46 protein-coding genes (2 of these 46 cut by a window edge) are annotated in these 57,671 nt (G+C 70.5%); 12 read left to right on the top strand and 34 right to left on the bottom strand.

Features of this window, described 5'->3' with window-relative positions; translation table 11 throughout:
* Positions 1-584 carry the 3' portion of a response regulator gene (locus tag ABT070_RS33505; RefSeq protein WP_351766248.1) on the top strand. 97 nt of this gene lie to the left of the window's left edge, so 584 of the gene's 681 nt are visible here — the last part of the coding sequence; its start codon lies off the left edge, out of view; its stop codon occupies positions 582-584.
* A 78-nt stretch (positions 585-662) separates the two neighbouring features.
* On the opposite strand, the gene ABT070_RS33500 is transcribed toward ABT070_RS33505, so the two are convergent.
* The 3 genes from ABT070_RS33500 to ABT070_RS33490 all read right to left on the bottom strand — a co-directional run bounded on the left by ABT070_RS33500 (position 663) and on the right by ABT070_RS33490 (position 3,631).
* Positions 663-1,724 (bottom strand): ABC transporter substrate-binding protein, encoded by a 1,062-nt coding sequence (locus ABT070_RS33500; RefSeq protein ID WP_351766245.1) that lies wholly within the window; start codon positions 1,722-1,724, stop codon positions 663-665.
* Between the two features lie 238 nt (positions 1,725-1,962).
* Complete coding sequence (locus ABT070_RS33495) at positions 1,963-2,826, bottom strand: ABC transporter permease (protein ID WP_351766243.1); 864 nt, start codon at positions 2,824-2,826, stop codon at positions 1,963-1,965.
* Positions 2,816-3,631 (bottom strand): ABC transporter ATP-binding protein, encoded by an 816-nt coding sequence (locus ABT070_RS33490; RefSeq protein ID WP_351766241.1) that lies wholly within the window; start codon positions 3,629-3,631, stop codon positions 2,816-2,818. Before ABT070_RS33490 ends, ABT070_RS33495 begins: the two co-directional genes overlap by 11 nt.
* 161 nt (positions 3,632-3,792) lie before the next feature.
* Between ABT070_RS33490 and ABT070_RS33485 the strand changes: the two genes are divergently transcribed.
* A complete protein-coding gene (locus tag ABT070_RS33485) occupies positions 3,793-4,485 on the top strand; it encodes a response regulator (protein ID WP_351766238.1) in 693 nt (230 codons plus the stop codon).
* Positions 4,486-4,564: 79 nt separating this feature from the next.
* On the opposite strand, the gene ABT070_RS33480 is transcribed toward ABT070_RS33485, so the two are convergent.
* The 6 genes from ABT070_RS33480 to ABT070_RS33455 all read right to left on the bottom strand — a co-directional run bounded on the left by ABT070_RS33480 (position 4,565) and on the right by ABT070_RS33455 (position 11,516).
* Positions 4,565-6,157, bottom strand: a complete 1,593-nt coding sequence (locus tag ABT070_RS33480) for a monocarboxylic acid transporter (protein WP_351766236.1) — start codon at positions 6,155-6,157, stop codon at positions 4,565-4,567.
* Entirely contained in the window at positions 6,154-6,729 is a 576-nt protein-coding gene (locus ABT070_RS33475) for a DUF485 domain-containing protein (RefSeq protein WP_351766234.1), read from the bottom strand. The genes ABT070_RS33480 and ABT070_RS33475 overlap by 4 nt, the downstream gene beginning before the upstream one ends.
* An 80-nt stretch (positions 6,730-6,809) precedes the next feature.
* Positions 6,810-7,493: a response regulator transcription factor gene (locus tag ABT070_RS33470; RefSeq protein WP_351766231.1), complete on the bottom strand. Its 684-nt coding sequence runs from the start codon at positions 7,491-7,493 to the stop codon at positions 6,810-6,812.
* Complete coding sequence (locus tag ABT070_RS33465) at positions 7,490-8,641, bottom strand: sensor histidine kinase (protein ID WP_351766229.1); 1,152 nt, start codon at positions 8,639-8,641, stop codon at positions 7,490-7,492. The genes ABT070_RS33470 and ABT070_RS33465 overlap by 4 nt, the downstream gene beginning before the upstream one ends.
* Complete coding sequence (locus tag ABT070_RS33460; RefSeq protein ID WP_351766227.1) at positions 8,638-9,162, bottom strand: DUF1453 domain-containing protein; 525 nt, start codon at positions 9,160-9,162, stop codon at positions 8,638-8,640. Before ABT070_RS33460 ends, ABT070_RS33465 begins: the two co-directional genes overlap by 4 nt.
* A gap of 233 nt (positions 9,163-9,395) precedes the next feature.
* Positions 9,396-11,516, bottom strand: a complete 2,121-nt coding sequence (locus ABT070_RS33455) for a DNA gyrase/topoisomerase IV subunit B (protein ID WP_351766225.1) — start codon at positions 11,514-11,516, stop codon at positions 9,396-9,398.
* A 445-nt stretch (positions 11,517-11,961) separates the two neighbouring features.
* Here ABT070_RS33455 and ABT070_RS33450 point away from each other — a divergent pair, with 445 nt between their 5' ends.
* Positions 11,962-12,192 carry a DUF7455 domain-containing protein gene (locus ABT070_RS33450; protein WP_328479314.1) on the top strand — a complete coding sequence of 77 codons (231 nt, stop codon included), beginning with the start codon at positions 11,962-11,964 and terminating at the stop codon, positions 12,190-12,192.
* Between the two features lie 131 nt (positions 12,193-12,323).
* On the opposite strand, the gene ABT070_RS33445 is transcribed toward ABT070_RS33450, so the two are convergent.
* The 7 genes from ABT070_RS33445 to ABT070_RS33415 all read right to left on the bottom strand — a co-directional run bounded on the left by ABT070_RS33445 (position 12,324) and on the right by ABT070_RS33415 (position 24,095).
* The gene (locus ABT070_RS33445; RefSeq protein WP_351766223.1) at positions 12,324-13,181 is read right to left on the bottom strand and encodes a serine protease; all 858 of its coding nucleotides are present in this window, start codon (positions 13,179-13,181) and stop codon (positions 12,324-12,326) included.
* 132 nt (positions 13,182-13,313) lie between these two features.
* Positions 13,314-14,852 carry an RNA polymerase sigma factor gene (locus tag ABT070_RS33440; RefSeq protein ID WP_351766221.1) on the bottom strand — a complete coding sequence of 513 codons (1,539 nt, stop codon included), beginning with the start codon at positions 14,850-14,852 and terminating at the stop codon, positions 13,314-13,316.
* Positions 14,853-15,280: 428 nt separating this feature from the next.
* Positions 15,281-16,168, bottom strand: a complete 888-nt coding sequence (locus ABT070_RS33435) for a FadR/GntR family transcriptional regulator (protein WP_351766219.1) — start codon at positions 16,166-16,168, stop codon at positions 15,281-15,283.
* Between the two features lie 162 nt (positions 16,169-16,330).
* Positions 16,331-18,577 (bottom strand): ABC transporter ATP-binding protein, encoded by a 2,247-nt coding sequence (locus ABT070_RS33430; protein ID WP_351766217.1) that lies wholly within the window; start codon positions 18,575-18,577, stop codon positions 16,331-16,333.
* A gap of 131 nt (positions 18,578-18,708) precedes the next feature.
* Entirely contained in the window at positions 18,709-19,467 is a 759-nt protein-coding gene (locus tag ABT070_RS33425; protein WP_267021135.1) for an NUDIX hydrolase, read from the bottom strand.
* Between the two features lie 130 nt (positions 19,468-19,597).
* Positions 19,598-21,517, bottom strand: a complete 1,920-nt coding sequence (locus ABT070_RS33420) for a glycogen debranching N-terminal domain-containing protein (RefSeq protein ID WP_351766214.1) — start codon at positions 21,515-21,517, stop codon at positions 19,598-19,600.
* 682 nt (positions 21,518-22,199) lie between these two features.
* On the bottom strand, positions 22,200-24,095 hold the full coding sequence (locus tag ABT070_RS33415) for a DUF4192 family protein (protein ID WP_351766212.1): 1,896 nt from the start codon (positions 24,093-24,095) through the stop codon (positions 22,200-22,202).
* A gap of 164 nt (positions 24,096-24,259) precedes the next feature.
* On the opposite strand from ABT070_RS33415, the gene ABT070_RS33410 reads away from it, so the two are divergent.
* On the top strand, positions 24,260-26,425 hold the full coding sequence (locus ABT070_RS33410; RefSeq protein WP_351766210.1) for a RecQ family ATP-dependent DNA helicase: 2,166 nt from the start codon (positions 24,260-24,262) through the stop codon (positions 26,423-26,425).
* Positions 26,426-26,768: 343 nt separating this feature from the next.
* On the top strand, positions 26,769-27,389 hold the full coding sequence (locus ABT070_RS33405) for a hypothetical protein (RefSeq protein ID WP_351766208.1): 621 nt from the start codon (positions 26,769-26,771) through the stop codon (positions 27,387-27,389).
* A gap of 193 nt (positions 27,390-27,582) precedes the next feature.
* Here the strand turns inward: ABT070_RS33405 and ABT070_RS33400 are convergent, their stop codons facing one another.
* From ABT070_RS33400 to ABT070_RS33390, 3 genes are all read right to left on the bottom strand, one after another.
* On the bottom strand, positions 27,583-28,221 hold the full coding sequence (locus ABT070_RS33400) for a hypothetical protein (protein ID WP_351766206.1): 639 nt from the start codon (positions 28,219-28,221) through the stop codon (positions 27,583-27,585).
* A gap of 68 nt (positions 28,222-28,289) precedes the next feature.
* Positions 28,290-28,991, bottom strand: coding sequence for a ribonuclease HII (rnhB, locus tag ABT070_RS33395; protein WP_351766204.1), 702 nt, complete (start codon positions 28,989-28,991; stop codon positions 28,290-28,292).
* A 93-nt stretch (positions 28,992-29,084) separates the two neighbouring features.
* Positions 29,085-29,708, bottom strand: a complete 624-nt coding sequence (locus ABT070_RS33390) for a TetR/AcrR family transcriptional regulator (RefSeq protein ID WP_351766201.1) — start codon at positions 29,706-29,708, stop codon at positions 29,085-29,087.
* Between the two features lie 187 nt (positions 29,709-29,895).
* On the opposite strand from ABT070_RS33390, the gene ABT070_RS33385 reads away from it, so the two are divergent.
* Complete coding sequence (locus tag ABT070_RS33385) at positions 29,896-31,443, top strand: MFS transporter (protein ID WP_351766199.1); 1,548 nt, start codon at positions 29,896-29,898, stop codon at positions 31,441-31,443.
* Positions 31,444-31,778: 335 nt separating this feature from the next.
* Here the strand turns inward: ABT070_RS33385 and ABT070_RS33380 are convergent, their stop codons facing one another.
* From ABT070_RS33380 to ABT070_RS33370, 3 genes are all read right to left on the bottom strand, one after another.
* A complete protein-coding gene (locus ABT070_RS33380) occupies positions 31,779-32,705 on the bottom strand; it encodes an ADP-ribosylglycohydrolase family protein (RefSeq protein WP_351766197.1) in 927 nt (308 codons plus the stop codon).
* Between the two features lie 12 nt (positions 32,706-32,717).
* Positions 32,718-33,377 (bottom strand): histidine phosphatase family protein, encoded by a 660-nt coding sequence (locus ABT070_RS33375; RefSeq protein ID WP_351766195.1) that lies wholly within the window; start codon positions 33,375-33,377, stop codon positions 32,718-32,720.
* 130 nt (positions 33,378-33,507) lie between these two features.
* On the bottom strand, positions 33,508-34,113 hold the full coding sequence (locus ABT070_RS33370) for a YdbC family protein (RefSeq protein WP_351766193.1): 606 nt from the start codon (positions 34,111-34,113) through the stop codon (positions 33,508-33,510).
* A gap of 156 nt (positions 34,114-34,269) precedes the next feature.
* On the opposite strand from ABT070_RS33370, the gene ABT070_RS33365 reads away from it, so the two are divergent.
* Positions 34,270-34,803 (top strand): TerD family protein, encoded by a 534-nt coding sequence (locus tag ABT070_RS33365; protein ID WP_351766191.1) that lies wholly within the window; start codon positions 34,270-34,272, stop codon positions 34,801-34,803.
* 127 nt (positions 34,804-34,930) lie between these two features.
* Here the strand turns inward: ABT070_RS33365 and ABT070_RS33360 are convergent, their stop codons facing one another.
* Positions 34,931-37,831, bottom strand: a complete 2,901-nt coding sequence (locus ABT070_RS33360; protein ID WP_351766189.1) for a vitamin B12-dependent ribonucleotide reductase — start codon at positions 37,829-37,831, stop codon at positions 34,931-34,933.
* A 165-nt stretch (positions 37,832-37,996) separates the two neighbouring features.
* Positions 37,997-38,566, bottom strand: a complete 570-nt coding sequence (nrdR, locus tag ABT070_RS33355) for a transcriptional regulator NrdR (protein ID WP_351766187.1) — start codon at positions 38,564-38,566, stop codon at positions 37,997-37,999.
* Between the two features lie 583 nt (positions 38,567-39,149).
* On the opposite strand from nrdR, the gene lexA reads away from it, so the two are divergent.
* Positions 39,150-39,929, top strand: a complete 780-nt coding sequence (gene lexA, locus ABT070_RS33350) for a transcriptional repressor LexA (protein ID WP_351766185.1) — start codon at positions 39,150-39,152, stop codon at positions 39,927-39,929.
* A 138-nt stretch (positions 39,930-40,067) separates the two neighbouring features.
* Here the strand turns inward: lexA and ABT070_RS33345 are convergent, their stop codons facing one another.
* From ABT070_RS33345 to ABT070_RS33330, 4 genes are all read right to left on the bottom strand, one after another.
* Positions 40,068-42,044 carry an ATP-dependent DNA helicase gene (locus ABT070_RS33345; RefSeq protein WP_351766183.1) on the bottom strand — a complete coding sequence of 659 codons (1,977 nt, stop codon included), beginning with the start codon at positions 42,042-42,044 and terminating at the stop codon, positions 40,068-40,070.
* A 172-nt stretch (positions 42,045-42,216) separates the two neighbouring features.
* Positions 42,217-42,837 (bottom strand): GNAT family N-acetyltransferase, encoded by a 621-nt coding sequence (locus ABT070_RS33340; RefSeq protein WP_351766181.1) that lies wholly within the window; start codon positions 42,835-42,837, stop codon positions 42,217-42,219.
* A 77-nt stretch (positions 42,838-42,914) separates the two neighbouring features.
* A complete protein-coding gene (locus ABT070_RS33335; protein ID WP_451101822.1) occupies positions 42,915-44,855 on the bottom strand; it encodes an IucA/IucC family protein in 1,941 nt (646 codons plus the stop codon).
* A 167-nt stretch (positions 44,856-45,022) separates the two neighbouring features.
* Positions 45,023-46,678 carry a diaminobutyrate--2-oxoglutarate transaminase family protein gene (locus ABT070_RS33330; RefSeq protein WP_351766282.1) on the bottom strand — a complete coding sequence of 552 codons (1,656 nt, stop codon included), beginning with the start codon at positions 46,676-46,678 and terminating at the stop codon, positions 45,023-45,025.
* 516 nt (positions 46,679-47,194) lie between these two features.
* On the opposite strand from ABT070_RS33330, the gene ABT070_RS33325 reads away from it, so the two are divergent.
* Together ABT070_RS33325 and ABT070_RS33320 are read left to right on the top strand one after the other, a co-directional pair.
* Entirely contained in the window at positions 47,195-48,418 is a 1,224-nt protein-coding gene (locus ABT070_RS33325; RefSeq protein WP_351766179.1) for a trypsin-like serine peptidase, read from the top strand.
* Between the two features lie 11 nt (positions 48,419-48,429).
* Complete coding sequence (locus ABT070_RS33320; RefSeq protein WP_351766177.1) at positions 48,430-48,555, top strand: hypothetical protein; 126 nt, start codon at positions 48,430-48,432, stop codon at positions 48,553-48,555.
* Between the two features lie 74 nt (positions 48,556-48,629).
* Here the strand turns inward: ABT070_RS33320 and hflX are convergent, their stop codons facing one another.
* From hflX to miaA, 6 genes are all read right to left on the bottom strand, one after another.
* The gene (gene hflX / locus ABT070_RS33315) at positions 48,630-50,123 is read right to left on the bottom strand and encodes a GTPase HflX (protein WP_351766175.1); all 1,494 of its coding nucleotides are present in this window, start codon (positions 50,121-50,123) and stop codon (positions 48,630-48,632) included.
* Between the two features lie 135 nt (positions 50,124-50,258).
* Entirely contained in the window at positions 50,259-51,770 is a 1,512-nt protein-coding gene (locus ABT070_RS33310) for a M1 family metallopeptidase (protein WP_351766173.1), read from the bottom strand.
* Between the two features lie 180 nt (positions 51,771-51,950).
* Entirely contained in the window at positions 51,951-54,134 is a 2,184-nt protein-coding gene (locus tag ABT070_RS33305; protein ID WP_351766171.1) for a RelA/SpoT family protein, read from the bottom strand.
* 300 nt (positions 54,135-54,434) lie between these two features.
* Positions 54,435-55,304 carry a diaminopimelate epimerase gene (gene dapF / locus ABT070_RS33300; RefSeq protein ID WP_351766169.1) on the bottom strand — a complete coding sequence of 290 codons (870 nt, stop codon included), beginning with the start codon at positions 55,302-55,304 and terminating at the stop codon, positions 54,435-54,437.
* 86 nt (positions 55,305-55,390) lie between these two features.
* Complete coding sequence (locus tag ABT070_RS33295; RefSeq protein WP_351766280.1) at positions 55,391-55,900, bottom strand: hypothetical protein; 510 nt, start codon at positions 55,898-55,900, stop codon at positions 55,391-55,393.
* A 108-nt stretch (positions 55,901-56,008) separates the two neighbouring features.
* A complete protein-coding gene (gene miaA / locus ABT070_RS33290; protein WP_351766167.1) occupies positions 56,009-56,947 on the bottom strand; it encodes a tRNA (adenosine(37)-N6)-dimethylallyltransferase MiaA in 939 nt (312 codons plus the stop codon).
* 181 nt (positions 56,948-57,128) lie between these two features.
* Here miaA and ABT070_RS33285 point away from each other — a divergent pair, with 181 nt between their 5' ends.
* A complete protein-coding gene (locus tag ABT070_RS33285) occupies positions 57,129-57,464 on the top strand; it encodes a hypothetical protein (protein WP_351766165.1) in 336 nt (111 codons plus the stop codon).
* A gap of 26 nt (positions 57,465-57,490) precedes the next feature.
* A protein-coding gene (locus ABT070_RS33280) for an antitoxin (RefSeq protein WP_351766164.1) crosses the window boundary here: on the top strand, positions 57,491-57,671 show its 5' portion. The gene runs 89 nt beyond the window's last position; only the first 181 of its 270 coding nucleotides appear in the window; its start codon is at positions 57,491-57,493; its stop codon lies off the right edge, out of view.

Genomic DNA, 57,671 nt, shown 5'->3' with positions numbered 1-57,671 from the left:
CCCACAGCGCGGCCGACGCGCTGCGCCGGCTGGAGGCGCTGCCCCGTGTGGACCTCGTCCTGCTGGACCACTACCTGCCCGACGAGACGGGTCTCGAGGTCGTCCAGGAGATGCGCCGGCGCGGCCACCAGACCGACGTGATCATGGTGACCGCCGCCCGGGACGTGACGACGGTGCAGGCGGCGATGCGCCAGGGCGCCCTTCAGTACCTGGTGAAGCCGTTCGCCTTCGCCGGTCTGCGCTCCAAGCTGGAGGCGTACGCCGAGCTGCGCCGCACGCTGGACGGCGGCGGGGAGGCCGAACAGGCCGATGTCGACCGCATCTTCGGTGCCCTGTCCGCCCCCTCGGAGCCCGGTCTGCCCAAGGGGCACTCCCCCACCACCGCCGAACTCGTGCGCCAGTCCCTGATGAACGCCGAAGGGCCCTTGTCTGCCCAGGAGATCGCCGACCGGACCGGGGTGAGCCGCCAGACCGCCCAGCGCTATCTGAAGCTCCTGGAGCGCACGGGGCGGGCCCGGCTGACCCTGAAGTACGGCGACGCGGGCCGCCCGGAACACCGTTACGTGTGGGCGACCCGCGCCTGAGGGCACGGTCCTCGGGGGCGGGGGAAGGAACCGTGCCCCTCCTGGGATACGGATCCCGGCCCGCCCCGTGCTCGACCGTCAGCCACCCGCCTTCTCGACGAACTCGGTCGTGTAGGTCTTGCTCAGATCCACGTCGGCGTTCTGGATGTTGGGATTGAAGGCCTTGAGGACCTTCTCGACGGTCTCGGGGCCGTTCTTGGGCATCACGCCGTCCTTGGTGAACATCGGCAGCGTGCTCTTGATGGCCACCGAGTACAGCAGCTTGTTCCCCTGGGAGTAGTCCGTCGGCATCTTGTCGGCGATCTCGGCCGCGCTGTGGGTGGACATCCACTTGAGCGTCTTGACGAATGCATTGGCCAACTTCTGGACGGTGTCCTTGTGACTGTTGACCCAGTCCGTCTGCATGTACAGGCTTGACGAGGGATACGGTCCGCCGAGCGCGTCCTCGGAGCCCTGCGGGGTGCGCATGTCGAGCAGGACCTTGCCGGCCTTCTTGTCCAGGATGGTCGCCACGGTCGGGTCGGTCGTCATGCCGCCGTCGATGGCACCCTGCTGGAGCGCGGCGATGAAGGTCGGCCCCGCCCCCACGGCGACCGGGGTGAACTCGCTGACCTTCACACCGTTCTTGACCGCGAGGTACTTGGTGAGGAAGTCGGTCGAGGAACCGAGGCCCGTGACGCCGAGTTTCTTGCCCTTGAAGTCCTTGGGCGAGGTGATGTCGCCCTCCGCCTCGGTGGAGACGATCTCCACCTCACCGGGCGCGTGCGAGAACTGCACGACGGACTCGACCTCCTTGCCCTTCACCTGAAGGTCGAGGGTGTGGTCGTAGAAGCCGACGGCTCCCTGCACCTGGCCGGAGACGAGCGCCGTCTCGGCCTGGACGCCGGCCGGCTCGCTCAGCATCTCGACGTCGAGCCCCTCGGCGTCGAAGTAGCCCAGACGCTGGGTGAGCATGGCGGGCAGGTAGATGACCTTGTCCAGGCCACCGACCATGATCTTGACCTTGGTGCCCTTGCCGTCCCCCTTGCCACCGGACCCCGTGGACGCGGTGCTCGCCGCGTCGTTGGCACAGGCGGTGAGTGTGGAGAGGGCGAGCAGACCGGCGGCGGCCAGGGCCGTGTATCTGGCGGTTGTGCGCATGGCGGGTTCACGTCCTTGTGAGAAGGCGATGCGGGGGTGGGGCAGGGGCGAGGGGAGGGGTGAGAGATGAGGGGGCAAGGTGAAGGGTGAGGTGAGGGCGGCGCAACTGCCGGCGGAGAGTCCCGAGGGTCCCGTCGTCGGCATCCACTCCTCGGGGGATCCACTCCTCGGGAGGTCGGCCCCTCGATGGATAAGCCCCTCGATGGACAAACCCCTCGGGGGATCGTTCAACGCAGGTTCAGCTGTCGGAGCCCGACGGCTTCCACCGGAAGATGCGGCGCTCGGCGAACGTCAGCAGACCCTCCGCGACGAGGGCGACGACGGCGAGGATGACCATCGCGGCGTACACACCCGCCGCGTTGAACGTGCCCTGCGACTGCGCGACGAGCAGGCCGATGCCCTTGGTCGCCCCGATGTACTCGCCGACGATGGCGCCGATCAGGGCGAAGCCGAAGCTCACGTGGAGGCTGGTGAAGATCCAGGAGGTGGCGGACGGGACGACCACCTGGAGCGTCACCCTGCGGTCGCTCGCGCCGAGGATGCGGGCGTTGGCGACCAGGTTGCGGTCCACTTCCCGGGCGCCCTGGAAGGCGTTGAAGAAGACCGGGAAGAACACCAGGACGACGGCCGAGGCGACCTTGGAGGCGGGGCCGAGGCCGAACCAGATCACGAAGATCGGGGCCAGCACGATCCTGGGTATGGAGTTGAGCACCTTGATGTATGGACCAAGGATGTCGGCGAGGAAGGTGATCCGTCCCAGTGCGATACCGCACACGACACCGGCGACCACACCGATGATCCAGCCGAGCAGCGCCTCGTAGAGCGTGTACCAGATCTGCTCGCCCAGAGAACCGAGCGCGGTCCCGTGCGTCACCCAGGTCCAGATCTGGTCCCAGATCTTCGTGGGCATCGAGAAGTTGAACGGATCGATGACCTTGGCCCGGGAGAACGCCTCCCACAGGGCGAGCACGGCCACCAGGAGCAGCACACGGGACGCCGTCACGACGGCCTTGCGCCTGCGAGCGGCACGCGCGCGCGAGTGAGCGCGGTCAGGTGCCTTGGCCGTGTCGACGACCGGTGTGCTGAGCACTTCAGGCGACACGGGCGGCACCTCTCTCGCGGGTGATACGGACCTCTTCGCCGAGGGACTCCCAGATCTCGCGGTAGATCTCGATGAACCGCGGCTCCAGACGCACCGACTCGACCTTGCGCGGCCTCGGCAGGTCGATGTCGAAGACCTGCTTCACGGTGGCGGGGCCGGCGGTCATCACGACGACCTTGTCGGCCAGCGCAATGGACTCCTCCAGGTCGTGGGTGACGAAGACTACGGACGCGCCCGTGCCCTCCCACAGCTCCAGGAGCTCGTCCGACATCAATGCCCTGGTCTGCACGTCCAGCGCCGAGAACGGCTCGTCCATGAGGAGGATCTCGGGATCGTTCACGAACGTCGCCGCGAGCGCCACGCGCTTGCGCTGACCGCCGGAGAGCTGGTGCGGGTAGCGGTCCTCGAAGTCGGTGAGCCCGACCCGGGCCAGCCACTCGCGCGCTCTCCGCTTCGCCTCCGCCTTGGGCACACCGCGGAAACGGGGCCCGGCCATGACGTTGGACAGGACCGTACGCCAGGGAAAAGTGGCGTCCTGCTGGAAGACGAAGCCGACTTTGTCACCGACGCCACGCACGGGCTGCCCGGCGACCATGACCTCGCCCTGGGTGGGCTCTTCCAGACCACTGACCAGGGTCAACGTGGTCGACTTGCCGCAGCCGGTCGGGCCGACGACGGCCACGAACTCGCCACGCCCGACAGTGAGGTCGAGTTCCCTCACGGCGGTGTGCGGGGCCCCCGACGGGGTCCTGAAGACCTTGCTCGCGCCCCGCAGCTCGATGGCGGGGCTGGTGTGTGCGCTCATGGCCGGGGACGGTAGAGGTGACCCGGGAGGCGACATCAGCCTTCTGGCCGCATGCGCTTCTTTTGCTTGCAGTAGCCTGTTGTGCTCGTTTTGCTCCCGCTAGAACAGCGAAGCCGAAACACGGGCTTAACGCCCGCCTGGCCTTCACGGAGAGAGGCCCGATGATTGACGTCCTGGTGGTGGACGACGACTTCCGTGTCGCCGAGATCAACGCCAAGTACGTGGGGAAGGTTCCCGGCTTCCGGGTGGCCGCCCGCGCGCACAGTGCCGCCCAGGCGCTGGGAGCCATCGAGCGCGGAACCATCGACCTGGTGCTGCTCGACCACTACCTGCCCGACCAGACCGGCCTCCAGCTCATCCACCGCATGCGGGAACAGGGCCATCGCACCGACGTCATCATGATCACGGCGGCCGGTGACGTCACGACGGTCCAGACCGCGATGCGCCTGGGCGCCCTGCACTACCTGGTCAAACCGTTCACCTTCGCCGCCCTGCGCACCCGCCTCGACTCGTACGCCGCCCTGCGCCGCACGGTGGACCGGGTCGGTGGGCAGGGCATCGCCGGCCAGGAGCAGGTCGACCGGATCTTCGGCGCCCTGCGCACCGGACCGGCTCCGTCGTCCCCCGGCCTGCCGAGCGGCCACTCGGAACCGACCACGGATCTGATCTGCGACGTTCTGCACCGCGCGAACCACCCTCTGTCGGCCCACGAGGTCGCCGCCGAGACCGGCCTGAGCCGCTCCACCGCCCAGCGCTACCTCCGCCACCTGGAACAGGCCGGACGCCTGCACCTCTCCCTCAAGTACGGCGACACGGGCCGCCCGGAACACCGCTACGCCTGGGTCGCGCCGTAGCCGTGCGCCGGGACCCCGCTGCGCCGACTCCGATGCGCGAGAACCCCGATGCGGCGGTACGACGATGAGGAGTCGCCCGCTACGCGGCACCCGCCCCGGTCAGTGACCGCACCTCGGTCTCCGCATGCCTGGCCTCGTCCGCGACCTCGGCCGAGGTGACCGTGCCGAGCCAGCCCGCCAGGAAGCCCAGCGGAATCGAGACCAGGCCGGGGTTCTGGAGCGGGAAGTACTGGAAGTCCACGCTCGGGAAGAGCGACTCGGGGCTGCCGGACACCACCGGCGACAGCACGACCAGCGCCAGGGCCGGGACCAGCCCGCCGTACACCGCCCACACGGCGCCCCGCGTGGTGAAGCCCCGCCAGAACAGCGAATACATCAGGACCGGCAGATTCGCGGACGCCGCGACGGCGAAGGCGAGCCCGACCAGGAAGGCGACATTGAGATCGCGGGCCAGCAGGCCGAGGGCGATCGCGACCACGCCGACCCCCACGGCGGCGACCCGCGCCACCGCGACCTCGCTGCGGGGCTTGGCCCGCCGACGGCGCAAGGAGGCGTACAGGTCGTGCGCCACCGAGGCCGAGGAGGCGAGCGTGATCCCGGCGACGACCGCCAGGATGGTGGCGAAGGCGACGGCCCCCACGACCGCGAACAGCACCGCTCCGCCGGTGGAGTCGGCGCCGCCGCCCAGGTCGAGTGCCAGAAGCGGAACCGCCGTGTTCCCGGCCGCGTTCGAGCCGCGCACCGCCTCCGGGCCGACGATCGCGGCCGCACCGAAGCCGAGGACGATCGTCATCAGGTAGAAGCCGCCGATCAGCCCGATCGACCACACGACGGACCGACGCGCGGCCTGCGCGGTCGGCACGGTGTAGAAGCGGGAGAGGATGTGCGGCAGCCCCGCCGTACCCAGCACCAGCGCGAGCCCCAGACTCATGAAGTCGAAACGCGAGGTCCAGTCCCCGCCGTACTTCAGCCCGGGCGCCAGGAACGCGTCACCGTGCCCACTGCGCTCGGCCGCCGTGCGCAGCAACTGGTCGAAGTCACCGTGGAAGCGCACCAGGACGAGCACGGTCAGCGCGATGGTGCCGGCCAGCAGCAGAACCGCCTTGACGATCTGGATCCACGTGGTCGCCCGCATCCCTCCCAACGACACATAGATCACCATGAGCGCGCCGACCCCGATGACGGCCCAGGACTGGGCCGCCTCGCCGGTGTTCCCGAGGAGCAGCGCGACCAGGCTGCCGGCGCCCACCATCTGGGCCACCAGATAGAGAACGGACACGGTGACCGAGGAGGTTCCCGCCGCGATCCGCACCGGCCGCTCGCTCATCCGCGCGGCGACGACATCGGCGAGGGTGAACCGCCCGCAGTTGCGCACCAGTTCGGCGACGAGGAACAGCACCACCAGCCAGGCCACGAGGAACCCGACCACATACAGCAGCCCGTCGTACCCGAACAGCGCGATGAGCCCGGTGACGCCCAGGAAGGATGCGGCCGACATGTAGTCGCCCGCGATGGCAAAACCATTCTCCATCGGGGAGAACAGCCGCCCGCCGACATAGAACTCCTCCTCCGAACCATGGCGGTTGCGGCTCACCCAGGTCGTGATCCCCAACGTGACCGCGACGAAGGCGCTGAACAGCAGCAATGCCAGCGCCTGATGGTTGCCGGTCACGACGCACCGCCCTTTGCTCCGCGGGTCAACTCTTGTGTGTCCCAGCGCAGTTCGAGCGCGGCACGATCCCGGCGCAGTCGTGCGTGCCGGGCGTAGGCCCAGGTGAGCAGGAACGTGCTGAGGAACTGCCCCAGCCCGGCGAGCAGTCCCACGTTCACCGCGCCCACCACCGGCCGTGCCATCAGTCCGGGCGCGGTCGTGGCGGTCACCACATACGCCACGTACCAGACGAAGAACCCTGTTGCGGCGGGCACCACGAACCGCCGGTACCGGCTGCGTACCTCCTGGAAGGCCGCACTGTGCTGCACCTCGAGGTAGATCTGAGCCGCTGCCCCGCTTCCGGTCTCCCGTCGACGTGCCGCGGGGACCTCGGGCCCGGGGGTGCTCATGATGGCCGACTCGCCCCAGCCCGAGGCGAGCGCGTCGTACCACGGGTCCTCGTAGCGCACGTCCCCTGGCGTCTCGGCGTACGCCTGGCCCTGGCCTTGATGATGTTCGTGCGCGTGTGGCGTGGAGGCACCGCTATCGGGACCGTCCCCGTCGGCGCGGGCACGACCGTTGCTTGACTGCATGCCCAAGGATGGACAGAACGGGAAGATCCCCGACTATTGTTCCCCGAACACTTCACCCCATCAGGTGACCGACGCGCCGTTCACCCCGCAGGCGGCCGGACCAGCCCCTTCGCGTACGCGTAACGCACCGCCTGGGCCCGGTCCTTGAGCCCCGTCTTGGAGAACATGTTGTTGATGTGCGTCTTCACCGTCGCGGTGGACACGCTCAGCCTGCGCGCGATCTCCTGGTTGCTGAGCCCCTCGGCGATCAGCACCAGTACCTCCGCCTCCCGGGTCGTAAGCCCGTCGGGGACGACGGCGGGCGCAGCCGGCTCCGGTTCGGGCGCAGACAGGCGCTCCAGCAACCTCCGCTGGACACTCGGCGACAGCCCCGCGTCCCCGGACAGCACACTGTGCACGGCCCGTACGATCTCGTCCCCGCCCGCGTCCTTGGTGAGATACCCCCGTGCGCCCGCTTTCAGCGCGGGGAACAGGGACTCGTCGTCCGCGTAGGTCGTGAGGACCACGACCTGTGTCCCGGGATGCTCGGACCGGATGCGCCGGGTCGCCTCCACTCCGTCACAGCGCGGCATCCGCAGGTCCATCAGCACCACATCGGGAGCCAGTTCGGCAACGAGCCGCACCGCCTCTTCCCCGTCCCCGGCGGCGCCCACGACCTCGACTCCCGGCAGGAGTCCGAGCAGCATCACGATGCCCTCCCGGACGACCGTCTGATCGTCCGCGACCACAACCCTGGCGGGCTCCGTCGCCGCCTCCTCCGTCATACCGGCACCTTCAGCGTCACCACGAACCCTTCCTCGTCCGGCCCGGCAGCGAGCGACCCGCCCAGCAGTTCGGCGCGCTCCCGCATACCCAGCAGACCGTACCCGCCACCGGCTCCGGCGAGTTCGCCCGGCGGACCACCCGAGTCCCGCACGTCCAGGGTCACTTCATGCCGGCCGTACTCCAGCCGCACACGCACCTTGGCTCCCGGTGCGTGTTTGCGGGCGTTCGTCAAAGCCTCCTGCGCGACTCTGCGCACGGCCTGCGACGCCTCGACCGGCAGCGGTCTGCGTTCACCCCCCACCGTGACCCGGGCGCCGTCGGACATGCGGACGAGATCGGTCAGGAAGTCCTCCAGCGGCGTCAGTTCACCGCGCAGCGCGGACAGCGACTGCCTGGTCTCCTCGAGACCGTCGCGCGCCATCCCTCGGGCCGCCACCACCCGGTCGAGAATCTGCTCGCGGTCCGCGCCCCGCTCGATCAGGAGCCGGGCCGCCTCCAGGTGCACGAGCTGTGCCGAGAGACTGTGGGCCAGGACGTCATGGATCTCCCGGGCGATACGGGCCCGCTCCGCGAGTGCGGCCGACTCGGCCTCGGCCGCACGCGCGGCCCGCTCCTGGGTGAGCAGTCGCAGTGCGGTGCCTCTGGCTTCGGCGTCCAGACGCAGCGCGTATCCGGCGAGGGCCATGCCCCCGATGGCGGCGGCCGTGGTCACCCCCGAGTCGTTGTTGACCACGGCGAAAGCGGCGAACCCGACCGAGGCAGTCGGCAGCGCCGCGCCCAGTGGCAGTCGCTCCAGCGCCACGATGGCGCACCCGCACCACAGGACCGCGGCTGGGGAACGGAAGTCCGCGGCCTCGGCCCCGGCCGCAAGCACCAGCAGCATGAGGAGAAGGGCCAGCGACGGCCACAGCCGGTGTTCGAGCGTCGTCCGGAACAGGGCCCAGGCCAGGCCTCCTGCCACCAGAACGCCGCCTGCCCCACCGACCGCGACCCACCCCTGGACGCGACTGTCGTGGAAGGCGCTCCACAGGAGCGCGCCCAGGACCAGCAGCCTTACGGCCCAGGCCAGCAGCCGCCTGGGGCGCGAGATCCCTCTGGGGCCCAGCGCCTCCCGTGACGGCCAGCGTGTCCAGACGTTGTCCGTCACACGCGCTCCTTCCACGGGGACCGGGGCACGTGGTCACCGTACGCCGTGGCGTGCGCGGGAGTCTGGTTCAGAGACTGGACGCGCCAGATCAGGATCCCGGAGCGGACCAGCAGGGTGGCCGCGAGTCCCAGCATCAGGGCCGCACTGTCCTGGTGGACGCCCAGCAGTGCGCCAACCCCGAAGAGGCCCACCCGCAGACCGATGCCGGCTCCCCAGACGACCACGCTCGCTCTGGTGCTCTTGCTCCACACGGCGCCGTCCGGCTCCACCCAGATGCGGGTGGTCCAGGCCCAGGCGGCTCCCATGGCCAGGGCGACGAGCAGTTCGGCGCCGAGCACCAAGGCCGACTCCGCGTGGTGACGGGTGTCGAGGAGGTCGGGTTCGCGCAGCGCTATGACGGCCAGGATTCCCGGCAGGAGCCACCATCGCCGGTCCGTGTCGATGCGGCTTGCGCGAAACTGCCGCACGATCACGAGTGCGGCCACCGCCGCGATCACCAGTGCGTTGACGAGCCCGGACATCACAGCCTCCGTGAGCGGGAAGGGAAGGCCGGCGGCGAGCGCTGCCGACGCCTTCGACGCTACGGAAACGCGCAGGTCCGCAGATCGGACCAGGGGTGGATCATGGGTGGATCTCGGGAGGCTTGGGTTCTCCACCCGCGGGTGGAGAACCCAAGCCGGACCTGCATGAGATCCGCCCGACCTGCACAAGAGCGGGCCGGAGCCGCGAAGCCCGGCCGGACCGGACGCAGCGGCTACGCGTCGATACGGGACCGGTCCAGCGTCGCCGCCGAGCTGGAGATGAACTCCTTGCGCGGCGCCACGTCATTGCCCATGAGCAGATCGAACACCTGCTCGGCCGCCTCCAGGTCGGAGAGGTTGATGCGACGCAGAGTGCGGTGGCGCGGGTCCATCGTCGTCTCCGCCAGCTGGTCGGCGTCCATCTCGCCGAGACCCTTGTAACGCTGGATGGAGTCCTTGTACCGGACGCTCTTGCTCTGGAACTCCATCAGCTTGTCGCGCAGCTCACGGTCCGAGTACGTGTACACGTACTTGTCCTGGCCCTTCTTGGGCTGGACGAGCTCGATGCGGTGCAGGGGCGGGACCGCGGCGAACACCCGCCCGGCCTCGACCATGGGCCGCATGTAGCGGTGGAACAGCGTCAGGAGCAACGTCCGGATGTGGGAGCCGTCCACATCGGCGTCGGTCATCATGATGATCTTGCCGTAACGGGCCGCGTCGATGTCGAAAGTGCGCCCGGAGCCCGCCCCTATGACCTGGATGATCGCGCCGCACTCGGCGTTCTTGAGCATGTCGGTGACGGACGACTTCTGGACGTTGAGGATCTTGCCCCGGATGGGCAGCAGCGCCTGGAACTCGGAGTTCCGGGCGAGCTTGGCCGTGCCGAGCGCGGAGTCCCCCTCGACGATGAACAGCTCACTGCGCTCGACGTCGTCACTGCGGCAGTCGGCGAGCTTGGCGGGCAGGGACGAGGACTCCAGAGCCGTCTTGCGGCGCTGCGCGTCCTTGTGCTGCCGGGCTGCGATACGCGTCCGCGCGGCAGCGACCGCCTTCTCCATGACGACTCGCGCCTGAGCCGCCGCATCGCGCTTGGCGGAGGTCAGGAACGCCTTGAGCTCCCTGGAGATCACGGTGTTCACGATGCGCCGGGCCGCCGAGGTGCCGAGGATCTCCTTCGTCTGGCCCTCGAACTGGGGTTCGGCGAGACGCACCGTGACGACGGCGGTCAGGCCCTCAAGAGCGTCGTCCTTCACGATGTCGTCCTCGGCGACGCGCAGCATCTTCTTGGCGCGCAGCACCTCGTTCATCGTCTTGGCGACCGCCTGCTCGAAGCCGGCGACGTGCGTGCCGCCCTTGGGCGTCGCGATGATGTTGACGAACGATTTGACGTTCGCGTCGTAGCCGGTGCCCCAGCGCAGCGCCACGTCGACGCCGAGCTCACGGGTGACCTCCGTAGGGGTCATCTGCCCGTGCTCGTCCAGGACCGGGACGGTCTCCTTGAAGGTGCCCTGCCCGGTGAAACGGAGGACGTCACAGACGGGCTTGTCGTTGGCCAGGTACTCGCAGAACTCGCTGATGCCACCGTCGAAGCGGAAGGACTCCTCGCCCTTGCTCCCGCCCTCGCCGAGGCCGTACTCGTCGCGGACGACGATGGTCAGGCCGGGCACCAGGAACGCGGTCTGGCGGGCGCGCTGGTGGAGGTGCTCCAGGGAGAGCTTGGCGTCCTTGAGGAAGATCTGGCGGTCGGCCCAGTAACGCACCCGCGTGCCGGTCCGGTTCTTGGCGACCCGCTTGATCTTCCGCAGGCCGCCCGTCTCGAACTTGGAGTCGGGGCCGTCCGCGGCGAAGGCGCCCGGAACTCCGCGCCGGAAGCTGATCGCGTGCGTGTGGCCGCCTCGGTCCACCTCGACGTCGAGGCGGGCGGACAAGGCGTTGACCACGGAGGCGCCGACGCCGTGCAGACCCCCGGAGGCGGCGTAGGAGCCGCCGCCGAACTTGCCGCCGGCATGCAGCTTGGTCATGACGACCTCGACGCCGGACAGACCCGTTTTGGGCTCGACGTCGACGGGGATGCCTCGGCCGTTGTCACGGACCTCGACCGAGGCGTCGTCGTGGAGGATCACTTCGATGTGGTCGCAATAGTCGCCCAGGGCCTCGTCGACGGAGTTGTCGATGATTTCCCACAGGCAGTGCATCAGACCACGACTGTCCGTCGAGCCGATGTACATACCCGGGCGCTTCCGCACGGCCTCGAGCCCCTCGAGGACGAGGAGGTGCCGCGCGGTGTAGTTGGAACCGTCCCGGTCTGCTCCTGCCAGCAGCGCTGTGGACGGCACGGACGTTTCGGCGGTCACGCGGTTCGCTCCTCGCTGAATTTCACTTGGGGCCCTTCTGGGTAAGGGCGCGGCTTGGGTAGCCGCCAAGAGGGTACCGAGGCCTGGTAGAGCCGTTGTAACGCCACCCTCGTCCGAAACTCAGACTAGTCCAGCGTCGCATGCGTGTTCGATCCCTCGATGGAGTGAAGTACATATCACGTTCCCTTCGGGGCATGAACCATTTAGGCTCCGGGCACGTCCTCATGAACAAACCGGCAAGCCGGCCGGGAGGACCGAACCATGACCGACAGAGCGAAACCGTAAGCACCACAGACCACGCAATACGGCACATTCGCCGCCAAACCGGCAGCAGACGGCCACCTCGGAAAGATTTTTTCGAGGACAAGCCACGAGCGGGAACGTTTTGGGGCTGGTTGGATGTTGACCCTGGTACGACAGCTCGTCGAGCTAGAGAAGAGGCGACGTGACTACTGTTCTGACCCCCGCGAGCCCGCTGACGGCCGCTGACCGCTGCGACCGCTGCGGCGCCCAGGCGTACGTACGCGTCGTGCTGCTCAGCGGCGGAGAACTGCTCTTCTGCGCCCACCACGGCCGCAAGTTCGAGCCGGAACTCAAGAAGATCGCCGCTGAGATACAGGACGAGACAGAGCGGCTGACGACCGTTCCGGCCTCCAGTTCGGAAGAAGAGCGCTGATCTGCGCGTCCACGACGAGCCAGAACCGGCACAGGCCGGTATACGGGCGGCCGTCCCTACTCCCAGGGGCGGCCGCCCGCTCGCGTGGCAGGAAGTCCTGTCACGGCGTGGCAGGACTCGCTCAGCCGCCCTCAGAGGGCTTTCGCAGAGCCCTGCGAGCCCCGGGCCCAGCCCAGCGCCCGTACGGCGTCCGACACGCGCGTGTAGACGCCAGGACTCCCCGGCCGCCCACAGCCGCTGCCCCACGACACGAGCCCGATGAGCCGGCCCTGTGCGACCAGCGGCCCGCCGCTGTCCCCCTGGCAGGCATCGCGACCGCCCCGCGCCTCCCCGGCGCACACCATGCTCCGCGCGTCGTAGGTGCCGTCGGAGGTGCCGGGATAGGCCTGCTCGCACTGCGCGTCGGCCAGCACATGGACCCGGGCCGCTCTCAGGGTGCGGGCGTACGCACCGAACCCGGTGGCGTCACCCCAGCCGTAGACGACGGCTTCGGTGCCTGCCGTGTACGCCGGGTCGCCCTCGCCGGCCATGCCGATGACCGCACCCGCGGGAAGTGGCTCGGCGAGGGTGAGCACGGCGAAGTCCCCGGCATTGCTGGAACTGTCGTAGGCGGGATTCACCCACACACTGCGCACGGAGACCTCCTGCCCGGTGTCGCTGTACAGGTCCGTACGGCCCGCGACGACCTTCAGGTCGGCCAGCTGCACGGGCGGCGCTCCCAGGACGTCCTCGCCCATGCAGTGGGCCGCAGTGAGCACGGTGGACGGGCCGACCGCCACCCCTCCGCAGAACTGTCCGGAGCGCGTACCTCCGAACCGGTCACGACTGGACAGCGCGACCGTCCACGGGCTCTGGGAGACATCGACCGGGAAGCCGCCCACGACGACACCGTCGGAGGCCGCAGGGGCGGCGGAGCCCAAGGGTATGGCCACCGCCGCGGCCGCCAGGATCAACGGCCGGGCCAAGGCCCGGACAAGGGGACGACGCATGCGCGCTCCTCACTCTGGAGTGACCGATGGACACCCAGAGTGATCCAACGCGCGGCACCCCGCACCCGCGCCGAAGCCGAAGGCCCGGCTCCCTCACGGGAGACCGGGCCTTCGGCTTCGTACGGCTACGACCTAGTCGAGGTAGTCGCGCAGCACCTGCGAACGGGACGGGTGGCGCAGCTTGGACATGGTCTTGGACTCGATCTGACGGATGCGCTCGCGCGTCACGCCGTACACCTTGCCGATCTCGTCGAGGGTCTTCGGCTGACCGTCGGTGAGACCGAACCGCATGGAGACGACGCCCGCCTCGCGCTCGGACAGGGTGTCGAGGACCGAGTGCAGCTGCTCCTGGAGGAGAGTGAAGCTGACCGCGTCGGCCGGGACCACGGCCTCGGAGTCCTCGATGAGGTCACCGAACTCGCTGTCACCGTCCTCGCCCAGCGGGGTGTGCAGCGAGATGGGCTCACGGCCGTACTTCTGGACCTCGATGACCTTCTCCGGGGTCATGTCGAGTTCCTTGGCCAGCTCCTCCGGGGTGGGCTCGCGGCCCAGGTCCTGGAGCATCTGGCGCTGCACGCGCGCGAGCTTGTTGATGACCTCGACCATGTGCACCGGGATACGGATGGTGCGGGCCTGGTCGGCCATCGCGCGGGTGATCGCCTGACGGATCCACCAGGTGGCGTACGTGGAGAACTTGTAGCCCTTGGTGTAGTCGAACTTCTCGACCGCGCGGATCAGACCGAGGTTGCCCTCCTGGATGAGGTCCAGGAAGAGCATGCCGCGGCCGGTGTAACGCTTGGCCAGGGAGACCACCAGACGGAGGTTGGCCTCCAGAAGGTGGTTCTTGGCTCGCCGGCCGTCCTCGGCGATGATCTCCAGCTCGCGCTTGAGCTTCGGGGCGAGCTTGTCGGCGTTGGCCAGCTTGTCCTCGGCGAACAGACCGGCCTCGATGCGCTTGGCGAGCTCGACCTCCTGCTCGGCGTTGAGCAGCGGGACCTTGCCGATCTGCTTGAGGTAGTCCTTCACCGGGTCGGCGGTGGCACCGGCCACGGCGACCTGCTGGGCCGGCGCGTCGTCCTCGTCGTCGTCGGAGAGGACGAAGCCCTTGTTCTCGGCCCCCTCCTCTTCCTCTTCGCCCGGCTTGGCGTCCTCGAGGACCTCGTCCTCGGCGACCTCGGCGTCGTCCTTGCCGGTGGTCTTCTTGGCCGCCGTCTTCTTGGCGACGGTCTTCTTCGCGACCGTCTTCTTGGCGGTCGTCTTCTTGGCAGCCGCCTTCTTGGCGGGGGCGGCTTCGTCTGCGGAATCGTCCACAGCGGGAGCGGCAGGGGTGGCCGGGGCGGCCGTGGCAGTGGCCTTCCTCGTGGTCACCGCCTTCGCCGCGACCGTCTTGGTGGCGGTGCGCTTGGCCGGGCTCTTCGCTGCGACGCTCTTTCGGGTGCGCTTGGGCTCCGCGGCACTGACCATCAGCGTCACACCCTCTTCCTCGAGGATCTGGTTGAGGCTGCGCAGTACGTTCTTCCACTGAGTGGCCGGAATCTGGTCAGCTTCGAAGGCCCGACGCACATCGTCGCCGGCGATCTGCCCCTCAGCCTTTCCCCGCTCAATGAGCGCCATGACAGAGACGGACTCGGCGATCTCCGGCGGGAGCGTACGGGATGTGCTGGCCGACACGAACAACCTCTCGGAACGTTGGAAAACGGCTTCCGGCCCCGTCCGTGACGGACAGGAGCCGACCACCGGCCTGGGGGTGGGCCGACGGCGCGGGCGGGGGCCGGGAGGATTAACAGCGCCTTGAACGGCGTCCGTATTCCCTCCGCGGCAGTCACCTCTTAGGTCATCGCGTTGTTTCCACAAGCGTTACGCCCAATCTTCGTGGCCCGAGTCACACCCCGTAAGCGTTCAAAAAAGGTCAGACGCGGGCAGACGAGGTCACCCGTGAAGCCTACCGGTGCCGCCGGGACCGGTTCCGCCACGTCGACCGTCGGACCCCGCAGCACCCGTGACGGGTCCTGCGGGGTCCGACGGGAGAGCGGGTGCAGCGGCCGAGGAGGACGCGGGAGGGCGAGGACGCCCTCCGACCGCTCCCCCGCGCGGCGCGGTCAGTGTTCGCGCGGTGCCGGCACGACGCGCTCCACCTCGGGGTGGACGGTGAGCAGCTGGCGCATGGCCGTCTCGGCCGCGGCGCCGTCGCCCGCCGCGAGGGCGTCGGCGATCCGGCCGTGGTGCCCCAGCGACGCGTCGTTCGGCCGGTCACAGCCCGTGACCGGGCCGCCGGAGACCTGGAGGGCGGACGACACGATCCCGGAAAGGTGCTCCAGCATGCGGTTGCCCGCGACCTGGATGAGCAGCGAGTGGAACTCGGCGTCGGCCCGGGAGTAGGTGAGCGCGTCGCCCTGCGCCATGGCGTGCGCCATGATCTCGACCATGTCGGACAGCCGCTGCTGGATGTCGGCGCGCCCGTGCCCCGCGGCGAGGCGGGCGGCAAGCGGCTCGATCGTCCAGCGCAGCTCGCTCAGCTCGCGCCGTTGGTTGTCGCGCTGAGGGCCGAACGCCCGCCACTCGATGATGTCCGGGTCGAGAAGGTTCCAGTCGCTCACGGGACGCACGCGCGTGCCGACGTTCGGCCGGGCACTGACCAGGCCCTTGGCCTCGAGGACGCGCAGCGACTCGCGGACGACGGTGCGGGACACCTCGAACCGCTGACCGATCTCCTCCGGCACCAGCGGTCGGTCGGCGCCCAGGTCGCCCGAGACGATCATCTGACCGAGCTGCTGGACGAGTTGGCCGTGCAGCCCGCGTCCGCGGCTGCCCGCGGTACGCCGGCCCACGCGGCCCAGCTCGGGTTCCGCGGACTCCCACACGGGGGCTCCGACACGTTCAGTCACAGGAGCCTCGGCGAAGGGGTAGCGGTCGAGTTCGCCCGGTCCGGCCAGACCGGAGTCGGCGGAGCGGGCGGCGGTCATCATGGTGTGCGCAAGGGTACTCACGGATCCTTTGTCGGCGCTGCTCCCAACTCCCTTGAGGTCTTTGGTGAAAAGCACACGAAAGGGTGATCGCTCACCCCGTCGCAATTGACGCCTTATCGGAAAGAAATGGGCTTTCTCCGGGGAGTTGCGCACACGCCGGGACCGGATCGGCCCGGACCGTGGTCATCGGGCTCTGCTGCGCAGGGTCGTGACCAGGTACGCGCACAGCAGGGCCGTCAGCGACAACGTCATTGCTCCGCCGACCGGTTGGGCGATCAGGCGCGCAACGGCGGCCAGATAGCGCTCGCCGCCGAAGGGCCACTGCACCAGGAGCAGCTCGCGCAACCGCAGCGAGAATCCGGCCGCCGTCCGCACGGACGCGCTCTCCACGGCCTTCTGTACGACGGGCAGGACGACGACGGGCATGGCGACCACCGCCGCCAGCCCGGCCGTGGTGGACCGGAAGACGCCGGCCGCCAGCACACCGGTCCAGGCGCAGCCGACCACGAGACCGATCCAACTCGCACTCAGCGAAAGCCAGCCCGCGGGAACCTGTGCGACCTCCCGTCCGTAGACGAGATAGAGCGCTTCGGCGTCGCAGCCCACCGTGAGAAAGGCCAGCATCAGCGCGGTGAGAGCGGCGACGAGGAGCTTGGCGGTGAGCACACCCAGTCTTCGGGGCACGGTACCGCGATCCACGGCCAGGGCGGGGTGGCGGAATTCGTCTCCGAAGGCCAGCGCGCCGAGCAGTCCCGCGCCGAGCGCCGCGGGCGGCAGCGGCAGCTCCGTGGGCCACGCGGCCAGCAGCCGTGTCGGCGCGGTGTGGCCCGCGCGGGCCAGGAGTACGGCGGTGACCACGGAGACGACCAGGACCAGGGCGCAGGTGGTGAATCCGGTGCCGATCCCGGTGGCGCGACGGAGTTCGTAGCGGAGCGGGCGCAAGGGGCTGGGGGCCGAGCGGACGGAGATGGGAGGTGGCAGGGCGGGCAGGGTGTCGGCACCACGGGACACGAAGGGGCGGGTGGAGCGCGGGGCCGAGGACATGACAGACGCGGCCGGGGCACCGGAGGCGGCGGAGTGTGCACCCGAGATACCGCCGACGGCGGCGTCGGTTTCTTCGGGCTGCCGGAGTTCCTTCACGATCGTGCCCGCGGAGGCGCCCGGCCTGCCGGCGGGGCGGCCGGCCGGGGCGGTCGGGGACGCCGGCGCGTCCGGGGTGTCTGCAGCCCGACCCACGACAGCCGTGGTGACGGCACCGGGCGGGGAGTCGCCGCCGGAAGCCGGGATGACGTCGCGAGGCACGGCGTCGACCGGCCGGTACGGCGCCGGAGACAGCGGCGGTTCACCGTCGGGGCTTTTCGGCGCGTCGGCGGCGCCGGCGTGCCGGGACTCGCTCGCCACACGTGCGTCTTCGGGGGCCTTCTCGCGTTCCGTGTCCGGCTCGGAGGCGGCGATGGCGGCCGGTTCCCCGTCCCAGGAGTCCCGACCCGCTTCTCCCGAAGGGTCCGGCCCCGCCTCGGAGTGCGTACGCCGCGGGGCCTCCACTCCCGCTCCCGGCCCCATGTCGCCCGTCTCGTCGGCGAGTTGGTGGATCAGGATGTTGTGCCGGAACGCCGTCTCGCCGACATGGGCGCAGGTACTGCCGTACACGGAGAGCCGGTTGCCGTCCTCCTGCACCACCTCGACGGAGCGTTGTGCTGCTCGTGCCTCCCTGGCGAGCAGGGCGGCCAGGCGGACGGCGTGTGGGCTGCGGACGGCCACCCGGGGGCGCAGCCGGGTGCGGGCGAAGTCGGCCGCCTCCTGGTCGGCGACCAGTGCGCCCCGGTCCAGGGTGACGACCCGGTCGGCGGTGCGAGCCGCCTCCTTGGGGTCGGTCGTGGTCGTCAGGACGGTGCCGCCCTGGTCCGCGTGGGCACGCAGCATGCCGTGCAGCCAACGGTTCTCGCGCCCGGAGAGCCCGTCGGTCGGCTCGTCGAGGACGAGGGTGTGCGGGTCCGCGAGCAGAGCGCAGGCAAGGCCCAGCCGCCGGTCCACGCCGCGGGACAGGGTGCCGAGGCGTTCGTCGCGCAGGCTGACCAGGCCGACCACCTCGAGCACCTCGTCGGCCCGCCGAGCCGGCACCCCGGCGGCCGCGCACAGCATGCGCAGGTGGCCCCGGACCGTGCGGGCGGGGTGCCCCGGCACATCGCCGAGGAGGACGCCGACCTCACGCGAGGGGTGGGCGATGCGGTGCAGCGGACGGCCTCGGAAGTGGGCGAGGCCGCGGCCCTGTTCGAGTTCGAGCATGAGTCTCAGCGCCGTGGTCTTGCCCGCGCCCGGCGCTCCGAGCAGCACGGTGACGCGGCCCGCGCGCGCCTCGAAGGAGACATCGTCGACGGCGGGCGGAAGCGCCTTGCGGGAGTTGCTGGTCAGTCCGAAGGCCTGGATCACCCGTAGCAAGATAGCGCGTTATATCCCTTTTTCCCGTTCACCGCACGGTGAGGCCGTGCGGCCGGTCACGCAGCCTCGACCGGCCGGTGCGAGATCCCTCTCCACCTGTCGGTGGGCCCGGCCGGCGTGGGTCACACCTCGGGCCGCAGCATCGGCGGGTTGAGCAAGGTCGCGCCGCCCGCCCGGAAGAGCTGGGCGGGGCGGCCGCCCTGCCGAGTGGTGGTGCCACCGGTGGGCACCAGGAAGCCGGGCGTGCCCGTCACCTTGCGATGGAAGTTCCGCGGGTCGAGCGCCACGCCCCACACCGCCTCGTAGACCCGGCGGAGCTCGCCCACCGTGAACTCGGTGGGGCAGAACGCGGTCGCCAGGGACGAGTACTCGATCTTGGAACGGGCCCGCTCCACCCCGTCGGCGAGGATCTGGGCGTGGTCGAAGGCGAGCGGTGCGACCGGCTCCCCGTCACGGCCGTAACCGCCGTGCTGAAGCAGCTCCTCGACCGGCGCCCAGCGCGCGTTGCTGGCGTCTCCGCCCGCTCGCGGCGCGGGCAGATCCGGGGCGAGCGCCAGGTGCGCGACGCTGACGACCCGCATCCTCGGGTCGCGCTTGGGATCGCCGTACGTGGCGAGCTGTTCCAGGTGGGCGCCGTTGTCATGGGCCGGGGCCGAGGGGTCGTGGGCACGAAGCCCGGTCTCCTCCGCCAGCTCGCGCGCCGCAGCCTGGGTGAGGTCCTCGTCGGCCCTTACGAAGCCGCCCGGGAGCGCCCACCGCCCCTGGAACGGCGCCTCACCCCTGCGCACCGCCAGCGCGCACAGGGCATGGCGGCGCACGGTCAGCACGACCAGGTCCACGGTGACGGCGAAGGGCGGAAAGGCTGACGGGTCGTAGGGCATGCCGCGATCATAGTCGTCTTCCTGACGATAAACACTCCCTTCGTCGGCCGCTTCGATGGCTGATCCACTTCGGTGCCGCGGGGCCGTCGGCGCCCACCCCGCCCGACGTCCGGAGCCGCGTCGTACGAGGTCACACTCCCAATTGCAGTCCGTCGGCCGCCTCCTCCACCATGGCGAGACCGAGCCGACTGACCCGTACGGAGAAGGGGGCTCCGGCGACCCGCAGTCCGGTCAGGCCGATCTCTCCCAGGGGCGCGCCTCGCAGGGGACGCAGGGTGACGGTTCCGGCCGGAGCGTCGGGCCGGACGCCGGTCAGGGTGGTCAGCAGCAGGACACCGGCCGCCGCCGCGGTGGCCGCGGGACGACAGGCGGCCGGATGGGGAAGCGGGGCTCTCCCGTCGCCGCGCTGCTCCCCCGCGTACATCTCCGGGAGCCGGTGCCCGAAGGCCTCGGCCGCCGTCAGCAGGCCTCGCAGAAGCGCGGCGCTCTCCTTCTCGTAGCCCGCGGCGGCCAGGCCGGCCACGGCGATGGCCGTCTCGTGGACCCGGACGGCACCGCTGCGGTGGCCGAAGGGGTTGTAGCCGACCTCCTTCGCGCCGAGGCCACGCAGTCCCCAGCCCGAGTCCATGACAGGGCTGCCGAGCAGCCGGGCGAGTTGTTCGGTCTGCACCCGGTCCAACAGCCCGGAGGCGTGGGCGCCGCCGCCCAGCAAGCCGGTGTCGAGGAGGTGGACGGCCGTCGCGCAGAGGTGGGGCAGCGGTCGCCCGTCCGGGGTACGGGCGGTCGCGGGTCGGCCGCCTCCGGGATCGTCGATCCAGAAGTCCCGCCGGAAGGTGGCGCGCAGTTTCCGGGCCCACTCCCGTAGCCCGTCCCCACCCTGTCTGCCGCAGGCGTCGAGCAGGTCGGCGCCGAGCAGTGCGGCCCGGTGGGCGTGGGCCTGTGTCTCGCAGCGGACGGGACCACTGGGCTGGGGGTCACTGAGGTAGGGCCCCTCGCCGACCGTCGCACGCAGCCAGGTCAGGCAGCGCTCGGCCGCCGGCAGCAGTTCCTCCGTGTCACGGTCGGGCAGACCCCATCGGCGGGCCTCCGCGAGGAGCACCGGGAAGAGCAGGGTGGCCTCGGTGCCCGTACAGCCCGGCGGAAGGTGCGCGCCCGCGTCCCGCCGGGGGCCGGGGATCATGCCGCACCGTGGCCCCGGAGCCGTGATCTGTGTACGGGCCAGGGTGCGCAGCGTGCCCGCGGCCAGGCGGGTGCCGAGAGGCAGGGTCATGCGGGCCGCGGCTAGCGCGTCGGCCGGTGCCAGACCGCAGCGCCACGGCGCCCCTGCCGCGAGGTGGGTGTCGGCGGGGTGTGCGGGGTCTCGCACCAGCAGGGCCTGCAGATCCGCGACGCTCGTCGCCAGGAGCGCCGGAAGGCGCGGATCGTCACCGGTCGCCTCTGCCGGGGCCAACGGGCTCGTGGCCGCCCGCCCCACGGCTCGGACCGGTCCCGCACCGTCCAGGCGGACCCTCAACTCCACACGGACGGTGCCGCCGGGAGGCAGGTCGAAGTCCCAGCGCAGCAGACCCGCGGAGGCGAGCGCGTCGGCCGGGGGCGGGTCGGCCGTGACGAACGAGGCCCCGGCGGCGCAGGACCACCGGAGGCCGGAATCGTGGACACTGGCGGCCAGTTCGGGCCCCACGCTGCCGGACGCGATCGCGCCCAGATCGGCCAGATCGGCGCCGAGTGCCACCTCGACCGGGAGGCGCAGCGGCCGGGCGACGGCGCTGTGCAGCATGATCACTTCCGTACCGTCCGCGGAGCGGGTCCGCTCGACGACGACGTCCGGGTCCGGGCCGCCGTGCGGTGTGACACGGAGCGTGCCGACGAAACGGGCCCGGTCGGCCGCGGTCATCCGGGCCTGGACCGCCAACGGTTCGCGTCCCGCCACCCGCACCTGGCAACGGGACAGGATGCGCCGGCCCGCCCGGTAGAACCCCTCCAGCCCATCTCCCGTCAGCTGCCCCTGGTCCGTCGAGATGGCGAGGCCCGGCAGGGCGACGCAGATCATCGCCGTATGGGCGGGGGGCAGGCCGACGGAGCGAGGCCGGGTCGGCGTCCCGGGCTGTGCCCCGGCGCCTCTGGACGGGGGTGGCGGCTGACGACGCCCGGTGCCGGCCGCCGGGGAGGCGGACATGCCTCGGATGCCCGGACCGGTGGACAGGCGTGGGCCCCCTTCCGGCCCGATGAGCGGGGAGGGTGGTGAGGTGCGCCGGCCCCCGCCCGGAAATCCGGTCCGTTGCGGGCCGGGCCCGTCCGCGCGTGGTGGGTCGTTCCCCGCGCCAGGGGGCGGCATAGGGGTCTCGTGGCCGGAGCGTTCGTCGGCGGCTGAGGGCGGAGTCGGCTGATGCATGCGGTGACTTCTTCTGCTCTCTGTGCGCCTCGGGCATGGTCGAGGCCGGGTGGGCGGCTCCGGCAGGGCGGTGCGCTGCGGCGGCACGACCCGTGCAGGCGTTCCGCCACTCAGGTGAACGGGACGGGACTCCCCCAGGTCACGCCCCGTGGCCACAGGGCCCACCGAATGGCGGCCGGATACGGACAGACCGGGCCGGCTTCGGAGCACGCTGGGCCGACCGGGACGCATGCGCGGCCAGGGCGTTCACCGGGCGGCACGACAGGCTGCCGAACCGGCTTTGGTCACCGGCGAATGCCCACGCGGGACGCCGTCCTTCACCACGAAGGCCGGGCTGGCGTCACCCCTGTCCCAGGGTGTCGTCGCTGTCCGGCCTCAGGCCTTCCGAGGAGTCGTCGCGGCGCCGCGTGGGGGCCTTCCCCACCGGGCGAGTGCGGGATCCTTTCCGGCTCGGCGCGGCAGGGTGCGTGCTGTGCGACCTCGGCGGCTTGGCACGGAGCTCGTTCGTTCCCCGTGCGCGGCGTTCCGGTTCCTGGCCTTCCTCCGCTCCTGCCACAGCCTGTGCGCGACCCGCGCCGGCACCGGCCGGGCGGACGCGGCGACGCCTGCGAGCAGGCGTGAGGGCGGATGTCGGCACCGGTTCCGATGCGCAGAGGGCCTCAGTGTGCGGGACGGAGCCGGAGGTGCCCTTCCCTTCTCCGGGTCGGTCCTCGTGTGCGGTTTCGCCGGCGCCGGCCATGTCGTTCGGTTCGCCGCAGCAGCTTCCTTCGCCGGAGGGGCTTCCTTCGCCGGAGCAGCAGCGCCGATCGGAGCAGCCTCCCCCGCCGGGGTGGTTCGCCGCCCCCGCATACCGGAGGTCGGCGGACGCGTCTCCCTCCTCGGTTCCGCACCCGCCTGCGCGGAACCCCGTCCCGTCGGTGTCCTGTGGGCCCTCGGAGTCCTCGGAGTCCTCGGAGTCTCCGGTGGCGGCCGCCTCGCCAGGCGTCTCCGCTGCCGTGGGCAGTCCGCGTCCCTCGCGCTCGTTGCGCAGGCAGCGTCGTACCGACTCGGGGTCGAGGCCTTCGTTGCAGGCCTGGTGCAGGAGACGGGCGAACAGATACTCCGGGTCCGCCCCCAGGGCCATGGCGAGGGCCTCCCTCGCCTCCAGTTCATCGCCGCTGGACCAGGCGACCCAGCCGGCGAGGGTGAGGGGCGCCGCCGCGTGTTCGCCGTAGGGCCCGACACAGCGCCGCGACAGCGCCCGCCACAGGCGCAGCGCGGGGGCCGCTTCGTCGCCCTCCATCCACGCCGCCGCCCGGTCACGCGTCACGCGGTCCTGAAGGCCGAGAATCAAAGCCGCGGCTTCGTCGAATCCGAGCAGTTCGTCGTCTCGGCGGTCCGCGACGAGAGCACCCGGCACGACGGGCGTCTCGGCGAGGCGGCGCACAAGCCGTCCCGCCAGTTCGAGCGTCTCCTCGCCCACCGCCGCGCGACTCGCCTCGTCGAGGATCCTCGGGACGAGCGCCATTCCGGCGGTGTCCAGGGCGACCTCCTGCTCCAGCGCGGCGCCGGTCTCCAGGGGCAGCAGTCGAGCGCGCAACTCGCGCAGGGTCCCCCTGACCTGGATCCCCGCGTAGGTCGCGGCCGCGGCCAGGACGGAGGTGCCGGGCAACCCCATCGCCGCCCCTTCGACCGGGCAGCAGCCCTTGCCCCCGCAGCAGTACGACCAGAAACGGCCGTCGGAGATGCAGAGCGCCTCGATCACGGGAACATCGAGGCGGCCACATTCGAGACGTAGTCGGTGGGCCAGTGGCTGGAGCCGCTCCATGACCTGACGGCCCGTCTCCCCCTTCCCCGGTTCCTGGCAGAGGTAGGCGACCATGGTCGCGGGACGGGTGCCACGGCGCTCGCTGCCCTTCACGAGCCCTTGCGCCAGTTGCTGGGCGACCGCTTCCCAGTCGTCCGGGTTCGCGGGAATGCCGAGCCGGGCCCGGCCGCCGAACCGGCCTCGCCCGCCGCGGTCGTGCAGGGCGACCAGGACGATGCTGTCCTCCGGCCGGTACCCGAGCAGATAGGGCAGGGCGTCGGCCAGTTCCCCCGGAGTCCGCAGGGTGACCTGGTGGTCGGCGGGGCGTGCGCCGTACCCGACATCTCCGTCGTACATCGTGTGGCTGACATAGGCCGGGTGCTCACGTCCGTCCCGTCCGGCGATGTCGCCGTTTTCGGAGGATCCAGTGGTTTCGCTGTGATTCGTCATGCGCCGACGATCTCGCGGATCACAAGGTTCCGCTTAGCCTGTGGATAAGTCCGATCAGGAACACGTCAGACATCCGGGGTGGACGGGCCGCGGCACGGCCGAGCGAAGCCCTGCTCCTTCCCGCCGCTGACCGGATTGTCAGCGCCGTCCTGTTGTATGGGGGCATGGAGCACACGAGCAACGCCGATCTCCGCGCCGACGCCGACGCCGTCCTCGCCCGCCTCGTCGGGGACGACACGGGCGTGGCCCGGCTGCGGGAAGACCAGTGGCGGGCCATCGAGGCACTGGTCGCGGACCGGCGCCGGGCCCTGGTCGTGCAGCGGACGGGGTGGGGCAAGTCCGCCGTCTATTTCGTGGCGACCTCCCTGCTCCGCGCCCGTGGCTCCGGCCCCACGGTGATCGTCTCTCCGCTGCTCGCCCTGATGCGCAACCAGGTCGAGGCAGCGGCCCGGGCCGGTATCCACGCACGGACCATCAACTCCTCGAACACCGAGGAGTGGGACACCGTGCAGGACGAGATCGCCGCCGGCAAGGTCGACGTCCTGCTGGTCAGCCCGGAGCGGCTCAACAACCCGGACTTCCGTGACGAGGTGCTGCCCGCGCTGGCGGCCGCGACCGGACTGCTCGTGGTCGACGAGGCCCACTGCATCTCCGACTGGGGCCACGACTTCCGCCCGGACTACCGTCGGCTGCGGACCATGCTCACCGATCTCCCGCCGGGCGTACCGGTACTCGCGACGACCGCGACCGCCAACGCGCGCGTGACCTCCGATGTCGCCGAACAGCTCGGCACCGGCGGCACCTCTGACGCCCTGGTGCTGCGCGGCCCGCTGGACCGCGAGAGCCTCAGCCTGAACGTGCTGCGGCTGCCCGACGCCGCGCACCGGATGGCGTGGCTGGCCGACCATTTCGACGACCTCCCCGGCTCCGGAATCGTCTACACGCTCACCGTCGCCGCCGCGGAGGAGGTCACCGCCTTCCTCCGGCAGCGCGGCCACATCGTCGCCTCGTACACCGGACGCACGGAGAACGCCGACCGGCAGCAGGCCGAGGAGGACCTGCTGGCCAACAAGGTCAAGGCGCTGGTCGCCACCTCGGCGCTCGGCATGGGCTTCGACAAGCCCGACCTCGGATTCGTCGTGCACCTGGGTTCGCCCTCCTCCCCCATCGCGTACTACCAGCAGGTGGGTCGCGCCGGTCGCGGCGTGGAGCACGCGGAGGTGCTGCTGCTGCCGGGGAGGGAGGACGAGGCGATCTGGGAGTACTTCGCGTCGCTCGCCTTCCCGTCGGAGGAGCTGGTGCGCCGCACACTGGATGTCCTCGCGCGTGCGGAGCGGCCCGTGTCGCTGCCCGCTCTGGAGCCCTTGGTGGAACTGCGCCGCTCCCGCCTGGAGACCATGCTCAAGGTCCTCGACGTGGACGGGGCGGTCAAGCGGGTCAAGGGCGGCTGGCTCGCGACCGGACAGCCGTGGCGGTACGAGACCGAGCGGTACGAGTGGGTCGCCAAGCAGCGCAAGGCCGAGCAGGAGGCGATGCGGCAGTACGCGTCGACGACGGACTGCCGGATGGAGTTCCTTCAGCGCCAGCTCGACGACGAAGGCGCCAAGCCCTGCGGCCGCTGCGACAACTGCGCGGGGGCGCGTTACGCCGCCGAGACGTCCACGGCCGCGCTGGACGCCGCGCGCGTGGACCTGGGCCGAGCGGGCGTCGAGGTGGAGTCCCGCCGGATGTGGCCGACCGGCCTCCCGGCGATCGGCGTCGAGCTCAAGGGGCGCATTCCGGCCGGTGAGCAGGCGTCGACCGGGCGTGCGCTGGGGCGCCTCTCCGACATCGGCTGGGGCAATCGGCTGCGCCCGATGTTCACCGCCCAGGCTTCCGACGAGCCGGTTCCGGACGATGTGGCGAAGGCCGTGGTGGGAGTGCTGGCCGACTGGGCGAAGGGTCCCGGCGGTTGGGCCTCCGCGGTGGCCGACGCCTCGCCTCGCCCGGTCGGCGTGGTCACCATCGCCTCCCGCACACGACCGCAGTTGATCCACTCGCTGGGCGCGCGCATCTCCGAAGTCGGCCGACTGCCGCTCCTGGGGTCGGTGCAGTACACCGCCGACGCTTCGCCTATTTCCCGGAGCAACAGCGCCCAACGCCTCAAGGCGCTCCACGGCATGCTGGAGGTGCCGCCCGCGCTCGCCGCCGCGCTCGCCGAGACCCCCGGACCCGTTCTGCTCGTGGACGACTACACCGAGACGGGCTGGACCCTCGCGGTCGCGGCCCGGATGCTCCGCCGTGCGGGCGCGCAAGGGGTGTTGCCCCTGGTACTGGCTGTGCAAGGCTGACCACAGATGGCGACCGGCGAAGCCCGCCCTGAGCGTCTCCGGCCGCCCGCCGGTGGCGCCTCGGCGTCCGCGCGCCGTCGAATTCGCCGCTTCGGAAGCGCGCCCGAGGCGTGAGCTGCCGGCTCACGTGTCCTTCCGCGAATCACTGGGTAAGGATATAAGTCACTCATCGTCACATAACGGTCGGTGGCCCCAATTGCTCGTTGCCGCATCCAAGTTCGGCAGGAAGAATTGAGTTCCGCTCCCCGCACGGCTCGCCCGTAGTCCGGTAGGGCTCTGCTGCGGCGTGCGCTCCCCCGAACCCGACCCGCCCGCAGTGTGGGCCGTAGCCGAAGGGAGGATCGTGACCTTCGGATTCGCTCCGTCCTCGGCGGCATCGTTGTCGACGTCCACGTCCGCCACCTCCGCCACCCGCTTGCTCGAGCCCGCCGAATGGGCGGCGGCCGGCATCCCGCTGCTGCGCAACCCACGGGAAGTCGTCAGCGGCCTGCACTCGCGGCACCGGCCACGGCCGGCCACCGCGATCGTGGCCGTGCTCGACCCGGACGAACGGGTGCGGGCCAGCGCCTCGTTCACCAGGCGTCAGGCCTCGACCGACGGCTGGATGTTCCGCAACGCCCTGCTCGCCCAGTTGCGCCGGGTCATCCCGCACGACCTGAGGCTGCGCACCCCCGTGCGCACCGCCGTGCTGCTCTACTGCCGTGACGGCGACGCGCGCTGGACGGAGGAGGACGGAGCGTGGATGTGGGGCCTGCGGGATGCCTGCACATTGCACGGACTGCGCTGCGGGGCGTACATCACTCTCACCCGGGACGGCTGGCAGGTCCTCGGCGAGGGGCGCGGAGGCCGTCGGCCCCACGCCGATTCGACTCCGGAGCCCTTCGCCCTGTCCGAGGCCCCACCGCTGCTGCCCCGGACCGGCGGCGCCGCCTCGGAGGTACTGCGTCGCGCGGCAGCCCGCTGAGAGGCGGCCTTTCGGCCGGAACCCACAAAGACTCGGCCCCCGGGAGGCACAAAGCTCCCGGGGGCCGTAGTACGTCGTCGCGTGCCGAGCCCTGAGCCGTCCGCGCTAGGTCGGACCACCAGGGCACACAACAGAGGCGCCGCACCAGCGACGCCTCCATGAGCCCGGCGCCTCCCGGCCTACCGGAGCCGGCTCAGACGCCCGCGCCCAACGCCGCGTTGATCTGCTGCGGATCGCCACAGACGATCAGCAGGCCGGCCGCCCGAGCACGGGCCAGCGGCAGCACGGTGGTGGCCACGGTGTCGGAGCCGCCGTTGACGGCGACCACGACGACGGGACGCACACCCGCCCGGTCCACCACAGCGGCATCCGCGTAGAAGACGTCGTCTCCCGCGTCGTGCTGCGCCCAGTAGGGCGCCTCGCCGAAGGTCAGTTCATGGGTGGCCCAGGGGTGCTGCTCGCCGGTGGTGATCACCAGCACGTCCCCCGGAGTACGACCCGAGTCCAGGAGGAGGTCCACAGCCTCCTCGGCGGCGTCCAGCGCGCCCTCGGCCGAGGCCGGGATCACCTGGACCTGGGGAGTCGCCGAAGCGGACGCGGCGACGACAGGGGCGGCCGGGGCCGAGGGCCCGGGCTTGGCGGCCACATCACGCGGCGCGCGTTGCACCGGTGGCGTGGGCCGGACGGGTCCTGGACGACCGGGACGCGACGGAGCCGCGGGACGGGGTCCGGGTACAGGTCGAGGGGTCGGCGCTGTGCGGCCGCTGGCCGGGGTGGCGCGAGGACCCTGGGCACTCTCGTGAATCTGAGGCTCCTGGGGAATGAGAGGCATGAGCTGTTATTTATCAAACGTTGGTGCGGGAAGCGCCAGCGGGTGGCACATCAGTGCGACCGGAATCGTCAGAAGTCGAAGCCGAGTTGACCTTCGACTCCCGGAACGCTCCCGATCGCCCAGGTGCGGGCCTTCTTGAGGTGCCGCCACTGGGGCAGCGCATCAAGATACGCCCACGACAACCGGTGGAGCGGAGTGGGTCCCCGCTCCTGCAGTGCGGCCTTGTGCACGGGCGACGGATACCCGGCATTGTCCGCAAAACCGAAGTCTGCATGGTCGATGCCCAGTTCGGCCATCATTTTGTCGCGCTGGACCTTGGCGATCACCGAGGCCGCCGCGACCGCCACGCAGGACTGGTCGCCCTTGATCACCGTGCGGACCCTCCACGGCGTGCCGAGATAGTCGTGCTTCCCATCGAGAATCACCGCGTCCGGACGCACCGGGAGGGCCTCCAGGGCCCGCCCGGCGGCAAGCCGGAGCGCGGCGGTCATCCCGAGGTCGTCGATCTCCTCCGGGGAGGCGTGCCCCAGGGCGTGCGACGTCACCCACGTCAGCAGCTCCTGCGAGAGCTCGTTTCGCCGCTTGACGGTGAGCAACTTGGAATCGGTGAGGCCCACGGGGGGCCGACGGAGTCCGGTGACGGCGGCGCAGACGGTGACGGGTCCGGCCCAGGCACCGCGGCCCACCTCGTCGACACCGGCAATGACCTTCGCTCCGGTCGTGGCGCGGAGGGAGCGCTCGACTGCGTGAGTGGGTGGTTCGTACGGCATGTCGCCCTTAGATTACGCCGCCCCGATCCCGTCGCGACACCCCGGTCGGCGCAGACCCCTCACCGACCGGGCGCCGGGGCGCCGAGTCCGCGCTCAGGTCATGTCCGGCCGCAGCAGCGGCAGCATGAGCCAGTCGATCATCTCATCGAGCTCACGATCGTTCCATTCGCATCCGCACATCTTCGACCGGTACATCATCATGGCCGGGATGGCATCGAAGACATAACCGTTCGCCGCGTCGGGTCGCACCTCTCCTCGTTCGATTCCACGGGTGACAACCTCATGCAGGAGCTTTACGGTCGGCTCCACCACTCCCTCGATGATCAAGGTGTGGAAGCGTTCAGCCTGGATCGGATCGCATTCGTGAATGATCGAGCGCAGCGCGAAACCGGGGCGGGAGAACATGGCGTCACGCGCGTCACGGCACAGCGCCATCAGATCCTCACGCACGCTGCCCAGATCGGGTACGGCGTCCAGCCGAGGCAATCCGGCCCGCAGGGCGTCCGCGACGAGCGCCTCCTTGGACGGCCAGCGGCGGTAGACGGCGGCCTTGCCTGTCTGCGCGCCGGCCGCCACCCCCTCCATCGTGAGGCCGTTCCAGCCGACGGTGCCCAACTGCTCCAGCGTGGCATCGAGAATCGCACGTTCGAGCACGGCGCCGCGCCGGCGGGGAGAGGACGCCCGAGCGGGGGCGGCCGTCCAGCGCGAAGTAACCATCCGAGTGTCTCCAGCGAGCAGAGGAAGCGGGGATCAGGGGGTGGAGCGATGATCTGCGCGACCGCGACGGGGGATACGCCGAGAGGCGACGCCGCGAGTGAACGCTTGCGTTCACTACGAAGAACTCACTACCGTTGACGGGCCAGTGAACGCCATCGTTCACTAATGCTCTTGTGGGGGACTCATAGTGACAACCTCTCAGCTGACTCAGAACCAGAAGCCCGGAGCGGCCCGCCGGGAGGGACACCCCGGCATCGCGCTCACCGTGATCGCGGCCTGCCAACTCATGGTGGTACTCGACGCGACGATTGTGAACATCGCGCTCCCGCACATTCAAGACTCGCTCAAGTTCAGCACTACCGATCTCACCTGGGTGGTCAGCGCCTACACGCTCACCTTCGGCGGCCTGTTGCTGCTCGGTGCCAGGGCGGGTGACATCCTCGGCCGGCGACGAGTGTTCATGGCCGGCATCCTTCTCTTCACCTTCGCCTCGCTCCTGGGCGGACTGGCCCAGGAACCCTGGCAGTTGCTCGCCGCACGCGCCCTCCAGGGTGTGGGAGGCGCCATCGCGTCGCCCACCTCGCTGGCGCTCATCACCACCACGTTCCCCGAGGGACCGGAGCGGAACCGGGCCTTCGGCGTCTTCGCCGCGGTCTCCGCGGGCGGCGGCGCCATCGGCCTGCTGGCGGGCGGCATGCTCACCGAGTGGCTCGACTGGCGCTGGGTGCTGTTCGTCAACGTGCCCATCGGCGTACTCATCGCCTTCGTCACACCGCTCTACATCAGCGAGTCCGAGCGCCATCCCGGACGCTTCGACATAGCCGGCGCGCTGACCTCGACGCTCGGCATGGCCTCCCTGGTCTACGCGTTCATCCGCGCGGCGGAGGAAGGCTGGCGGGACGGCGTGACCCTCGGCGCCTTCGCGGTCGCGCTGGTCCTGCTGGTGGCCTTCGTGTTCACGGAGGCACGGGCCAAGGAGCCGATCACTCCGCTGAAGATGTTCGCCGACCGCAACCGCTCCGGTACGTACGTGATCATGCTGAGCCTCGCTGCGGCCATGTTCGGCATGTTCTTCTACATCGTGCTCTTCGTGCAGAACGTGCTGGGCTACAGCCCGATCAAGGCGGGTCTCGCCTTCCTCCCCGTCACGGTCGCCATCGCGGCGGGCGCGGGGCTGTCGCAGCGCTTCCTGCCCACCGTCGGCCCCAAGCCCTTCATGATCGTCGGTTCCGCGCTGGTGGCGCTCGGCCTCACCTGGCAGGCCTTCATCAGCCCCGACAGCTCCTACGTGGGCGGGGTGCTCGGACCGATGGTGATCTTCGGCTTCGGTATGGGACTGAACTTCGTGACGGTGACGGTCACCGCCGTCTCGGGTGTCGCCCCGCACGAAGCGGGCGCCGCGTCCGGCCTGCTCAACGCCACCCAGCAGGTGGGAGGTTCGCTCGGTCTGTCCATCCTCACGACCGTCTTCGGCACGGCCAGCAAGGACGAGGCGGAGAAGCAGTTGCCGAAGTTCCTCACGGAAGGAACCCCGGAACAGAAGGCGGAGTTCGCCAAGACGCACCAGTTGCCCGCTCCCTGGGGGCACGAGGTACTCGCCCACGGCATCTCGACGGCCTTCGTCCCCGCCGCCGCGATGGCCGCACTGGCCCTGGTGACGGCATGGTTCGTCATCCGTATCCGGAAGAGCGACCTGGAGGCACTGTCCGGCACGCCGGGCCCCACGGCCGGCTGACGGGACGGCGTCGCCGGCCGACCCGGGAGTGTCACCGCCTGTCACGCCGAGGGCGCGTCCACCGCTTCCGGGTCGGCCCGCACGGCCTCTCGGTACCGACACCGACATGATCGCCAACAGGTCGAACCGCACGCCCACCCCCTAGGTCGTCCCACAGTCACCCGCCCGGCTGCACGCACAGGTCGCGCAGCGGATGCCCGGACAACGCACGAATGGTCACGCAGAGTTCCCGTCGGACACCGAGAGTTCTCGGCGGCCCGCCGCACCACCCCGCCCGGCGCGACGACGCAGGCTCACGATCAGGCGCCAGGCGCTCGCCCGTCAGGCGTCTGCCGTCAGCCTCGGGCTTCGGGCATCACGTGGCGCGCGGGCATCCACCCCGGCAACGCCTCCACCTGCCGCACCCAGGCCTCCGGCGGAGTCCCCGCCCTGCCGGACGCGAGGATGCCGCCCACGATGGCGCAGGTCGTGTCCACATCGCCGCCCACCTGCGCGGTCGTCCAGAACGCCGTCTCGTAGTCGCCGAGGGCGCGCGCCGCCGACCAGACCGCGAAGGGGACGGTGTCGTGGGCCGACGTCCGTCTCCCGCACCCCAGCACCGCCGCGACGGTGGCCGCGTCGGCGTAGTCGAGCATGTCCCGGGCGCGCCGCAGACCGGCGCCGACGGCACTCTTCGGGACGAGGGCGACGACGCCGTCCAGGAGCGCCTCGGCAGTGGGCGGCCCGTCGGGGGCGCCGACCAGCGCGGCGGCCGCGGCGACGGCCATGGCCCCGACCACGGCCTCCCGGTGCTGATGCGTGGGGTAGGCGGAGATCTCGGCCTGATGGGTCGCCTGCTCGGGATCGTCCGCGTACCAGGCGCCCAGCGGCGCGACGCGCATCGCGGCGCCGTTGCCCCAGGACCCCTGCCCGTTGAACAGGGCGGCCGCCAGCTCACGCCAGTCGGCACCCTCCCTGACCAGCCTCAGCAGCCGGTTGACCGCGGGACCGTACCCGCGGTCGAAGTCGTGGTGCTGCGCGAAGGACCGGGCCAGCGCGTCCTGGTCGATGCGGTGGTGGGCGGCGAGGACGGCAACGACGGAGCAGGCCATCTCCGTGTCGTCGGTCCACTGCCACGGGCCGGGCGGCAGCTCCCGGCGCTGGAGCAGCGGATAGTTCACCGGCACGAAGAACTGCGAGCCCAGCGCGTCGCCCGCGGCGAGGCCTCGCAGGCTTGCCAGCGCGCGCTCCAGGCGCCGGTCGGGAGAGGGGTCAGTGGTCATCGCTCTGCCACCCTATCCGGTGATTCCGTACGGTTCCGGGTCTCGCCAGCGGTTGAAGGGCCGGTCGAGCGTGTACCTGTCGTCGTCCCCGAGAACGAGCATGCGCATCTCGGCGTTCCCCGGATTCGCGAGGGACTCGAACTCCGCGACCGTCCAGTGGAACCAGCGCATGCAGAACAGTCGCATCGCGAGGCCATGGGTCACGATGAGCACGTTCGGCGGATGGTCGGGGGCCTCGAAGCTGCGGAAGAGGCTCTCCAGGAAACCGCCGACCCGGTCGTAGACGTCGGCGCCGCTCTCGCCCTGGGCGAAACGGTAGAAGAAGTGCCCGTAGGCGTCCCGGTAGGTCTTCTGCAGCCGTACGTCGTCGCGGTCCTGCCAGTTCCCCCAGTCCTGTTCGCGCAGCCGGGGCTCCTCACGTACCCGTATGCGCTCGGGGTCCAGATGGAAGGCCCGGAGCGTCTCATGCGTACGCCGGTAGGGGGAGACGTACACGCTGACCCGCTCGCGGCCGAACACCTCCCGCAGGTTCTTTCCCGTCTCCTCGGCCTGCTGCCACCCTCGCTCGGTCAGGGCCAGTGCATGGTCGGGCTCACGCTCGTAGACGGTGTCATCAACATTGCCCGTTGACTCCCCGTGCCGGACAAGGACGATGCGCCGTGGTCGTGCCATGCCAAAACCCTAGATCGGGTGACGGCCGATCGAGCACTCGTACGGCCTGCATACAGCGTAGGTCACACACATCCCGCACCAGAAAGCGCATTCAACGCACGATCGACGTGTCCGGCAGTGAGTCCGGTTTTCAAACCGTCCACGTCGACTCGAGTTCGACGATGTCGCCGGTGAGGGAGGATATGTCCGCCTCCGTCTGCGCGCGCAGCGCGAGCCGCTCCACGCGTTCGGTTCGGTACTTTCCGTGTTCGGCCGCCGAGCGCCACATCGAGAGCACCATGAACTCGTGCCCGGGAGCCTCGGCGAACAGCCCCCGGATCATGCCGGGCGAACCGGCCATGGCGGGGTTCCACACCTTCTCCTGCATGAGGGAGAAGTGTTCGGCGCGTTCCTCGTGGACCCGGCAGAGTGCCACCCTCAGAAGGTCGGAGTCGGTGAAACGGGGCTCGAAGCCCGTCTTCACGTCGAAGCGGTAGTCGAACAGCCGTACCTGGGCGTCCTTGAAGGTGCCCGACTGAGTCGCCGCCAGCCGGTCATGGGAACGCGCCATGAAGGAGTCGTAGAAGGCACGGCTCTCCCAGAAGGCGAAGACATGCGCGACGGAGGGCCGCGCCCTGCTCCAGCCCCCGCCCTGCCCCCGGAACCCCGGCTCCCCCAGAAGCCCCGCCCACTTTCGCTGTCCCCGTTCGAAACCGCGGCGGTCCACCACGGTGCAGCGAATCCACTTGACCAGCACCGCGCCATGGTAAGGCCAGTGGGCGTGGCGTTGGTCACCCTCGTTCACAGTGCGGCGCTGCGACGGCGTACGCACGCGTGGCAGGATGGACAACCGGCCCTGAAATTCGGCGGGTTCAGTGCAATGTCAGACGGGGAAACGGGGAGGGGAATTCCGGTGAGCGGCCTCAACAAGGGAATCCGCAAGGTCGAGATGGCGCTGAAGTGGGACCCGAGTCCGACGGGTCAGCCGCCTACCGACCTGGACATCGTGGCCGCGACCTATCTGGAGAGCGATCCACATGGTGCTCCTGCCTATGTGGTGCACTTCGACAGTCGCTCCCCCGACGGAACCATCTATCTCAACCGGGACAGCAAGGACGGCAAGGGCTTCGGCTGGGACGAGGTGATGACGCTGGAGCTCGACCGCCTGGACGCGCGGTACGCGCGCGTGGTCGTCGGTGTCGTCATCCAGCAGAACCCGGAGCACCGGACGTTCGTCGGTGTGCTCAACCCCGGCTTCCGGATACGGGAGGGGTACACCGTCCTGGACGAGGACGACTTCGCCGGCGTCCTCGGTGCCACCGCCGCGACGGTCGGGGAGTTCCTGCGCGAGTCGTCCGACGGGTGGTCGTTCCACCCCGGCGTCCAGGGCTTCGAGGACGACCCGGCGACGTTCACGAGGACCATGGGCCAGGTGCGCCACTCCTGAACGCACGGAGGCTCCCCCGCCCCCTCGCGGCCGGTGGAGCCTCCGGAAAACACCGAGGGCGGTGGAGCCGGAAACCGGCTCCACCGCCCTTTGTCAGGTCATCGCGACCTGACCGGCGCGGCTGGGATCAGCTGCAACCGCTGGTCGAACCGCAGCCCTCGCAGATGTAGCAGGAACCGGCCCGCTGCATCTTCGTACCGCAGGAGAAGCACAGCGGGGCGTCGGCCTGGATACCCAGCTGCATCTCCACCAGTTCGGCACTGGTGTGGGCCTGCTTCGGGGCGGGCTCGGCCACCGCGACGTCGGCCTTGGGCGTGGCGACGGCCTTCAGGTCCGTCTGCCGCGGAGCGGACTGGGCGAGCCCCTCCACGTCCACGTTCTCCTCCTCGAAGCTCGGCTCGTACGAACCGGTCTCCAGGTGGCGCTGACGCTCCTCGGCGGAGTGGATGCCGAGCGCGGAACGCGTCTCGAAGGGCAGGAAGTCGAGCGCCAGGCGACGGAAGATGTAGTCGACGATCGACTGCGCCATCCGCACGTCCGGGTCGTCCGTCATACCGGCCGGCTCGAAGCGCATGTTGGTGAACTTCGAGACGTACGTCTCCAGCGGCACGCCGTACTGGAGGCCGACGGAGACCGCGATGGAGAAGGCGTCCATCATCCCGGCGAGGGTCGAACCCTGCTTGGACATCTTCAGGAAGACCTCGCCGAGACCGTCGTCCGGGTAGGAGTTGGCGGTCATGTAACCCTCGGCGCCACCGACCGTGAAGGAGGTCGTGATGCCGGGACGGCCCTTGGGCAGACGCTTGCGGACCGGGCGGTACTCGATGACCTTCTCGACCGCGGTACGGATCGTCTCCTCGGCCTTCGCGGTGACCTCGGTCTTCTCCTTCTCCTTGGTCTTCGCGGAGAGGGGCTGGCCGACCTTGCAGTTGTCGCGGTAGATCGCGAGCGCCTTGACGCCGAGCTTCCAGGCCTCGAAGTAGATCTCCTCGACCTCCTCGACGGTCGCCGTCTCCGGCATGTTGACCGTCTTGGAGATGGCACCGGAGATCCAGGGCTGGATCGCGGCCATCATGCGGACGTGGCCCATCGGGGAGATGGCGCGCTCGCCCATGGCGCAGTCGAACACCTCGTAGTGCTCCGGCTTGAGACCGGGGGCGTCGATCACATTGCCGTTGTCGGCGATGTGGGCGACGATCGCCTCGATCTGCTCCTCCTGGTAACCCAGACGGCGCAGGGCCTGCGGGACGGTGCCGTTGACGATCTGCATCGAGCCGCCGCCGACCAGCTTCTTGAACTTGACCAGGGCGAGGTCGGGCTCGACGCCGGTGGTGTCGCAGGACATCGCCAGACCGATGGTGCCGGTCGGGGCGAGCACGGACGCCTGAGAGTTACGGAAACCGTTCTTCTCACCGAGGCGCAGCACGTCCTGCCAGGCCTCCGTGGCGGCGGCCCAGACGGAGCTGTCCAGGTCGTCCGTGCGGACGGCCGCACCGTTGGCGTCGGAGTGCTGCTTCATGACGCGGTTGTGGGCGTCGGCGTTGCGGGCGTAGCCGTCGTACGGGCCGACGACGGCGGCCAGTTCGGCGGAGCGGCGGTAGGCCGTGCCCGTCATCAGGGAGGTGATGGCGCCGGCCAGGGTGCGGCCGCCGTCCGAGTCGTAGGCGTGGCCGGTGGCCATCAGCAGGGCGCCGAGGTTGGCGTAGCCGATGCCGAGCTGGCGGAACGCGCGCGTGTTCTCGCCGATCTTCTCGGTCGGGAAGTCCGCGAAGCAGATGGAGATGTCCATCGCGGTGATGACGAGCTCGACGACCTTCTGGAAACGGTCGGCCTCGAAGGACTGGTTGCCCTTGCTGTCGTCCTTGAGGAACTTCATCAGGTTCAGCGAGGCGAGGTTGCAGGACGTGTTGTCCAGGTGCATGTACTCGCTGCACGGGTTCGACGCGGTGATCCGGCCGGACTCGGGGCAGGTGTGCCAGTTGTTGATCACACCGTCGTACTGGATGCCCGGGTCGGCACAGGCCCACGCGGCCTCGGCGAGCTTGCGGAACAGCGCCTTGGCGTCGACCTTCTCGATGATCTCGCCGGTCATACGGGCGCGGAGGCCGAACTCGGTGCCGTTCTCGACGGCCGTCATGAACTCGTCGTTCACGCGGACGCTGTTGTTGGCGTTCTGGTACTGGACGGACGTGATGTCGTCGCCGCCCAGGTCCATGTCGAAGCCCGCGTCACGCAGAGCGCGGATCTTCTCCTCTTCCTTCACCTTGGTGGCGATGAAGTCCTCGACGTCCGGGTGGTCCACGTCGAGGACGACCATCTTGGCGGCGCGACGGGTGGCGCCACCGGACTTGATGGTGCCGGCGGAGGCGTCGGCGCCCCGCATGAAGGAGACCGGTCCCGAGGCGTTGCCGCCGGAGGAGAGGAGCTCCTTGGAGGAGCGGATGCGGGAGAGGTTCAGGCCGGCGCCGGAGCCGCCCTTGAAGATCATGCCCTCTTCCTTGTACCAGTCGAGGATCGACTCCATGGAGTCGTCGACGGCCAGGATGAAGCAGGCGGAGACCTGCTGGGGCTGCGGGGTACCGACGTTGAACCAGACGGGGCTGTTGAAGCTGAAGATCTGGTGCAGGAGGGCGTACGCCAGCTCGTGCTCGAAGATCTCGGCATCGGCGGGCGAGGTGAAGTACTTGTGGTCCTCACCGGCCTTCCGGTACGTCTTCACGATGCGGTCGATCAGCTGCCTGAGGCCGGTCTCGCGCTGAGGGGTGCCCACGGCACCACGGAAGTACTTGCTGGTGACGATGTTGACCGCGTTCACCGACCAGAAGTCGGGGAACTCGACGCCACGCTGCTCGAAATTGACCGAGCCGTCGCGCCAGTTGGTCATGACGACGTCACGACGCTCCCAGGCCACCTCGTCGTAAGGGTGCACGCCGGGGGTCGTGTGGATGCGCTCGATACGCAGGCCCTTGGTGGTCTTGGTGCCCTTGACTCGGGAACCTCGCGCCGGACCGCTCGCCGTCTCTGTCATGCCGCCTCCCTCTACGGGCGAAAACGCCCTAAAATGCCACGTTGTTCCCGTGACACGGTGTTCTGTCTTGTGCTGTGGGCATCCACGCGCTGTCGCCCACAACAGGTCTTGGTCCGCCGGCGCCCGGCCGTCCCCGGACTCGAAATCCCGGGTCCGGCGTTCAGGTCAGTCGGCGGCGTGGGCGGGCTCGGGGACCTGCACGGTCCCACCGGGCCCGCCTTCGTCCTCCCGGCTTCCCGCGGCAGCCCCTGCATCACCCTCGCGGTCGTCGTCGTCCGCGGCGGGGCGTGCCGTCTGGTCCCTGAGTTCCGCGATGGCGGCCTCGAAGTCCTCGAGCGAGTCGAACGCCCGGTAGACGGAGGCGAATCGCAGATAGGCGACGAGGTCGAGCTCCTGCAACGGGCCGAGTATGGCCAGCCCCACGTCATGGGTGGTCAACTCGGCGCTTCCGGTGGCCCGCACCGCCTCCTCGACCCGCTGGCCGAGCTGCGCCAGAGCGTCCTCGGTGACAGGCCGTCCCTGACATGCCTTGCGCACGCCATTGATGACCTTGGTACGGCTGAAGGGCTCGGTGACCCCGGACCGCTTCACCACCATGAGCGAGCACGTCTCCACGGTCGTGAAACGACGGGAGCAGTCAGGGCACTGGCGGCGCCTGCGGATCGACGTGCCGTCATCCGTCGTACGGCTGTCGACGACACGGCTGTCGGGGTGCCTGCAGAAGGGGCAGTGCATGAACTCCAACCCTCCTCAGAGCAGACTCAATAGCCTCGCCGGACCTCACGGGCCCCTCGAAGCAGCCTCAAGCATAGGGGATCCATGAGCATCCGAAGACACCAGGGACCACAACTTCTGGGCCGCTGGTGCAATCCAACCACTACATATGGGGGCTTGGCCCATACATCCAGGCTGTATCGCGTGTCGCGTCCGACGACCTCACCCCTCGCGATTCCGCCGTCACGCCCAGCTCCCGAAAACCACCCGTGCACGCGCGCGTGCACCCGTATCGGCACGCCGGATACGGCGATACCGTGGGCGTCGCAGGGAGGGGTGGTGGGACTCTCGCACAGAGCGGGGCCGGTTCTCGGCCCGCGGAGCGCCGGATGGCAGACTGGGACCGCGCCTCGACAAGGTCATCCGTCCCGGCGGTGAAGAGTACGACAACGGACCTCTTGTCTGCCGGGCAGCACGTTAGCCATACACCCAGACACATGATCACGTCAGGCTATCCACGCTTTTTCACTCGAACGTGTGTTTGGCGCAACCTTTCGAAAGCTACTACCGTTGTCCAGCAGGGAGACAATCGAGAGGGGCCGACGTGACCACCACCGCAGACAGTGCCACCATCACTGCCCAGGACCGCTCCCAGGGCCGACTCGAGCCGGTGCATGCGATGAACGAAGCCACGAATCCCGAGGCACACAAGCGCTCTCTGCCTGGGCGACCTCCAGGCATCCGCGCCGACAGCTCGGGACTCACCGACCGGCAGCGCCGAGTGATCGAGGTCATCAGGGACTCCGTACAACGGCGCGGCTACCCGCCGTCCATGCGGGAGATCGGTCAGGCGGTCGGCCTGTCCAGCACGTCCTCGGTCGCCCACCAGCTGATGGCACTGGAGCGGAAGGGTTTCCTGCGCAGGGACCCGCACCGGCCGCGCGCCTACGAGGTACGAGGTTCCGACCAGGCCAGCTCCGCGCAGCCCACGGACACCGCCGGCAAGCCCGCCGCGTCGTACGTCCCGCTGGTCGGCCGCATCGCCGCCGGTGGCCCGATCCTCGCCGAGGAGTCGGTCGAGGACGTCTTCCCCCTCCCGAGGCAGTTGGTGGGCGACGGTGAGCTGTTCGTGCTGAAGGTCGTCGGTGACTCGATGATCGAGGCCGCGATCTGCGACGGCGACTGGGTCACCGTCCGCCGTCAGCCCGTCGCCGAGAACGGCGACATCGTGGCCGCGATGCTGGAGGGCGAGGCCACCGTCAAGCGTTTCAAGCGCGAGGACGGCCATGTGTGGCTCCTCCCGCACAACTCGGCCTACGAGCCGATCCCGGGCGACGAGGCGACCATCCTCGGCAAGGTGGTGGCCGTACTCCGCCGCATCTGAGTACGGCGGCGGACGGGACGCCTCCGTCCGCTCCCTCAAACTGGGCCCCGGGATCCCTGCGCCGGTTCCGGGGCCCTGTGCTGTGCCGGCTGAACCATGGAGGAGGGGGCCGTCCCCGCAGCGGGACGGCCCCCTCCTTCACTGCGCTTCCGCCTCCTTGGCCCTCGCGTCGATCGCCGCGAGCGACCTGCGGACCTGGTTGCGGTCCGTGGTGTACCAGAAGTCCGGCAGGGACGCCTTCAGATAGCTCCCGTAGCGGGCCGTCGCCAGCCGCTGGTCCAGTACGGCGACCACACCACGGTCCCCCGACGCCCGTACCAGCCGGCCGGCGCCCTGGGCCATCAGCAGCGCCGCATGGGTGGCCGCGACGGCCATGAACCCGTTGCCCCCGGCGTCCTCCACCGCCTTCTGGCGGGCGCTCATCAAAGGGTCGTCCGGGCGCGGGAACGGGATCTTGTCCATGACGACCAGCTGGCAGCTGGCGCCCGGGACATCGACGCCCTGCCAGAGCGACAGTGTGCCGAAGAGGCAGGTCTTCGGATCCGCCGCGAAGTTCTTGATCAGCTCGCCGAGCGTCTCCTCGCCCTGGAGCAGGATCGGGAACTCCGGAACGCGCGTGCGCAGTTCCTCGGCGGCGAGCTGGGCGGCCCGCATGGAGGAGAACAGCCCGAGCGTGCGTCCGCCGGCCGCCTGGATCAGCTCGGTCAGTTCGTCCAGCATGTCGCCGCGGTCGCCGTCCCGCGCGGGACGCGCCAGGTGTTTGGCCACATAGAGGATGCCCTGCTTGGGGTAGTCGAAGGGCGACCCCACGTCGATGCCCTTCCACTGGGGGACGTCCTCGCCCTCGGTGCCCTCCGGGGCCAGCCCCATCGAGGCACCCACGCCGTTGAAGTCCCCGCCCAGTTTCAACGTCGCCGAGGCCAGGGTCACGGAGCGGTCGGCGAAGAGCTTCTCCCGCAGCAGGCCCGACACCGACATGGGCGCGACCCGCACAGAGGCACCGAAACGGTCGTGCCGCTCGTACCAGACGACGTCGTACTCGGAGCCGTTGACGATCCGCTCCGCCACATCGTGCACGCTCTCCACGGACGCGAGGGCCTGCTTGCGGACCGCGTCCTCGTCCTGGACGGACTTGTCGCGGGTCGCGCCGATGGCCGAGATGACGGTCCGCGCGGCGTCACGCAGTGCCATGAGGGCGTACCCGAGATCCTCCGGGACCTCCTCCAGACGGCCGGGCAGCGCCAGTTCCATGATCCGCTCGAAGCCCTCGGCGGCGGTCTGGAGCTGGTCGGCGGCCTTTTCGTTGACCAGCTTCGCCGCCCGGCGTACGGCCCGGTTGACCTGGCCGGGAGTGAGCTCGCCGGTGGCCACACCGGTGACCCTCGAGACCAGCTCGTGCGCCTCGTCGACGATCAGCACCTCGTGCTGCGGAAGGACCGGCGCACCCTCGATGGCGTCGATGGCGAGCAGCGCGTGATTGGTGACGACGACCTCGGCGAGCTTGGCGCGCTCACGGGCCATCTCCGCGAAGCACTCGGCGCCGTAGGCGCACTTCGTGGCCCCCAGGCACTCCCGGGAGGACACCGACACCTGCGCCCACGCCCGGTCGGAGACACCGGGCGTGAGGTCGTCCCGGTCACCGGTCTCGGTCTCGTCCGACCAGTCCCGCAGCCGGAGCAGGTCCTGGCCCAGTTTGCTCGTCGGTGCGGCCGCCTCGAACTGGTCGAAGAGGCCTTCCTCCTCGTCCTGCGGGACGCCTTCGTGGAGTCGGTGCAGGCACAGGTAGTTCGACCTGCCCTTGAGCATCGCGAACTCCGGGCGGCGGCGCAGCAGCGGGTGCAGCGCGTCGACCGTACGCGGCAGGTCCCGCTCCACGAGCTGGCGCTGCAGGGCCAGCGTGGCGGTCGCGACCACGACACGCTCCCCGTGCGCGAGTGCGGGCACGAGGTATCCGAGCGACTTACCGGTGCCGGTGCCGGCCTGGACCAGCAGATGGGATCCGTCGTCGATCGCCTCGGCGACGGCTTCGGCCATGGTCACCTGGCCGGGGCGCTCCGTACCGCCGACAGCGGTGACGGCAGCGTGCAGGAGTTCGGGGAGTGAGGGCTTCGTCATAGCGCGACCACCCTACGGCGCGGCACTGACAAACGTGTGGTCAAGGCGGACGAGAGGGAATGGATCAAGACGGTGGGTTTCTCGTTGGGAGCGGGGAGGCCGGGCTTCGGCGGGGCCGGGAACTGATGCGGCACGAGAGGCGTTCCAGATGTGACGGCACGATTACACAGTGTCATGACGGATCGCACGGGATCCGGTCCCGGACCATGAGGGCGGCCCGCTTGGTGGGCAGATCGACCTCTGCGAGCAACCGGAAGCCCGCGCTCAGGAAGGTGGCGATGGACGCAATGTTCCGAAGGTCGGGTTCGGCGACGACACGGGCACAAGCGGGCCTCCTGTCGAGGACCAGGTCGGCGACGGCTCCGAGCAGACGGCTGCCGAGGCCTCGCCCGCGGTCGGCGTCACCGCCGATGAGCAGGTGGATACCGGTGTCGTGCGGTCGGGCCGGATAGTGGCAGGCCAACGGGTCGAGGTCCGCCCGGTAGATCTCCCAGTAGCTCATGGGCCGGCCCTCCAGCACCCCGAGGCAGGGGACGCTGCGCCCGTCGTCGGCGAGTTGGCGACGCAGGTGTCGCGCCGTCCTGGACTCGGGTCCCGCCAGTTCCCAGAACGCCGCGACCGCGGGGTCGTTCATCCACCGGCCGACGAGGCCGAGATCTCTCTCCACCTGTACGGGGACCAGGTGGAACGCACCTGCAAGGGTGGTGGTGGGTCCCCAGGCGCCGACGCGGTCGAGCAGGTCGGAGGCGACGGAAGGGGGACGGCTGTCGGCGGCTGTCTCGACGGGAGCCACGGCAGCTCCTCTCAGCAGGTGGGGTGGGACATGTACTCCGGAGAAGGGCAGGGACCGGTGGCCGTTGGAGCGACGGCTCAGGAGCACAGGGGGTTGGCGATGGTGACGTAGACGGACTGCGTGTCCACCGGGCCGACGAGTTCGTCGAGGCCGTGCAACCGGGTCAGCAGATTGGCCTTGCAGCGCAGGCGGGGCGAGTCGAGCAGCCGGGCGGGCAGCGAACCGCTCATCCTGCGGGAGCCGGAGGCGGCGTCGACGAGGAAACGCCGGAAGGCGGCGAGCAGCAGTTGCTCGTCGGCGAGCCGCTGGGAGCCGAACGCACCGATCAGTCCGAGCACGTTGTTGATGCCCAGGTAGTAGGCGAAGCGCTCGTCGGTGACGTCGTCCGACACGAAGGTGTCGCTGTGTTCGCCGATACCGGGCAGCCGGGCTTCGAGTTCCGCGCGGCAGGACTCGCGGAAGTAGTAGCCCTGGTTGTCGCGGTAGCGGCCGCCGGTGGGCCAGCCGTCGGGGTCCAGGAGGAGGAGCGTGTTCTGCTGATGCGCCTCCAGGGCGATCCCCGCCTCGCCGTCGAGCCACAGGACGGGGCGGACGACCTGCTCCAGGTAGCGCAGGAACCACTCGGCGGCGACGGCCGACGGCGGCCGCCCGGTCCGCGCGGCGAGGCGTCCGACGATCGCGGCCAGCCGGGAGCGATGGGCGGAGGCCGCGTCCGGCCGGGGTGCGACGAGTCCGGCGATGCAGGAAACGTCGTCCGTCGGAGCGAACGGGTTGTGCCGGATCATCACGTCGAGGCCCGTCAGCGGGAGGCCGTCGGCACCGTCGACCGCGAGCCAGGCCGGATCTCGGACGATGTCGAAATCCGGGTGGGCCGCCTGCCACTCCTTGGCCAGACCCGCGCGGAGAAGGCGGTGCACCTCGACACCACGGTGGAGTTCTTTGCGGAGGTTCTCACGACGGGAGTTGGTGATGCGCAGACCCAGCGACAGCTTGAGCATCGCGGGGGATCCGGGCCGATGGACGGTGCGTACGGAGGAGGTCGGGTGCCACAAAGGTCCATGGACGCCCAGGTCCTGGAGGAGTCCGGCGTCGAACAGGGCCTCGGCCTCGGGACGGTGTCGCGCCTCGCGCAGTTGCCATGGGTGCACCGGCAGGGCGGCGAACCCGGTCGGCAACGGCAGCCCGGCGCCGCCCAGTCGGGCCGTCAACCGGGCGGCGGGGACGGCACGGCCGCCCTCGGTCCAGGCGGAGTCGGTGGCGACCGCGGAAGGAGCGACAGCGAGCCAGCGAAGAGGGAAGGAGCCCCGCGACTCCGGCGAGTACAGGCGCGCTTCACCGTCCGAGAGGCCCTCCCGGCTCTTCGGCGTCGGGTGCAGCGGATGCCCGAGCAGCAGCGCCTGTTCGGCGGTCAGGAACAGGTCGGATCCGTCGCCGGGGCGCTCCCGGCGCTCACCGATGAACACCGCTGTACGGCGGACCGAGTCGGCGACGCGGGCGACGAGGTCGAGGCCTTCGCCGCCGCTCATGTGCACGGGCGCGGAACAGGGCGTCGGCTCGGCAGCGGTGGCGCGCTCCATCGGGAGGGCGTCCGCGTCGGCCGACGCCGTGGCTTGGGCGGATCCGTCGGACAGGCCACCGTCCCGGAGGGTCTCGCGGACCAGCAGGGCCGCGACCGTGACGGCGTCCGCGGGCGGTGAGTGCTCGGGTGCGCCCGCCAGGCGCGGGAGGCCGAAGCGGTGCCAGCCGGTCCGGGACCAGTGGTGGACGGGGACGAGCAAGGTGATGCCGCTGGCGGGCAGCGGCACCCGAAGCACGCCGTCATGGGGTGCGGACAGGCCCGTCTCCCGCACCCAGCAACGCAGCAGGTTCTCCACGGCGGCCGCGTCGGCCGCCGTGTGCGGATCGGGATGGTCCAGGAGATCGGCGGCGCGGCTCGGCGGCGCCACGTGGACGGCGTCTCCCTGCCGGCGGGGGACGGGGGGCGCGAGGGAGGTGGACTGGTGGGAAGAGGTGGTCAAGGTCGTTCCTCGTGAAGTCGTGGGGCCGGTCGCGAGCGAGCCGTGGCGTGGAGCTCGCGTGCTCGTGGGTCGCCTGGGCGTCGCACACCGCCGGAGAGGTCGATACCGGTACCGCCGACGCCCGCGGTCGAGTGGACGCGCCGGCGGTTGCCGGGGGCTGCCCGGGGCTACCCCTCCCACTCGGCACGGCCGCCCTGGCGCCGGTCCGTAACGGGCGGCCGACCCGGCCCGCTCTGGGGCTGAGGCTGGAGTTGGTGCTCCAGCTGGGGCTGGGGCAACAGCCGGGGCTGATGCGCCGGCTGGGGCTCGGGCCGAGGCTGAGGCTGAGGCTGAGGCTGAGGCTGAGGCTGATGATTCGGCTGATCGGGCTTCCTCCGGCCCGCACCTCGGACGTGGTTGCGGGACACCGCCGCCATCGCGTCCGCCAGCCGGTCGAGTACCGCGGCGGCCTGCTCGTCGGTGATCGTCAAGGGCGGCAGCAGCCGTACGACGCCGGCGTGCCGTCCACCGAGTTCGACGATCAGGCCCCGCCGCAGGCACTCCCGTCGGACGGCGGCGGCCAGCGCGGGGGCGGCGGGGTAGGGAGCGTGCCCGGGAGTCGAAAGCGGCGTCGGACGGGGCGTGGCGTCATGGGCATGGGCATGGGCGTCTTGGGCATGGACGGCACCGGCCGACGCGCCGGGCTCTTCACCGGCCTGCGCGACGACCCGTGCGGCGCCGATAGCCCCGGAGCCGGTTTGCGCTTCGGGGTCCACCATCTCGACGCCGATCATCAGCCCGCGACCCCGCACGTCTCCCATGCACGGGAAGTCCTCGGCGAGACGGCGGAGTTGGCCCAGCATGCGGGCTCCCAGGGTGGCCGCGCGCTCGGCGAGGCGGTTCTCGCGGACGTAGGCGAGGGTTGCCGTACCGGCGGCCATGGCGAGTTGGTTGCCACGAAACGTGCCCGCGTGGGCGCCGGGTTGCCAGACGTCGAGGGCGTCGCGGTAGACGATGACGGCGAGCGGCAGGCTGCCTCCGATGGCCTTGGACATGACCATCACATCGGGGACGACCCCGCTGTGCTCCACCGCCCAGAAGGCTCCGGTCCGGCCCACGCCCGTCTGGACCTCGTCGGCGATCAGCGGGATCGAGCGCTCGGCCGTGATCTGCCGCATACGCCGCATCCACACGTCCGGCGCGGGAATCACTCCGCCCTCGCCCTGGACCGGTTCGAGGATCATCCCGGCGGGGTGCCGTACCCCCGACTTGGGATCGTCGAGGACGGACTCGGTCCAACGGGCGCCGAGTTCGGCGCCGCGCTCGCCACCGACGCCGAACGGACAGCGGTAGTCCTGTGGATAGGGCAGTCGCGCCACCCGCACGTCGAAGGCGCCCCCGGAGGCTTCGAGCGATCCGGCGGTCATCCCGTGATAGGCGCCGGTGAAGGCCAGGACACCGGTGCGGCCGGTGGCGGCCCGGACCAGCTTGAGGGCGGCCTCCACGGCGTCCGTACCGGCCGGTCCGCAGAACTGCACGCGCGCGTGGTCGGCGAGACCGGGCGGCAGCGTTCGGAACAGTTCGGTGATGAAGGCGTCCTTGACCGGGGTGGCGAGGTCGAGGACGTGCAGGGGCGCCCCCGAGTCGAGGACCTTGCGAATGGCTTCCAGCACGACGGGATGGTTGTGGCCGAGCGCGAGTGTGCCGGCGCCCGAGAGACAGTCCAGGTAGCGGCGGCCGTCCGCGCCCTCGATGGTCAGCCCGCGTGCCCGTACCGGCACGATCGGCAGGGCGCGGGCGTAGGTGCGCGCCGCGGACTCGCGAGCCGACTGTCGCCGCAGGATCCCCTCGTGCGCGGGCCGGCCACCGGCCTCGCTCCCCGGCGGGGCGGCCGTTCCGGCGACGTGGGCTCCCTCGGCGGGAGTCCCGGCGCCCAGGACTTCGTCGGGGCGGGTCGCGGTGGTACGCCCCGAAGGTCCCTCCTCGGGTACTGGCTCGGTCACGGCCACGCCTCCCCTGTCCTCCCGCCGGTCGAAGGGCGAGCACACACAGCAGCTCCCATCGCTACCAACACCGGACGGCCGTGCTGGTTACGGGTCGTGACGAGAATGACCGTGCCCGCGCCGACGCCCACGTGTCCCCCATCGACCGTTTGCGATCCCTTGCTGTCCGGTCCCGTCGGCGGTCTGTGGCGGAACAGTTGCCATTCGGTCGGGAGTCCCCCGCGGCGACCGCATATCGTGTGGTGGCATCACACATGGCCGTGAGACCCGCTTGAACTCGGTGTGAGATCACCATGAGTTCCACTTCGCGGGCGCGGCCGGTACTTCAAGTTCGTTGACAGCAGGGGGAGTCAGATCATGCGATCCATACGGCCGTCGTTCACCGCTCGGCGGGGGAGGAACGCGCGCCGCAGAACCTCCCCCGTACTGGGCGCCGTGGCCCTCGCCTCGGTGCTCGCGCTCACCGCGACCGCCTGTGATTCGGGCGACACCGACGCGGGCAGCAAAACCGAGGCGACGGCTTCGACCGGCGGCGACGGCAAGATCACGATCCCGGACGACATCAAGGACAGGCTCAAAGAGCACGGGATCGACCTGGACAAGTGGAAGAACGGCGCCTGGAAGAACTGGGACCGGGACGACTGGCTGCGTGAGGCGCAGGACTACGTCAACCCGATCATCGAGGGGCTGTGGGACCCGGACCGGATGCGGGAGGCCGAGGACCCGGACCGGAGCGTCGACGAGAACGACCTCTCCGGTGACCAGGGCGTGACCGACGCGACGCCGCAGGCGGTGGACGCGAAGGCCGTTTCGCCCTCTTACCACGAGAACGCCGCCGAGGCGGGCAAGGTGTTCTTCGACTCCCCCGAGGGCACGATGGTCTGCTCGGCGACGGTCGTGGAGGACCCGGCACACCCCGGGAAGTCCAACCTGGTGTGGACGGCCGGTCACTGCGTGCACGCCGGCAAGGGTGGCGGCTGGTACCGCAACATCGCGTTCGTGCCGTCGTACAACGACTCGGGCATGTCGGCCGAGCAGTTGGAGACGGCCACCAAGGAGCAGGCGGCTCCGTACGGGGTCTGGTGGGGCGACTGGACGAAGACGTCCGACCAGTGGATCGCGCAGGGCGGGCAGACCGGCGGTGACGGCGCCTCGTACGACTACGCCGTCATCCATGTGACGCCGGAGGAGGGCGGTACGGGCAAGTCCCTGGAGGAGACGGTCGGTTCGGCGCTCCCGGTGAACTTCAACGCCCCCGCGGTGCCGAAGGTGAGCAGCATCACCGCGACCGGCTACCCGGCGGCGGCACCGTACGACGGGCAGAAGCTCTACCAGTGCCAGGACAAGCCGGGGCGGTTCTCGCTGAGTTCCTCGGACCCGACGATGTACCGGATCGGCTGCACGATGACCGGCGGCTCGTCGGGCGGCGGCTGGGTCGCGGCGGGGTCCGACGGGAAGCCCTCGCTGGTGTCCAACACCTCGATCGGCCCGGTGAACGCGGGTTGGCTCGCGGGACCGCGGCTGGGTGACGTCGCCAAGGGCGTGTACGACTCGGTGAGCGACAAGTTCGCCGGTCAGTAGCTTGATCGGCGGTGGGACTCCTGTCGGCGACCTTGACCGTCCCACCGCCGTTCGTCCCGAATTCCACGGGCACCCGGCTCGGCCCGGAGGCCGAAATGCTCTACGAGCACATGAGCGAGGCGTACGGCGGTCAGTGAGCCGAGAGCACGCCGAAGGCCCGCCCCTGCGGCAAGCAGGGGCGGGCCTTCGGCGTTCAGCGGGTCGCGACCGCTCAGGCGAGCGGAGCCGGTACGTACGGCGCGAGGTCCGCCGCCAGCTCCTCGTGCACCCGCACCTTCAGCAGGGTGCCCTCCGCCGTGTGCTCCGCGGAGATCACCTCGCCCTCGGTGTGGGCGCGGGCGACCAGTCCGCCGTGGGTGTACGGCACGAGCGCCTCCACCTCGACCGACGGCCGCGGCAGCTCGTTGTCGATCAGCGCGAGCAGTTCGTCGATGCCCTGGCCGGTGCGGGCCGAGACCGCGATGGAGCGCTTCTCGATCCGCATGAGCCGCTGGAGCGTCAGCGGGTCGGCCGCGTCCGCCTTGTTGATCACGACGATCTCGGGCACGCCGGTGGCGCCGACGTCCCGGACCACCTCGCGTACGGCGGCCAGCTGCTCCTCCGGGTTCGGGTGCGAGCCGTCCACCACGTGCAGGATCAGGTCGGACTCGCCGACCTCCTCCATGGTGGAGCGGAACGCCTCGACCAGGTGGTGCGGCAGGTGCCGGACGAAACCGACCGTGTCGGCCAGCGTGTACAGGCGGCCGCTCGGGGTCTCCGCCCGGCGCACGGTCGGGTCCAGGGTCGCGAACAGAGAGTTCTCGACCAGGACGCCCGCGCCCGTGAGGCGGTTGAGCAGCGACGACTTGCCGGCGTTGGTGTAGCCCGCGATGGCGACGGACGGCACCTTGTGGCGCTTGCGCTCCTGGCGCTTGATCTCGCGGCCGGTCTTCATGTCCGCGATCTCCCGGCGCATCTTCGCCATCTTCTCGCGGATCCGGCGCCGGTCCGTCTCAATCTTGGTCTCACCGGGGCCACGGGTGGCGAGGCCGCCGCCCTTGCCGCCGCCCATCTGCCGGGACAGCGACTGCCCCCAGCCGCGCAGCCTCGGCAGCATGTACTGCATCTGCGCGAGCGCGACCTGCGCCTTGCCCTCTCGGGACTTGGCGTGCTGGGCGAAGATGTCCAGGATCAGGGCCGTACGGTCGATGACCTTGACCTTGACGACGTCCTCGAGGTGGATCAGCTGGCCCGGGCTGAGCTCACCGTCGCAGATGACGGTGTCCGCGCCCGTCTCGAGCACGATGTCACGCAGCTCCGCGGCCTTGCCGGAGCCGATGTAGGTGGCCGCGTCGGGCTTGTCACGGCGCTGGATGACGCCGTCGAGCACCAGCGCGCCCGCCGTCTCCGCGAGCGCGGCCAGCTCCGCGAGGGAGTTGTCCGCGTCCTGTGCGGTTCCCGTGGTCCAGACGCCGACGAGCACGACCCGCTCCAGGCGGAGCTGGCGGTACTCGACCTCGGTGACGTCCTCGAGCTCGGTGGAGAGGCCCGCCACGCGGCGCAGGGCCGCGCGCTCGGAGCGGTCGAACTGGTCGCCGTCCCGGTCTCCGTCGATCTCGTGGCTCCAGGCGACGTCCTCTTCCATCAGGGCATCGGCCCGGAGACCTTCGGGGTAGGCGTGCGCAACGCGCTGGGTGTCCTGGGAAGGGGAAGAAGAGGAGGTCATTGGGTCCTTACGTCGTTGGATGCCGGTACGGGGGCCTTCGTGATGGTCAACGCGCGAGCATCCCGGGAGATTCCCGTGTCCCGCGCCGCACCGACCTCACGATGGTCGCACGGTACGGCCCGTCTCGTCACGGCCTTATTTCGCGGCCCGTCGAGCGGGCGGGGCGACCTTCGGCGCAGCCTTCGGTTCGCCCTTGGCGACCGGTGCGGCCGGCTTCCAGTCCGGGTGGCCGGGCATCGGCGGGGTTTTCTCGCCGTACAGCCAGTCCTTGAAGAACCGGGCCAGATCGCGTCCGGAGATCTCCTGGGCGAGGTGCTCGAAGTCGGCCGTGGTCGCCGTGGAGTCCCGGTGGTTGTGGACCCACGCCCGCTCCAGGTGCTCGAACGCGGTCCGGCCGATCTCCTGGCGCAGGGCGTAGAGGACGAGGGCCGCGCCGTCGTAGACGTTGGGCCGGAAGATGCTGATCTTCTGGCCGGGGTTGGGGGCCTTGGGCAGCGCCGGCGGGCCGCCCGTGGAGCGCCAGCGGTCGGAGGCGCCGTACGCCGCCTTCATCCGCGCCTCCAGGGTGCGCCCGGCCTTCTCCTCGGCGTACAGCGCCTCGTACCAGGTGGCGTGTCCCTCGTTCAGCCACAGGTCGGACCAGGTGCGCGGGCTGACGCTGTCGCCGAACCACTGGTGGGACAGCTCGTGCACCATGATCGACTCGACGTACCACTTGGGGTAGCCGGGCTCGGTGAAGATGTCCCTCTCGAAGAGGGAGAGGGTCTGCGTCTCGAGCTCGAACCCGGTGGAGGCCTCGGCCATGAGCAGGCCGTACGTCTCGAAGGGGTAGGGGCCGACCTTGCCCTCCATCCAGGCGATCTGGTCGGGGGTCTTCTTCAGCCACGGTTCGAGGAGTTCGCGGTCCTTGGTGGGCACGACGTCCCGTACGGGCAGTGCGTGCGGCCCCTCGCGGTGCACGACCGTGGAACGGCCGATGGACACCTGGGCGAGCTCGGTGGCCATGGGGTGCTGGGTGCGGTAGGTCCAGGTGGTGGCCTTGTCGGCCCGCTCGACCCCGGTCGGCAGCCCGCCGGCGACGGCCGTGTAGCCGTTGGGAGCGGTGATCCGCACGGTGAACATCGCCTTGTCGGACGGGTGGTCGTTGCACGGGAAGACCAGGTGCGCGGCGTCCGCCTGGTTGGCCATGGCGAGGCCGTCCGCGGTCCGCACCCAGCCGCCGTCCCGGCCGCCGGTGCTCACGGGATCGCTGGTGTGCCGCACGGTGATCCGCGTCCAGCTGCCGGCGGGCAGCGGGTCCTCCGGGGTGACCACCAGGTCGTCGCCGGCGCTGGCGAAGGTCGCGGGTGTGCCGTCGACCTCGACGGATTCGACCTTGCCCTGGGCGAAGTCGAGGTTGACCCGGTCCAGGGCGGTGGTGGTCCAGGCGTCGATGGTGGTGACCGCCTGGAGGGGCTTGGTGTTGGTGCCGGTATAGGTGAAGGCCAGGTCGTACGAGGCGACGTCGTACCCCGGGTTGCCCAGGTACGGGAAGAGACGGTCGCCGACGCCGAGCGGGGCCGCCGGGGCGCTCGCGGCGACGAGGCAGACGGAGACGGCCGAGGCGAGGAGCGCGGATTTCAGCCGGGCGCGAGGGGTGAGCAGCATGCACCACGGCTACCAGCGCGCACGTCCGTCGCGGCGGCGACGCGCGCCCGGCCCACTCGAACGGGTTGCGCACGCGCGCGTGACTGACGCCCGGGAGGGCGCCCGTGCGACGCACCTTCGCTCCACGCGCGCGTGGTCATCGGCGCGACCCCGACCCGCCCACGCGCGCGTGGGCAGCGTCTACGCCTCCGGGGAGGCGGGCGCGTGATGCTGCGCGCGGCCCACGTCGTAGACCCCGGGCACGTTGCGCATGGCGCGCATGAGGGTGGGCAGGTGGCCGGCGTCCGGGAGTTGCACGGTGTACGTGTGGCGCACCCGCTGCTGGCTGGGCGGCTCGACCGTCGCGGAGACGATCTCGGCGCCCTCCAGCGCCATGGCCTCGGTGAGGTCGGCGAGCAGATGGGGGCGGCCGAACGATTCGGCGACCAGGGTGACCCGGCATCCGGTGGTGTCGCCCCAGCGCACGTCGACCTCTTCGCGCCCCGCGTTCGCCATGCGCGCCACGGCGGAACACTCGGCGCGGTGCACGGTCACCACTCCCCCGCGCACCGCGAAGCCGGTGACCTCGTCGAGGGGCACGGGCGTGCAGCAGCCGGCGAGCCGGACGCTCGCGTCGGGCCGGTCGACGACGGTGATCGCGGCGCCGGGCCGCGAGGCGGGGGCGTCCGGCGTGGCCGTGTCGGCCGCGGAACGGGCGGTCGCCCCGGCGGCCTTGGCGGCCCCGGAGTCCTTCGCCGTCTCCGCGCCCTCGTGCTCGGCCGGGGCGGGGTGCGTCGCCAGCCACCGCTGGATGGCGATGCGGGCGGCGGGGGTGTGGGCGTGCTCCAGCCACTCCCTGGAGGGCTCCGAGGCGGGGTCCTGGCCCATGAGGAGCTGGACGGTGTCGCCGTCCCGCAGGACGGTGCTGAGGGTCGCCAGACGGCCGTTCACCCGGGCGCCGATGCAGGCGTGGGCGTCCTCGCCGTACTGCGCGTACGCGGCGTCGACGCAGGTGGCTCCCTCGGGGAGGCCGAGCCTGCCGCCGTCGGGGCGGTAGACGGTGATCTCACGGTCCTGGGCGAGATCCTCGCGCAGGGTGGACCAGAAGGTGTCGGGGTCGGGCGCGGCTTCCTGCCAGTCCAGGAGGCGGGAGAGCCAGCCGGGCCGGGTCGGGTCGACGCGCTCCTCGTCCGCCGGGATCCTGCCCCGGGCCTGCTCCTCCGCGGGAGCCGTGTAGGGATTGCCGAGGGCGATGACGCCGGCCTCGGCCACCTTGTGCATCTGGTGGGTGCGGATGAGGACTTCGGCGACCTGGCCGTCCTCGCGGGCGACGGCGGTGTGCAGCGACTGGTACAGGTTGAACTTGGGAACGGCGATGAAGTCCTTGAACTCCGAGACGACCGGCGTCATACAGGTGTGCAGTTCGCCCAGGACGGCGTAGCAGTCGGCGTCCTCGTTCACCAGCACCAGCAGCCGGCCGAAGTCCGCGCCCCGCATGCGTCCGCGCTTCCGGGACGCGCGGTGCACGGAGACGAAGTGCCGTGGCCGGATGAGGACTTCGGCCTGGATGTCGGCGTCGCGCAGGACCGTGCGCATCGCCTCGGCGAACTCCGCGAGGGGGTCGTCCGCGCGGGAGGCGTTGTCGACGATCAGTTCGCGGGTGTGCTCGTACTCCTCGGGGTGCAGGATCGCGAAGACGAGGTCTTCCAACTCGGTCTTGAGGGCCTGGACGCCGAGGCGTTCGGCGAGCGGGATGAGGACGTCGCGGGTGACCTTGGCGATGCGTTCCTGCTTCTCGGGGCGCATCACGCCGAGGGTGCGCATGTTGTGCAGCCGGTCGGCGAGTTTGATCGACATCACGCGGACGTCGTTGCCGGTGGCGACGAGCATCTTGCGGAAGGTCTCGGGCTCGGCGGCCGCGCCGTAGTCGACCTTCTCCAACTTCGTGACGCCGTCGACGAGATAGCGCACTTCGGCGCCGAACTCCTCACCGACCTGATCGAGCGTCACATCGGTGTCCTCGACGGTGTCGTGGAGCAGTGACGCCGTCAGGGCCGTGGTCTCCGCGCCGAGTTCGGCGAGGATCAGGGTCACGGCGAGCGGGTGGGTGATGTAGGGCTCGCCGCTCTTGCGCATCTGGCCGCGGTGCGAGGACTCGGCGAGCACATAGGCGCGGTGCAGCGGTTCCAGGTCGGCGTCGGGGTGGTGGGCGCGATGGGCCTCGACCACGTGACCGATCGCGTCGGGCAGCCGGCCGCGGGAGGCGGGGCCGAGCAGCGCGGCCCGGCCCAGGCGACGCAGGTCGATCCGGGGGCGACTGCGCCTGCGGGGCGCTGAAGGCACTACCGGGCCTGGGGTCGCGGGATTCGTGGCCTCCGCACTCATGGGCACCTCCGGCTGCGTGGACCGGCGGACGGGGTGTCCCAGGGCGGACACGGCTCAGGGGACTGGTGAACGGTCCCCCGTCCGGGCCGGTGCTTGATGCTACCGAGCCCATCACGCGCGACCGACCGCCTCTCGCCGAGCGTGAAACGGATCACCCATTCGAGCGAAGGACCAGAGGTTTACGGTTTTGAGCCGCCTGACCTGATCTCGATCGTGAATTCGAGCCCGCGACCGGACCCCGGGATGCGACCCTCGGGGTCGTCAGGCCGCTCCGGCCTCCGATGCCAAGCCTCGACGGAATCAGCGGGCGACTGTTTCCAGCCACTCCGAATCGATCTCGCCTGTGGCGACGATCACTGCGGGCCCGGTCATCTCGATCTCGCCGTCGGGCCGTTCGGTGATCACCAGACGTCCGCCGGGGACGTCCACGACGTACGTCGCCGGCACGCCGGTGGCCGCCGGGTCGGCGCCGTCCCGGCGCGCGGCCGCCACGGCGACGGCGCACGCGCCCGTGCCGCACGAGCGGGTCTCGCCGGACCCGCGCTCGTGCACGCGCAGAGCGACGTGCCCCGGGCCGCGGTCCACGACGAACTCGACGTTGACCCCGTCCGGGTAGGCCGAGGAGGGGCTGAACGGCGGCGGGGCGTACAGGTCGCCGGCGTGCGCGAGGTCCGCCACGAAGGCGACGGCGTGCGGGTTGCCCATGTTCACGTTCCGCGCGGGCCAGCTGCGCTCGCCGACGCTCACCGTGACGTCCCCTTCGGGGAGGCGGGCCCTGCCCATGCCGACGGTGACGTCACCCTCCTTGTCGAGGTGCGCGCGCTTCACGCCCCCGCGCGTGGCGATCGCGAGGTCGCCCTCGGAGACGAGACCGGCGTGCTGGAGGTAGCGCGCGAACACCCGGACGCCGTTGCCGCACATCTCCGCGACGGAGCCGTCGCCGTTGCGGTAGTCCATGAACCACTCCGCCTCGGCCGCCATGTCCTTCGCCTCGGGGTGCGCGGCGGACCGCACGACGTGCAGCAGCCCGTCACCGCCGATGCCCGCGCGGCGGTCGCACAGGGCGGCGACGGCGGTCGGGGGCAGGTCGATGGCGTTCTCGGGGTCCGGGACGATCACGAAGTCGTTCTCGGTGCCGTGACCCTTGAGGAAGGCGATCCGCGTGCTCATTCCTCGATCGTACGGGGTGGCCAGGACACCCGTCCCGGGCGCCGGCGCCCGGCTGGGCTCCCCGCGCGCGTGGAGCTCCGTGGAGCTCAGCGCAGCCGGGCCACCCGCCCCACGGCCAGGGCCACCACGGCGGCGACCATCACGACGTACGCGAGGACGACCCGCCAGTCGGGACGGCGCCCGGAGCCGCGCTGGGGCAGCCCGGGCCACGTGTAACCCACGCGGCGCGCGGCCGTCGTTCCCCAGCCGGCCGCGCAGGAGCAGATCAGCAGCCCGAGCATGGCGATCATGGCGCCGCTGTCACCGAAGTCGAACGCGAGCGGGAAGGCGAACATCAGGGAGCCGACCGCGGCCAGCGCCACGATGGGCGCGAGCTGCCAGATCCGGAGCCGACGCTGCGGGCGCAGCTCGACCTCGACCTCGGGGCCGCCCGCGAACATCTCCTCGGGCTCGGGCCCGTCGTCGCTCACGCCGTCCCGGGTGTCGTCCTCGTCCGGCCCGTCGGGGCTCAGACGGCCTTCCTCAGGCTCCGGTTCACCACGCTCGGTGGTGAGGTGCTCGGTGCCTTTTGCGGTGTCGCGAGGGCCGGCCTCCATCGCCACGCGCCCTCCCAACTCGGACTCCACTTGGTCGATCGAAGCTCGATGATGGCACGGCGCCGGATGCCCGGATGACGGCCTGGGCGTCCCGATGCCATGACGTGATCAGGCTGTAACCGGTCGTTCCACCAACGCCAGCGCAAGCTCCGGAAGTTCTGTGAGGTCAGCAGCGGCCCCACTCAACCAGTGCACCCGCGGATCGCGCCTGAACCACGAATCCTGACGGCGCGCGAAGCGCTTGGTGGCACGGACCGTCTCGGCGCGCGCCTCGTCCTGGGTGCACTCGCCGGCCAGGGCGGTGAGAACCTGCTGGTAGCCGAGCGCACGCGAGGCCGTGCGCCCCGCACGCAGGCCCCGCGCCTCCAGCGCGCGGACCTCGTCGACGAGTCCCGCGTCCCACATCCGGTCGACGCGGCGGGCGATGCGCTCGTCGAGTTCGGGGCGCGCCACGTCGACCCCGATCTGGACGGTGTCGTAGACCGAGTCGTGACCGGGCAGGTTGGCCGTGAAGGGCTTGCCGGTGATCTCGATCACCTCGAGGGCCCGGACGATACGGCGGCCGTTGCCGGGCAGGATGGCGTGCGCGGCCTCGGGGTCGGCGGCGGCCAGCCGGGCGTGCAGCGCGCCTGAGCCGCGCAGCGTGAGCTCCTCCTCCAGCCGGGCCCGGACCTCGGGGTCGGTGCCGGGGAACTCCAGGTTGTCGACGGCGCCTCGGACGTACAGCCCCGAGCCGCCGACGAGAATCGGCCAACGGCCCTCGGCGAGCAGGGTGTCGATTCTCTCGCGGGCCAGCCGCTGGTACTCGGCGACGGAGGCGGTTTCCGTCACGTCCCAGACGTCCAGGAGGTGGTGCGGGACGCCACCGCGCTCATCGGGCGTCAGCTTGGCGGTGCCGATGTCCATCCCTCGGTAGAGCTGCATGGAGTCGGCGTTGACGACCTCGCCGCCGAGCCGCTGGGCCAGGAATACGCCCAGATCGGACTTTCCGGCCGCGGTCGGTCCGACGACGGCGATGACGTGGGGGACGGGAGGTGCGCTGCTCACGGCACCAGTCTCGCAAACCCCGACCCCCGCCCTCGAACGAGTTACGTGACAAGGCCGGTCCGACGTCGTTGCCCGTTGCGAGATTCCCGTCTCCCCGCACGGGGGCGGTGACCCCGGTGGCGCAAACGGACGCACCGGCCAACGCGGGATTTCGCCCGCACGAGTACCGTATGGAGTGGTTATGGGCGTATTGGCGCGAATTTTCCGGAGGTCGAGGACGACGGAGAAGGCGACGGCGGAGACGACGGAGACGGCGGGCGCCGCCGACGCGCCGGCCGCTACGCCGGCGGACGACGTCGAGGCGGAGCGGACGGGCGAACGGACGGACGGGCCGACGTCGGCCCGGGAGCCGGCCGAGGCCGAGGAGGCGGAGGACGCCGGAGACGTCGCCGGGACGGAGCCGGTGAAGACGACGGAACCCGTCGCCGTCGCCGCCACCGACGGGGTCGAGATTCCCCGGCAGCAGTCCGCCGAAGAGGCGGCCGACAGCGAAGCGGGCGAAGCCGCCCGCGCGTGACGGAACCCCCGCGAGGAAGGTGCTCCATGGGTCTTTTGGACAATTTGAAGGCCAAACTCTCCCCGGCCAAGGGCAAGGTCTCGGGCCTCGCGCAACAGCACGGGGACAAGGTTCAGCACGGTCTCGACAAGGCCGCGAAGGTCGTCGACGAGAAGACCAAGGGCAAGTACAGCGACAGGATCCAGTCGGGCACCGGTAAGGCCAAGG

The organism is Streptomyces sp. NPDC002884, assembly GCF_040295245.1.
Taxonomy (GTDB): Bacteria; Actinomycetota; Actinomycetes; order Streptomycetales; family Streptomycetaceae; genus Streptomyces.
Note: the sequence above shows the minus strand (reverse complement) of the source record. Positions and strands in the feature narration are given on the sequence as shown.

Excerpts from the sequence above, each read along its gene's own strand:
- ABT070_RS33485 (WP_351766238.1), top strand. The coding sequence starts at position 3,793 with ATGATTGACGTCCTGGTGGTGGACGACGACTTCCGTGTCGCCGAGATC.
- ABT070_RS33445 (WP_351766223.1), bottom strand. The coding sequence starts at position 13,181 with ATGCGTCGTCCCCTTGTCCGGGCCTTGGCCCGGCCGTTGATCCTGGCG.
- ABT070_RS33295 (WP_351766280.1), bottom strand. The coding sequence starts at position 55,900 with ATGGAGGCCGGCCCTCGCGACACCGCAAAAGGCACCGAGCACCTCACC.
- ABT070_RS33420 (WP_351766214.1), bottom strand. The coding sequence starts at position 21,517 with ATGATCTGCGTCGCCCTGCCGGGCCTCGCCATCTCGACGGACCAGGGG.
- ABT070_RS33310 (WP_351766173.1), bottom strand. The coding sequence starts at position 51,770 with ATGCTGCTCACCCCTCGCGCCCGGCTGAAATCCGCGCTCCTCGCCTCG.
- ABT070_RS33285 (WP_351766165.1), top strand. The coding sequence starts at position 57,129 with ATGGGCGTATTGGCGCGAATTTTCCGGAGGTCGAGGACGACGGAGAAG.
- ABT070_RS33380 (WP_351766197.1), bottom strand. The coding sequence starts at position 32,705 with ATGACCACTGACCCCTCTCCCGACCGGCGCCTGGAGCGCGCGCTGGCA.
- hflX (WP_351766175.1), bottom strand. The coding sequence starts at position 50,123 with ATGACCTCCTCTTCTTCCCCTTCCCAGGACACCCAGCGCGTTGCGCAC.
- ABT070_RS33470 (WP_351766231.1), bottom strand. The coding sequence starts at position 7,493 with ATGACGGAGGAGGCGGCGACGGAGCCCGCCAGGGTTGTGGTCGCGGAC.
- ABT070_RS33325 (WP_351766179.1), top strand. The coding sequence starts at position 47,195 with ATGCGATCCATACGGCCGTCGTTCACCGCTCGGCGGGGGAGGAACGCG.
- ABT070_RS33415 (WP_351766212.1), bottom strand. The coding sequence starts at position 24,095 with ATGACGAATCACAGCGAAACCACTGGATCCTCCGAAAACGGCGACATC.
- dapF (WP_351766169.1), bottom strand. The coding sequence starts at position 55,304 with ATGAGCACGCGGATCGCCTTCCTCAAGGGTCACGGCACCGAGAACGAC.
- ABT070_RS33345 (WP_351766183.1), bottom strand. The coding sequence starts at position 42,044 with ATGACGAAGCCCTCACTCCCCGAACTCCTGCACGCTGCCGTCACCGCT.
- ABT070_RS33460 (WP_351766227.1), bottom strand. The coding sequence starts at position 9,162 with ATGTCCGGGCTCGTCAACGCACTGGTGATCGCGGCGGTGGCCGCACTC.
- ABT070_RS33375 (WP_351766195.1), bottom strand. The coding sequence starts at position 33,377 with ATGGCACGACCACGGCGCATCGTCCTTGTCCGGCACGGGGAGTCAACG.
- ABT070_RS33410 (WP_351766210.1), top strand. The coding sequence starts at position 24,260 with ATGGAGCACACGAGCAACGCCGATCTCCGCGCCGACGCCGACGCCGTC.
- ABT070_RS33360 (WP_351766189.1), bottom strand. The coding sequence starts at position 37,831 with ATGACAGAGACGGCGAGCGGTCCGGCGCGAGGTTCCCGAGTCAAGGGC.
- ABT070_RS33475 (WP_351766234.1), bottom strand. The coding sequence starts at position 6,729 with ATGCAGTCAAGCAACGGTCGTGCCCGCGCCGACGGGGACGGTCCCGAT.
- rnhB (WP_351766204.1), bottom strand. The coding sequence starts at position 28,991 with ATGCCGTACGAACCACCCACTCACGCAGTCGAGCGCTCCCTCCGCGCC.
- nrdR (WP_351766187.1), bottom strand. The coding sequence starts at position 38,566 with ATGCACTGCCCCTTCTGCAGGCACCCCGACAGCCGTGTCGTCGACAGC.
- ABT070_RS33400 (WP_351766206.1), bottom strand. The coding sequence starts at position 28,221 with ATGCCTCTCATTCCCCAGGAGCCTCAGATTCACGAGAGTGCCCAGGGT.
- ABT070_RS33500 (WP_351766245.1), bottom strand. The coding sequence starts at position 1,724 with ATGCGCACAACCGCCAGATACACGGCCCTGGCCGCCGCCGGTCTGCTC.
- ABT070_RS33490 (WP_351766241.1), bottom strand. The coding sequence starts at position 3,631 with ATGAGCGCACACACCAGCCCCGCCATCGAGCTGCGGGGCGCGAGCAAG.
- ABT070_RS33390 (WP_351766201.1), bottom strand. The coding sequence starts at position 29,708 with ATGGTTACTTCGCGCTGGACGGCCGCCCCCGCTCGGGCGTCCTCTCCC.
- ABT070_RS33425 (WP_267021135.1), bottom strand. The coding sequence starts at position 19,467 with ATGCCCTACGACCCGTCAGCCTTTCCGCCCTTCGCCGTCACCGTGGAC.
- ABT070_RS33305 (WP_351766171.1), bottom strand. The coding sequence starts at position 54,134 with ATGAGTGCGGAGGCCACGAATCCCGCGACCCCAGGCCCGGTAGTGCCT.